At 68.8% G+C, this 57,671-nt stretch carries 41 protein-coding genes (1 of these 41 running past the window's edge); 19 read left to right on the forward strand and 22 right to left on the reverse strand.

Going from position 1 to position 57,671, the window contains the following annotated elements; translation table 11 throughout:
• The 3 genes from QHF83_RS27720 to QHF83_RS27730 all read left to right on the forward strand — a co-directional run.
• Positions 1 to 264: MYXO-CTERM sorting domain-containing protein (locus QHF83_RS27720; protein WP_282420963.1), on the forward strand; the 264-nt coding region annotated here is incomplete at its 5' end.
• Positions 265 to 584: 320 nt separating this feature from the next.
• Positions 585 to 1,082, forward strand: a complete 498-nt coding sequence (locus QHF83_RS27725; RefSeq protein ID WP_282420964.1) for a polymer-forming cytoskeletal protein — start codon at positions 585 to 587, stop codon at positions 1,080 to 1,082.
• A gap of 170 nt (positions 1,083 to 1,252) precedes the next feature.
• Positions 1,253 to 1,918, forward strand: coding sequence for an SRPBCC family protein (locus QHF83_RS27730; protein ID WP_282420965.1), 666 nt, complete (start codon positions 1,253 to 1,255; stop codon positions 1,916 to 1,918).
• Here QHF83_RS27730 and QHF83_RS27735 read toward each other — a convergent pair whose 3' ends face one another.
• Genes QHF83_RS27735 through QHF83_RS27745 form a run of 3 tightly spaced genes read right to left on the reverse strand, consistent with a single transcriptional unit; the run spans position 1,919 to position 5,336 of the window.
• The gene (locus tag QHF83_RS27735; protein WP_282420966.1) at positions 1,919 to 3,796 is read right to left on the reverse strand and encodes a DUF2169 domain-containing protein; all 1,878 of its coding nucleotides are present in this window, start codon (positions 3,794 to 3,796) and stop codon (positions 1,919 to 1,921) included.
• Between the two features lie 59 nt (positions 3,797 to 3,855).
• Positions 3,856 to 4,503 (reverse strand): TetR/AcrR family transcriptional regulator, encoded by a 648-nt coding sequence (locus QHF83_RS27740; RefSeq protein ID WP_282420967.1) that lies wholly within the window; start codon positions 4,501 to 4,503, stop codon positions 3,856 to 3,858.
• On the reverse strand, positions 4,503 to 5,336 hold the full coding sequence (locus QHF83_RS27745) for an SDR family NAD(P)-dependent oxidoreductase (protein WP_282420968.1): 834 nt from the start codon (positions 5,334 to 5,336) through the stop codon (positions 4,503 to 4,505). Before QHF83_RS27745 ends, QHF83_RS27740 begins: the two co-directional genes overlap by 1 nt.
• 77 nt (positions 5,337 to 5,413) lie before the next feature.
• Here QHF83_RS27745 and QHF83_RS27750 point away from each other — a divergent pair, with 77 nt between their 5' ends.
• Positions 5,414 to 6,943 carry a hypothetical protein gene (locus QHF83_RS27750; protein WP_282420969.1) on the forward strand — a complete coding sequence of 510 codons (1,530 nt, stop codon included), beginning with the start codon at positions 5,414 to 5,416 and terminating at the stop codon, positions 6,941 to 6,943.
• 38 nt (positions 6,944 to 6,981) lie between these two features.
• Here the strand turns inward: QHF83_RS27750 and QHF83_RS27755 are convergent, their stop codons facing one another.
• The 5 genes from QHF83_RS27755 to QHF83_RS27775 all read right to left on the reverse strand — a co-directional run bounded on the left by QHF83_RS27755 (position 6,982) and on the right by QHF83_RS27775 (position 16,087).
• Positions 6,982 to 7,629 (reverse strand): hypothetical protein, encoded by a 648-nt coding sequence (locus QHF83_RS27755; protein ID WP_282420970.1) that lies wholly within the window; start codon positions 7,627 to 7,629, stop codon positions 6,982 to 6,984.
• The gene (locus QHF83_RS27760; protein ID WP_282420971.1) at positions 7,626 to 9,029 is read right to left on the reverse strand and encodes a selenium-binding family protein; all 1,404 of its coding nucleotides are present in this window, start codon (positions 9,027 to 9,029) and stop codon (positions 7,626 to 7,628) included. The genes QHF83_RS27755 and QHF83_RS27760 overlap by 4 nt, the downstream gene beginning before the upstream one ends.
• 166 nt (positions 9,030 to 9,195) lie before the next feature.
• Positions 9,196 to 10,281: a hypothetical protein gene (locus tag QHF83_RS27765; RefSeq protein ID WP_282420972.1), complete on the reverse strand. Its 1,086-nt coding sequence runs from the start codon at positions 10,279 to 10,281 to the stop codon at positions 9,196 to 9,198.
• Positions 10,282 to 10,308: 27 nt separating this feature from the next.
• A complete protein-coding gene (locus QHF83_RS27770) occupies positions 10,309 to 14,667 on the reverse strand; it encodes a sigma 54-interacting transcriptional regulator (RefSeq protein WP_282420973.1) in 4,359 nt (1,452 codons plus the stop codon).
• A 19-nt stretch (positions 14,668 to 14,686) separates the two neighbouring features.
• A complete protein-coding gene (locus tag QHF83_RS27775) occupies positions 14,687 to 16,087 on the reverse strand; it encodes a hypothetical protein (protein ID WP_282420974.1) in 1,401 nt (466 codons plus the stop codon).
• Between the two features lie 246 nt (positions 16,088 to 16,333).
• Here QHF83_RS27775 and QHF83_RS27780 point away from each other — a divergent pair, with 246 nt between their 5' ends.
• On the forward strand, positions 16,334 to 19,501 hold the full coding sequence (locus QHF83_RS27780; protein ID WP_282420975.1) for a GAF domain-containing protein: 3,168 nt from the start codon (positions 16,334 to 16,336) through the stop codon (positions 19,499 to 19,501).
• Positions 19,502 to 19,508: 7 nt separating this feature from the next.
• On the opposite strand, the gene QHF83_RS27785 is transcribed toward QHF83_RS27780, so the two are convergent.
• The gene (locus QHF83_RS27785) at positions 19,509 to 19,964 is read right to left on the reverse strand and encodes an STAS/SEC14 domain-containing protein (RefSeq protein WP_282420976.1); all 456 of its coding nucleotides are present in this window, start codon (positions 19,962 to 19,964) and stop codon (positions 19,509 to 19,511) included.
• A gap of 403 nt (positions 19,965 to 20,367) precedes the next feature.
• Here QHF83_RS27785 and mxcK point away from each other — a divergent pair, with 403 nt between their 5' ends.
• From mxcK to QHF83_RS27815, 6 genes are all read left to right on the forward strand, one after another.
• A complete protein-coding gene (mxcK, locus tag QHF83_RS27790) occupies positions 20,368 to 21,576 on the forward strand; it encodes a myxochelin export MFS transporter MxcK (RefSeq protein ID WP_282420977.1) in 1,209 nt (402 codons plus the stop codon).
• Positions 21,577 to 21,594: 18 nt separating this feature from the next.
• On the forward strand, positions 21,595 to 23,061 hold the full coding sequence (locus QHF83_RS27795; protein WP_282420978.1) for a 3-deoxy-7-phosphoheptulonate synthase class II: 1,467 nt from the start codon (positions 21,595 to 21,597) through the stop codon (positions 23,059 to 23,061).
• An 86-nt stretch (positions 23,062 to 23,147) separates the two neighbouring features.
• Positions 23,148 to 24,374: an isochorismate synthase DhbC gene (dhbC, locus tag QHF83_RS27800; protein WP_282420979.1), complete on the forward strand. Its 1,227-nt coding sequence runs from the start codon at positions 23,148 to 23,150 to the stop codon at positions 24,372 to 24,374.
• Entirely contained in the window at positions 24,374 to 26,020 is a 1,647-nt protein-coding gene (locus QHF83_RS27805) for a (2,3-dihydroxybenzoyl)adenylate synthase (protein ID WP_282420980.1), read from the forward strand. The genes dhbC and QHF83_RS27805 overlap by 1 nt, the downstream gene beginning before the upstream one ends.
• A 19-nt stretch (positions 26,021 to 26,039) precedes the next feature.
• Positions 26,040 to 26,969, forward strand: a complete 930-nt coding sequence (locus tag QHF83_RS27810) for an isochorismatase family protein (protein ID WP_282420981.1) — start codon at positions 26,040 to 26,042, stop codon at positions 26,967 to 26,969.
• Entirely contained in the window at positions 26,953 to 27,729 is a 777-nt protein-coding gene (locus tag QHF83_RS27815; protein WP_282420982.1) for a 2,3-dihydro-2,3-dihydroxybenzoate dehydrogenase, read from the forward strand. The genes QHF83_RS27810 and QHF83_RS27815 overlap by 17 nt, the downstream gene beginning before the upstream one ends.
• A 19-nt stretch (positions 27,730 to 27,748) precedes the next feature.
• Here QHF83_RS27815 and QHF83_RS27820 read toward each other — a convergent pair whose 3' ends face one another.
• The 5 genes from QHF83_RS27820 to mxcG all read right to left on the reverse strand — a co-directional run bounded on the left by QHF83_RS27820 (position 27,749) and on the right by mxcG (position 38,290).
• The gene (locus QHF83_RS27820) at positions 27,749 to 28,642 is read right to left on the reverse strand and encodes a PepSY domain-containing protein (RefSeq protein WP_348980473.1); all 894 of its coding nucleotides are present in this window, start codon (positions 28,640 to 28,642) and stop codon (positions 27,749 to 27,751) included.
• 74 nt (positions 28,643 to 28,716) lie between these two features.
• A complete protein-coding gene (locus QHF83_RS27825) occupies positions 28,717 to 29,970 on the reverse strand; it encodes a hypothetical protein (protein WP_282420984.1) in 1,254 nt (417 codons plus the stop codon).
• A gap of 31 nt (positions 29,971 to 30,001) precedes the next feature.
• On the reverse strand, positions 30,002 to 32,557 hold the full coding sequence (gene mxcH / locus QHF83_RS27830; RefSeq protein ID WP_282420985.1) for a TonB-dependent siderophore myxochelin receptor MxcH: 2,556 nt from the start codon (positions 32,555 to 32,557) through the stop codon (positions 30,002 to 30,004).
• A 7-nt stretch (positions 32,558 to 32,564) separates the two neighbouring features.
• Positions 32,565 to 33,884, reverse strand: a complete 1,320-nt coding sequence (locus QHF83_RS27835) for an aminotransferase class III-fold pyridoxal phosphate-dependent enzyme (protein WP_282420986.1) — start codon at positions 33,882 to 33,884, stop codon at positions 32,565 to 32,567.
• Between the two features lie 41 nt (positions 33,885 to 33,925).
• On the reverse strand, positions 33,926 to 38,290 hold the full coding sequence (gene mxcG / locus QHF83_RS27840) for a myxochelin non-ribosomal peptide synthetase MxcG (RefSeq protein ID WP_282420987.1): 4,365 nt from the start codon (positions 38,288 to 38,290) through the stop codon (positions 33,926 to 33,928).
• A gap of 632 nt (positions 38,291 to 38,922) precedes the next feature.
• On the opposite strand from mxcG, the gene QHF83_RS27845 reads away from it, so the two are divergent.
• Positions 38,923 to 39,579: a 2-hydroxychromene-2-carboxylate isomerase gene (locus QHF83_RS27845; RefSeq protein ID WP_282420988.1), complete on the forward strand. Its 657-nt coding sequence runs from the start codon at positions 38,923 to 38,925 to the stop codon at positions 39,577 to 39,579.
• Positions 39,580 to 39,600: 21 nt separating this feature from the next.
• Here QHF83_RS27845 and QHF83_RS27850 read toward each other — a convergent pair whose 3' ends face one another.
• Together QHF83_RS27850 and QHF83_RS27855 are read right to left on the reverse strand one after the other, a co-directional pair.
• Complete coding sequence (locus QHF83_RS27850; RefSeq protein ID WP_282420989.1) at positions 39,601 to 41,262, reverse strand: hypothetical protein; 1,662 nt, start codon at positions 41,260 to 41,262, stop codon at positions 39,601 to 39,603.
• A gap of 4 nt (positions 41,263 to 41,266) precedes the next feature.
• Positions 41,267 to 43,672, reverse strand: a complete 2,406-nt coding sequence (locus QHF83_RS27855) for an alkaline phosphatase PhoX (RefSeq protein WP_282420990.1) — start codon at positions 43,670 to 43,672, stop codon at positions 41,267 to 41,269.
• A 274-nt stretch (positions 43,673 to 43,946) separates the two neighbouring features.
• On the opposite strand from QHF83_RS27855, the gene QHF83_RS27860 reads away from it, so the two are divergent.
• Complete coding sequence (locus QHF83_RS27860; protein ID WP_282420991.1) at positions 43,947 to 45,809, forward strand: serine/threonine-protein kinase; 1,863 nt, start codon at positions 43,947 to 43,949, stop codon at positions 45,807 to 45,809.
• An 18-nt stretch (positions 45,810 to 45,827) separates the two neighbouring features.
• Here the strand turns inward: QHF83_RS27860 and QHF83_RS27865 are convergent, their stop codons facing one another.
• The 4 genes from QHF83_RS27865 to QHF83_RS27880 all read right to left on the reverse strand — a co-directional run bounded on the left by QHF83_RS27865 (position 45,828) and on the right by QHF83_RS27880 (position 49,930).
• A complete protein-coding gene (locus QHF83_RS27865) occupies positions 45,828 to 47,090 on the reverse strand; it encodes a hypothetical protein (RefSeq protein ID WP_282420992.1) in 1,263 nt (420 codons plus the stop codon).
• Between the two features lie 20 nt (positions 47,091 to 47,110).
• On the reverse strand, positions 47,111 to 47,521 hold the full coding sequence (locus QHF83_RS27870; protein WP_282420993.1) for a hypothetical protein: 411 nt from the start codon (positions 47,519 to 47,521) through the stop codon (positions 47,111 to 47,113).
• A gap of 22 nt (positions 47,522 to 47,543) precedes the next feature.
• Positions 47,544 to 48,539, reverse strand: a complete 996-nt coding sequence (locus QHF83_RS27875) for a PEGA domain-containing protein (protein ID WP_282420994.1) — start codon at positions 48,537 to 48,539, stop codon at positions 47,544 to 47,546.
• Between the two features lie 191 nt (positions 48,540 to 48,730).
• Positions 48,731 to 49,930: a glycosyltransferase gene (locus QHF83_RS27880; RefSeq protein ID WP_282420995.1), complete on the reverse strand. Its 1,200-nt coding sequence runs from the start codon at positions 49,928 to 49,930 to the stop codon at positions 48,731 to 48,733.
• A gap of 141 nt (positions 49,931 to 50,071) precedes the next feature.
• On the opposite strand from QHF83_RS27880, the gene QHF83_RS27885 reads away from it, so the two are divergent.
• The 4 genes from QHF83_RS27885 (at position 50,072) to QHF83_RS27900 (ending at position 53,732) form a co-directional block, all read left to right on the forward strand.
• On the forward strand, positions 50,072 to 50,887 hold the full coding sequence (locus tag QHF83_RS27885; protein WP_282420996.1) for a metallophosphoesterase: 816 nt from the start codon (positions 50,072 to 50,074) through the stop codon (positions 50,885 to 50,887).
• 137 nt (positions 50,888 to 51,024) lie between these two features.
• Positions 51,025 to 52,236, forward strand: coding sequence for a glycerophosphodiester phosphodiesterase (locus QHF83_RS27890; RefSeq protein ID WP_282420997.1), 1,212 nt, complete (start codon positions 51,025 to 51,027; stop codon positions 52,234 to 52,236).
• 74 nt (positions 52,237 to 52,310) lie between these two features.
• On the forward strand, positions 52,311 to 52,826 hold the full coding sequence (locus QHF83_RS27895; protein ID WP_282420998.1) for a hypothetical protein: 516 nt from the start codon (positions 52,311 to 52,313) through the stop codon (positions 52,824 to 52,826).
• Between the two features lie 18 nt (positions 52,827 to 52,844).
• Positions 52,845 to 53,732 (forward strand): STAS domain-containing protein, encoded by an 888-nt coding sequence (locus QHF83_RS27900; protein ID WP_282420999.1) that lies wholly within the window; start codon positions 52,845 to 52,847, stop codon positions 53,730 to 53,732.
• Here the strand turns inward: QHF83_RS27900 and QHF83_RS27905 are convergent.
• Positions 53,729 to 55,096: a cytochrome P450 gene (locus QHF83_RS27905; protein ID WP_282421000.1), complete on the reverse strand. Its 1,368-nt coding sequence runs from the start codon at positions 55,094 to 55,096 to the stop codon at positions 53,729 to 53,731. The two genes, QHF83_RS27900 and QHF83_RS27905, sit on opposite strands and share 4 nt — an antisense overlap.
• Before the next feature lie 14 nt (positions 55,097 to 55,110).
• Positions 55,111 to 55,764 (reverse strand): TetR/AcrR family transcriptional regulator, encoded by a 654-nt coding sequence (locus tag QHF83_RS27910; RefSeq protein WP_282421001.1) that lies wholly within the window; start codon positions 55,762 to 55,764, stop codon positions 55,111 to 55,113.
• A gap of 126 nt (positions 55,765 to 55,890) precedes the next feature.
• On the opposite strand from QHF83_RS27910, the gene QHF83_RS27915 reads away from it, so the two are divergent.
• The gene (locus QHF83_RS27915; RefSeq protein WP_282421002.1) at positions 55,891 to 57,135 is read left to right on the forward strand and encodes an HlyD family secretion protein; all 1,245 of its coding nucleotides are present in this window, start codon (positions 55,891 to 55,893) and stop codon (positions 57,133 to 57,135) included.
• Positions 57,136 to 57,145: 10 nt separating this feature from the next.
• Positions 57,146 to 57,671 carry the 5' end (the start) of a DHA2 family efflux MFS transporter permease subunit gene (locus QHF83_RS27920; RefSeq protein ID WP_282421003.1) on the forward strand. The gene runs 1,058 nt beyond the window's last position, so the window shows 526 of its 1,584 coding nt (coding positions 1-526); it begins with the start codon at positions 57,146 to 57,148; its stop codon lies off the right edge, out of view.

Here is a 57,671-nt window from a genome sequence, read left to right on the forward strand (position 1 = left end):
ATCGGCGGCGCGGGCGGCATCGGCGGCGACGGCGGCGGCGCGGGCGGCGACGGCGGCGCAGGCGGCGACGCGGGCGGCTCCGGCGGCGCAGGCGGCGACGCGGAAACCAGCGGCACGGGAGCAGGCACGCCCGGAGAGGACGGCGGCTGCGCCTGCCGGACAACCTCATCCGCAGATGATTCCTTACCTGCCGCGCCATGGGCCGTGCTCATCAGCCTTGCGCTCGCGAGCTTGCGCAGACGACGGAGCTCTCGGGCGGCCTGACGACACAGCCTGAAACCCCTCCTCATCCCTTGGAAGGCCCTGGTCACTCGTGGCGCTCAGGGCCTTCTGCGTATCCCTCCGCCGTCTCGACGCCAGACACCTCGCGTCCCCTCTCGGCCAGGCGGAGCCCGGCCGATTCACCCCCGAGGCGAGCTCGCTTCGCGATCTCGCAGAGCGCCGAACGGTTCGGCGCTCTAGCACGCTCGACCGTAAGGCCCTGCCTCGATGCCCTGACGAGCAGCGCACGCGCCACGTACTCGCGCACGTCCACGCTCGGGACGGTTGCTCTCGGGGGCGGGGCTGGAGTAAGGCTCGTGGGCATGGAGCCGCTCTCCGGACAGGACGATCTGCCGCCGCGCGTGGAGGCCTCGGCCGCACAGGCCGGGCATCGGCCCACGGAGATCAACGCCCTGCTCGGGCGGGGCACCCGCTTCGAGGGCAAGCTCTACTTCGAGGGCCGCGTCCGCCTCGACGGCGACTTCCAGGGCGATATCCGCGGCGACGACGTGCTCGTCATCGGCGACGGCGCCCGCGTCTCCGGCGACATCCTCGTCGGCGCCTGCATCGTCACGGGGGGCGAAGTCAACGCGAGCATCCGCGCCCGCACCGCCATCGAGCTCTACGCCCCGTCCAAGGTCACGGGCGCGCTCCACGCGCCGGCCATCTTCATCGATCGCGGCGTCCAGTTCGACGGTACTTGCAAGATGGCCCCCCTCGACGAGGCCGATACGCGCACGAGCAAGGAAGCGGCGCCGCCCCCCTCGACGCCAGCGCCGCCGACCCCCGCCTCCCCGGCGCCGCCGGCAGGGCGGGAGTGAACGAACTGTCACGCCCCCGCAGGATCCTCGCGCCGGAGATCGTCGCGATCCTCTGAAATCCTGCGGTCTTCGTGGGTCGTTCCGATCTTCCGGCGTGGCCGGCATGCCTCGTGCACTTCGGGAGGACGACGACGATGACGAATCCACGTTGTCGTTTTCCGGAGACACCCATGATGCTTCGCCTGCGCCATCTCGCCTTCGCGTTGCTCACGACCCTGACCACCCTCGGCGCCGCGCCGAACCTCGCGCGCGCGGGCGACGAAGAAGCCGCGCGGCTCGAGGCCCGCGGCAAGGCGCAGCGATACACGCAAAAGACGACGGATCCGGCGAGCTCGATCGACACGGGCGGCGCGGCGATCCTGGTGCACGCGCCGATCGACGAGGTGCGGCGGATCGTCACGGATTACCGGCACTACGAGAAGGTCATCAAGCCCTTCAAGCAGAGCAAGCTGCTCTCGCGCACGAAGGGCGTGAGCGAGGTGTACCTGGAGGTGCCGATCCTGCACGGCGCCGCGACGGTCTGGGTCGTCACGAAGATCGGACAGCCTGTCAAAGACGGGAACGAGGAGCGCATCACCGCGAAGATGGAGCGCGGCAACGTGGACGATTTCCGCGCCACGTGGAGGCTGCGCGCGGTGGACGGGGAGCGGACGATCGTGAAACTCGAGATCCTCGTCGACCCGAAGATGCCCGTGCCCTCGTCGGTGGTGACGCCGGAGCTCTGCACGGCCGCGGACAAGGCCGTCACGGGGGTGCGTGATCAGGCCGAAAAGAACCACGCGGCGGCCTCGGTCGCGCGCGCCGAGAAGCAGAGCGTCTCCGCCGAGGGCATCTGATCACGAGGCGCGCGCCGCGCCGAGCGCCGCGGCGAGCTTCGACATGAGGCGGGGGTCGTCGACCAGCCGCTGCGCCCACACGCGTCCGAGGCGCGCCTGATCCGAAGGCTCGAGCCCGAGCTCGGCGAGGACCTCCGCCGTCGTCCCGCGCTCGGCGGCGACCTGGAGCCGCGCATGCTCGGCGAGCCCGACAGGCAAGCCGAGCCGCTCCTGCGTGGCGTGGTAGGCGGCGTCGTAGGCAAGGAGCAACCGACGTTCTCCCTGCGTGGCTTCCTCGGCCATCGCGTCGGCCCAGTGCTGCTCCACGGTGACCCACGACGCGCTGGAGAGAGCGTTCAGCGCGAGGAGCGCGTCGCGACCGTCGGGACGATGGCGCAGCTCGGCGGCGATCGCGGCGCAGCGCTCGATGGGGATCGCGGCGGGATCGAAGGGAGCGGGGGAGCTCGACGGCGGAGGATCGGCGGAAGCGGCTGCGGGCGCGGGTGCGGGCGCCGCGGGTGCGGACACGCGCGGGGGCGTGGCGACCTTTCCTCCCTGCACCGGTCCCGGACGCGGCGGCGCGGGTCGCGGGGGTCCCGCACTCGGGCCCGCGGGTTTGGCGAGGCGCGGCGCGAGCGGCGCGGGCGGCTTGATCGGCAGCTTGCTCGCCGGCGTCGCAGGCTTGCCAGTCGAAGGCGGCGGCGCAGGCGCGTCCGGGCGCGGCTCGACCCGGCGCCCGATCTCACGCCCCTTCGAAGAAGGCGGCGCCGCGGCCTTCGGCATGTCGAGCGTCGTGTCCTCGGTGAGCGGCTCCGCGATGAGCTTCGGCGATGGCGACGGCAATGACGACACGGGCGGCGGCGGGAGCGGCGGCGCAGCGATCGGATCCGGGGGAGGAGGCCGGAAGGGCAGGGGAGCCGTCGGGCTCGGCAGACCGACCTCGCTCCGATCCGTGGGCATCGGCAACGTGCGCGTGCGCTGACGCTGCGAGGGATCGGTCGGCGCGGGATCCACGAACCTGATCGGCGGGGCCTCCGCCTGCTCCGGGAGCACCATCGTGTCGCCGCTCTTCGGGGCGATGAGCACCGCGTCGTGCCGCATCTCCAGGAGGTTCAAGCCCGCCTCGACGTCCTCCTCCAGCGACTCGCCGAGGCGCAGGAATCGATCGATCCGCTCGGGCCGGATGCGCTTGCCCTCCGGATGCGCGGCGACCACGATCTTCCCCACGTCGGCCTCGGCGCCGCTCTTCAGATCGGCGAGCCCGCGGAACGTGAGGACCATCGTCTTCTGCTCGGCGTCGATGCAGAGCGTGTCGCAGCGGAGCGCGATCTCCGTCACGCGCCCGCCCTTCGGATCGACGCGGAAGGCGTGGGGGCGGCGCTGCGGCAGGCGTGTCTCGATCCGGCCGGGCATCGGCAGGATGCGGTCCATGCCGATCGAAGCGGCGATGCGGAGGAGGTCGATCCGCTGCTCGCGCGGCGCGCACTGGAAGAAGGCGAACTCGAAGCCCTCGGGCGGCGGGCCGGCGGCGAGCGCCTCGCCGGCGAGCACCCCCTGCGCCCAGGCATACGCCTCGTCGCCGAGGAGGAGCCTGCGCGAAGGCGCTTGCGACGACATCGGGCCGCCGGCCGGGAGGATGGCGCCTTCGACGGCGATACGCGCCTCGGGGTCGGTCGCGCCGAGGACGAGGACGTCCACGCGAGGTTTGAGCGGCGAGAGATCCTCGGCGCCGCCCTCGGCGAGCGTCGTCACGGGCACCTGTGTCTCCGCGACGGTGGCCTCGCCGCCGGGCACGATGGCGAACGTCGCCTTGACGATCACCGTGAGCGAATAAGCGCCCGGCGCAGCCTGCCAGATCAAGGCGCCGGCGCGAAAGGGGCAGAGAGAAAGGACCTCCACGCGGCGCGCAGTGTACGAAGAGCGCGCGGAATCGGCGAGCGCTTCTTCGTGGGTCCCCGTCAACGTTCCTTCCGCCGGGCCCTGTGCCGAAGGCCCGGGGGGCGCCGTCGGGGCGGGCGGCGGAGAGCTTGCCAGACGCGCTCGGGCAGCTCCCGGGCCGCCTCGTCGAGGTCGATCTCGGGGGCGCCGGCGAGCCAGCGCCGGGCCGTCTCCGCGACCGGGCCGATGACGAGCATCTCGATCAAGGGCTCGGGCAGGGCCACGATGCGCCCGGCCTTCACGTGGGGCCGGAGCCACGCGGAGATGGCGGCGATGCGGCCCTGCTTGGAGGCGGCGATGGTGGCCGCGTGGGCAGGCAGGAAGCTCGCATACGCCGAGGCGTGCACGAACCGCGCGGACGCGGGCTGCGCGGCGGTGTGTCGCAGATACGCCCGGACGAGGGCCGCGACGCCGGCGCGGGCGCCGCGTACGCCTTCGAGCGAGGCCACGAGGTCGTCGAGCAGCGCGCCCATGCAGCGCGCATACAGGGCGGCGGCGAGGCCGTCGGCATTGCCGAAATGGTGATATAGACTGCCGAGGCTCACCCCGCTCGCGGCGACGACGGCGTGCACGGTGAAGGCCTCGTGCCCGCCTTTCGCGAATACGTCGAGCGCCGCATCCAGCAAGCGCTTCGTCGTATCCTCGCCGCGCTTCTGCTTCGGCGCCATCAGCCCGCCTCGCCGAGCCCGGAGAGTTTTTCCGCCTGCGACCAGAGCTTTGCTGCGAGCGCCTCGTTTCGCGCGACGGGGAGAAGCTCCGTCTCCACGTCGAGGTGGTAATACTTGCCCGTCACGCCTTCGAGCGCCGGATCGAGCGCGAGCTTCACGACGGATCGCGCGCCCTCCTCGGGGGATTTCCAGAGCCGCTTCACCACGCGCAAGAGTCCGCCGAGCAGCCCCTTCCGATCCCCGAGCCCCGTGCGAATGACGCCCGGATGCAACGCGAGGATCGTCGGCCCGCGCTCTTTCCACCGCGCCGCGAACCGCGGGACGAGCAGCAGGTTGCAGAGCTTCGTCGTGGGATAGGTGCCGAGCGGATGAAAGTCTTCGCCGGTGGGCGTTTTTCCGAGGTCGGGACGACCCTTCACGTAAAGGCCCGCGCTCACCTGCACGACGCGGCTCCGGCTCTCGACGAGGCGCGCCTCGAGGAGGTGATTGAGCATGAAGGGCGCGAGGTGGTTCACCACGAAGGCCATCTCGAGCCCATCCTCGTTGAGGATCCGCTCGTCCGGCCAGAGCCCCGCGTTATGGATCAACACGTCGATACGCGGGCAGGACGCGAGGATCGTCTCCGCCGTTTGTCGAATGCCCCGTTTCGTGGAGAGGTCGCCACAGGCGAGCGAGACCTCGCCGGTCCCCGCGCCGCCGAGCTCGTCGCGCGCTCGTTCCCCGCGCTCCCGGTCCCGCGCATGCAGCACCACGCGGCACCCACGCGCGAGGAGCCCCCGCGCCACGGCTTGCCCGATGCCACGGTTTCCCCCTGTGACGACGACGGTCTTCATGCGCCGAGCGTACCCCGGAACTGGAACAACATTCTAGAACATTGTTCCAGTCTGCCTTCGCCCGGAGGGTGGTCGTGGTGCGAGAGGTCGACGCGTATCTCCCGTGCGGGATCCTCGAAGATGGGTTCATTCGTGCGGCATGCGAAAATTGCAGGTTCGAGGCTTGCCGATTCCGGGTGGCGTGGTTGGGCCGCGCGAGCTACGGCCCCCGCATAACTACGATCACCGCGCAGAACGTCCACAAGATCGCGGCCGCATTCGAGAAAAAGAGCCCCAGCCACTCGCTGCTCATCGACCTCGTCGTCGCGGATCGCTTCGCCGAGGCGCGGATCGTCGCGGACGCGGGTATCCACCTCGACCGGGAAGAGAGCAGCTACCACGGCGGGCCCTTGTACGAAGCCCTCCGCTTCGCGGCGCCGAGCCGGGACATCGACCCGCAGAGCCGAAAGGATCTGCGCGCGCTCATCGACAGGCTCTTCGAGCTCCGTGTTCCCTTGGCCCAAGGGAACGCGAACAGCTTCTTCGTGCACTGGGAGCCCGAGGACGAGGCCGCGGCGGTCGATCTCGCCCGGGACCTCGTCGCGCGCGCCTCAGCCTCGTTCCGCTTCGGCAAAGGCATCCCCGGCAACGTCGGCGATGGCGGCACCTTCCTGCACGCGGCGGCGGCGCACTTCCCGCTCGTGATCGAAGACCTGCTGCGCGCGGGCGTCGATCCGACCGTCGAGAGCTGGGACGGGACGGCGGCTCATGTCGTGGTCAAGCGCCTGCATCACGGCGGGGACCGGCTCGTCGCCTGCCTGCGTCCGCTCCTGGCGACCCGCAAGCCCGACGCCGACCTGCTCGGGACGCTGCTCGATCAAATCGTCACGCCCGAGGTGGGCGAGGGCGCGGCCGAGCAAGCCAAGGGAGTCGAGGAGATGCTGCCCGGGATCCTCGCGGCCTGCGCGCTGCTCGTCGAAGCCGGCGAGCGCGTCGACGCTCCCGACGCCCAGGGCCGCCTCCCCGTCGACCGCTTCCTCATCGCCATGCGGCAATCGGGGTTCGCGCTCGCCCCCGGCTGGGAAGAGCACGTCGACGAAGACGGTCTCGAGGACGAGATTTATTTCGAGAAGTTGAGCTTCATGGGATCAGCGTCGGCGCAGACGTACGCCCGCGAGGTCGTGCGTTTCCTCGTCGAGCGCGGCGGCGCGAGCCCGCGCATGCTCTCCCTGGCAGCCACGGCCCACCTGCCCTTTGCATTGGCCTTCATGCTCGAGCACACGAAGGCCGACGCGACCGCGCCGGTGAACGCGGACGGCGACACCTTGCTGCATGCAGCGCTCACGCCGGCTGAGAATCGGCCCTTCTTCAGCAGCCCGATGACGGCGCGCACGCTGAAGCTCCTCGTCGATCGCGGCTGCTCCCCGGAGCAGAAGAACGCAGCGGGCAAGAGCGCCATCGACCTGTACGCCGGCGGGAAGAAGGGCATCCCCGCCGCGCGCCGCCCGCCGATCGAGCGCGCCTTGGGCATCGGCAAGGGCGCGAAGAAAGCGCCTGCGGCGAAGGCCGCGAAGCCGGCGACGAAGAAGAATGCCGAGGGGGAGAAGAAGGCCGCGAACAAAGGCTGAAGATCAGGCCGCCGCCAGGGCGCGCAGGACGACGCCGTTCAGAGCAGGAGCCCGATCACGCCCGCGAGGATCAAGGCCCCCGCCCAGACGCGATCGAGGTCGAACCACGCGCGCCGGAGCATCGCGAGCCCGACCTTGTAGTAGACGATCAGGGCCACGATCGCCGAGACCGCCAGCATCGCCAGGGTATGCAGCGAGATCGCGGCCAGGTATCCGCCGGGGCTCGACAGCGAGATCCCCGCGGCGTCGTGGCACGACGGGCCGTGGCAAGGCGCCGGGTTGTCCTCGCCGAGCACGAAGACGGGCAGGAGCATGAGCCCCGCGCCGTGCGCCGTGGCCATCAGGAACGACCACACCACGAGGTCACGCGCGCTCACGCGCATGCCCACCCAGCGCGGGTGCCGCGGGCGCACGAGCTTGAAGATGCCGAACGCCACGAGCACCCCGCCGGTGATCCACGGCAAGATGCCCGTCGGAATGCTCGCCTTGCCCGCCGCGAGCAGCCCCACCGCGAGCCCCACGCTCGCGGCGTGGCCGATCGCGATGGGGACGAGCGCGCGCAGCACCGCTTTTCCGCTCTTCTCTTGCAGCCCGAGCGCCACCGCGAAGAGCCAGCCCATGCCGGGGCTCAAGCCGTGGTAGGCGCCGAGGGCCGCGAGCGTGATCCAGGGCCAGATGCTGGTCACGGGTAGCAGAACGAATCCGAGGAAGCGTCGCCGCCTTCGAGCCGGACCTGGTGGGCCCGACGCGGCCCGAAGTCCACGAAGAAGTCAGGATCCAGCGAGATCCCGCCGCCTTCCTTGACGTCGACCTTGACCATCCAGCCCTTGAGCCCGTCCGGATAGAACTGCTCGTCCCAGGTCGTGTAGAGGCCGCTCGTGAAATAGATGCGCTTGCCGTCGCGGCTCACCTCGACCATCTGCGGCGCGCCCGTGAGCGGACCGCCCGAGCGCGGGTGCGGCGTGCGCCGCGCGATGCCGCCGATGTGCACCGAGCCCACGTGCTTCGGCTCGTGCGGGTTCGAGACGTCGTACTGCCGGAGCTCGCCCGTGCCCCAGCAGGACACGTAGAGGTACTTGTCGTCGAGCGACAGGTTGATGTCCGTCACGAGCGGCGGAACGGCGCCGAAGCCCTTGAGCAGCGGCGGCAGGAGGTCCGCCGAGGCGGGTTCGGCCGGGATCGTGATCACCTTCTTGATCGCCCAGCGCTCGCCTTCGCGGTACCAGAGCCAGACCGAGGCCGAGAGGTCCGCGACGCTGATGACCACGCCCATGAAACCCCAGGCCTTCGTGGGATCGTGGGCCGGGCGCAATTCGAGGGCCATCTGGTGCTCGTCGCCGATGTCGAGCGCCTGGACGTGCTTGCGGCGCCTGAGATCCCAGACGTGCAGCCGATGGCCGTACTTCTTGCCGAGGAGCAGCTCCGGCACCACGCCGTCCTCGATCATCTTCGGCGTGCCCCACTCGCTCGAAATCAAGGTGTCGTGGCCGAGGTGCCACCAGAAATCGTAGTGCAGGTACTGCGGCCCGCGGTCGATCTCCCAGCGGCCGAGCACGTCGAAGCTCTCGCAGTCGAGGACGAAGATGCCGCCGGGGCCCTCGCCCGCGGGGTTGCCGAGCGCCGAGACGTAGATCCCGTCCGGCCCGCAGTGCAGCGTGTGCGGGCGCGAGTAGCCGGCGCGCGAGGCGATCTCCTCGGCCTCGATCGTGCGGACGAGCTTGGGCCTGCGCGGATCGAGCTTCGTGTCGAAGACGTAGATGCGCGACGAACGCAGGGCCGGCAGCATCAGGTAGCGACGCTCGACGTGGGGGTGCGGCGCGTACGGGCAGAGCGCGGCGCTGCACGCGTTCCAGCCGGAATGATGCAGCTCGTCGCCGAAGTTCGGCACCTCGGCGAGGGCGATGATCTGGCTGTACGTGGGCGACCGCGGGTCGAGGTCGACCGTGGCGAGGCCGTCGCGGAGCGGGTTCGGGCGTCCGAGCACGGCGTTCGCGTCCGGGGCGGCGACGTAGGCGAGCCGCTCGCGCGGCGCGTCCATGGCCATACGCGGCGACGGATAAAACGTGGGATCGGGTCGGAAGGGCATGGCTTCTCCGGGAGACGGCGAGAGGATAAGGCCATGTCGTGCTTTCTTGAAAGACAAATGATGCGCGAAAGGCTGCTTCTCAGGGCGCCTCAGCCGGAAGATGCGGGAAAATGGTTTTACAAACGCGCAGGCGTCTGTATCGCACACCCCCAAAAAACGCTGAAACTCACCGCTCCGCCGCGCGGATCACCATGCCGCCGTTCGCCGCGCGCGTCGCCACCAGGGTCATCCCCTCCCCCGCGACCGGCGCATGAAGCTCACCGAATTCCATGCCCGTCACCACTGTCGCTTCCGCGCCCAGATCCGCCGGCTGCCGGAACAACGTGGCGGGTGATCCGCTCCGCCATTGCACCCATTCGATCCACTTCCCTCGCGCCGTCGGCCGCACGTACGGCCTCGCCGTCTCGATGTCCACGACCGCCACGTCCGCATCCCCCGCCTCGCCCACGTCCCCCGCGATCAGCGTGTACGCGCTGAACTTCGGCTCCGGATGCATCGGCCCCCATTCGAGGTACACCACGCGCCCGTCGGCGCCGAGGAGCGGAAAGGCTTGTTTTCCCGGCCGCGCGCGGCGCGTCGTTCGCCCCGTCCCGCGCTCCATCACCACCACGTCCGAAGCGTCGGTCGCATTCTCGTCGAACCGGCCGTCGGCGTCCTCCGCGAAATCGGCAAACGCGACGTGCGTATTCGAGACATCGGGAAATCGCTGCTGTCCGGGCCCGCTCGCCACCGCCACGACCGAGGCTTTCCCCGGCTCGTAAAGGAAAACATCGGTGTCCCCCGCCTCGTCCGGTGAAAGCCATCCCGTGAACACCACCGCGTCCGCCGCGGCGCGAGGCTCTCCCGCGTGATCAAACGCGCCCGTCACCGTCACCGTCGCGCCTTCCGCGCGCACCCGCACCACGCGCTGCCCCGCCTCCAGGGCTTCCCAGGCCACGACCCCGCCGAACGCCGTGGGCCGCCGCGGCGCCTCCACCGCCTCCGCGAGCCTCTCCTCGCCGCCCCGCGCGAGATCCCGCGCCCGCAGCGATCCATCCGGATGCACGTACACGAGCAGGCAACCCGCCACGGCGTGCGGCGCATATCCCAGCGCGTACCCGTCTTCCCCCGAGCCGTCCGTCGCCGCGACCTCGATCCCCTCCGCCGCCGTCGCCGCGCAGCCGAGCGGCGCCGTTTCATCGGACGAACCCTCCGCCTCCGCGCCGCAACCCGCGAGAAAGACCGCCCCGAAGAGCCCCACCCATGTCCGCATTGCATTCCTACTCATCACGCCCACCACCTAACTGATTTTTTTCCGCGAAGCGGCCGCCTCGCGCATCCCGAGCCGCACCATTCGTTTCTTGAGCCCCTGCCTCGACAAACCCAAGAGCGATGCCGCCTGGCTGATGTTGCCGCCCGTCTCCGCGAGCGCCCGCCGGATCGGCGCGCGCTCGTCCACCTCGGGGATCGCCGCGCCCCGCCCCCGGATCGCCCGCGGCAGGTGCGCCCGCTCGATCCGCGACGTGCCGAGCATGCCGAGCCGCTCCATCACGTTGCGCAGCTCGCGCACGTTGCCGGGCCAGGAATGCGCCGACAGCGCGGCGAGCGCGTCCTCGGCGAATGTGGCACCCGGGAGGAAGGCGCGGCAGAGGAGCGGCACGTCCTCGGCACGCTCGCGCAACGGCGGGACGCGGATCGTGATCGCGTTCAATCGATAAAAGAGGTCCTGCCGGAACGTCCCGTCGGCCACCGCCTTTTCGAGGTCGCGGTTCGTCGCGGCCACGATCCGCACGTCGAAGGCGCGCTCCTCGTCGCTGCCGATCGGCCGGAACCGCCGCGCTTCGAGCGCCCGCAAGAGCGAGGCCTGGCGGAGGAGCGAGAGCTCGCCGATCTCGTCGAGCAAGAGCGTCCCGCCGTTCGCCTGCGCAAGGAGCCCCGTCCGGGCGCGCTCCGCGCCCGTGAAGGCGCCACGCGCGTGCCCGAAGAGCTCCGCCTCGAAGAGCGTGTCCGGGATCCCGCCGCAGTTCATCGCGACGAACGGGCCCCGCGCCCGCGGCCCGAGGTCGTGCAGCGCCCGCGCGAAGAGCTCCTTCCCCACGCCGGTCTCGCCGACGACGAGGACCGGCAAATCACTCGGCAACGCCGCTTCGAGCCGCCCGAGCGCGCGCGTGAGCGCCGGGGAATCGCCCACGATCCCCGGGAAGCTGCGGCGAGGGCCGGAGACCGGAATCAACGTCGTCGCCCCCGGCGGATCCACCACCGATTGCCCTGCCAATCCCGGATCTTTCCGGGCCGCCGGGCGCGGGGCGTGCGTCTCTTCCTCCGGCTCGGTAGCGACCGAGAGCCGAAAGACGAGCGCCGCGAGAATGCCCCATCGACGTGCCTCCGCGGCCGTCACGCGATCGAATGCGCCGGGCTGGAAGCGATGTTCGACCACGACGATCGGGCTGCCCTGCGGTCCCTCCGGTCCCACGACGACGAGCCGCGCGCCTCGACCGCCCGCCGTGGGTATGTCCCGCTGATACAATGGCTCCGCGCTGCCGAGCGCCTCCCGCACGAGGCCCGCGTCGAGCCGCTGCCCGGCCTCCGCGAGGGCGAGCCCGTCCAGATCCGCGCCGTAGACCGCGCCGATCCGCGACGCCCCGCAGGCGAGCGCCACGAACGCTCGCTCCGCGCCCGCGCGCGTCACGATGCGCCGCGCGAGGTCGAGGCCGAGCTCCTCGGGAGTCGCGCGCGCCGCGCCGGCGAGAAACTCCCAGAGCGATTCCTCCCCCGCCTCCTCCGCCGCCATGCTCGGAGCATATCGAACCGGCCGCCGCGCCGCGAGCGCGCGCGAAAGGGCCTCCCGCGCTTCGGCCTCACCCTCCGCGAGCCGCGCCTGCCGCGCGCGCCGGAGCGCCCCGATCGCGATTCGCCCCGCGCGCCGCGGCTCCGCCGGCAATGTCGCGAGCCGCGCTTCCACCTCCGCGAGCCGCGCCCGCACATCGACGAGCGCGTCCCGCGCCCGCGCCTCGGCCGAGAGCTCACCGAGCGCCGCGAGCGCGCCCGCGCCGTCGCCCGCCCGCGCCCGGATCCGCGCGCGCAGGATCGAGAGATCGGCCCGCACCACCGCGGGCAGCGATGCCCCGAGCGCCCACGCCTCCGCGACGAACGGCGCCGCCGCCGCGAAATGGCCCCGACGAACCTCGAGCTCCGCCCGCGTGAAGAGGCACCAGCCGAGCCCCGCCTCCTGGCCGAGGGATCGCGAGAGCAGAGTCGCCTCGGTGAGCGCCGCCTCCGCCTCGGCATGACGCCCCGCGCGCCCGAGCGCCATGCCGAGGTTCATCAGGCACGAGCGCATCCCCGCGCGATCCCCGAGGCGCCGCTTCTCGCCGAGCGCCCGCGAGAACGTCTCGATCGCCTGATCCGGCCGATTCCGATACAGCGCCACGACGCCCGCGTTGTGGTGGATCCGCGCGAGCTCCTCGGGATCGTCCGAGCCCCGCTCGCCGAGGAGCGCCTGCGCGCGGGCGAGGTGTTCGGCCGCATCCGCGGAATCGGCGGAGAACAGGGCCACGAGGCCGAGCGTGCCGTGGGCAAACGCCTCGGCCTGCCGATCGTGCATGCGCCGCGCCGCCGTGAGCGCCTCCTCGGCGAGCGCGCGCGCCTCCGGCGCCTCGCCGGCGCGGGCCTTTTGCTCGGCGCGCCGTCGCAACGAAAGAGGGCGCAAGCTCGCATCTTGCAACGCCGCCTCGTCGAGCCAGCGGAGCACCTCGGGGTGCGCTCCGGGCAAACCCGCGTCGCGGACCAGCCGCTCGAGGCGGCAAAGCGAGCCCCGCGTGCGCTCTGCCGGGTCCTGCAAAAGGAGCAGGAGCGCGTCGATTTCGAGCGAAAGGAGCCCGCTCTCCCGCGCCGCCCGCGCCGCCCGCGCGAGGAGCTCCTGCCGCCGCGCGGGCAGGGGCGCCGCTTTCGCCACGGAGAGCAGCGCCGCGGCGTCGGCATCGGGTTCGCCTAGCCAAACCTCGGCCACGAGGTCCACGAGCTCCGGCGTGGCGAGCGCCGCCGCGAGATCGGGCCCGAGCTCGGGCGAGGAGAGCACGTACCGCACGTCTCCGGACGCCCGACGCCCGATCAAGGACGCGGACAGGAGCTCCGCGAGGAGCGACGCCCCTTCGCCCCCGAGGCGCCGCGTGATCGCATGACAAACCCCCTCGGGCATGGCCCCGCCCGACAGCGCGATCGCCGCGAGCACGCCCCGCGCCCTCACAGGCAAACCGGAGGCCCGCCCGAGCGCCGTATCCCGTTCGAGCGGCACCCGCCCGAGCGACGCGAGGAGCCACCCGGGCAAACCCTCCGAGGCCGCCCGCGCGCGTTCGATCGCCGCCGCATCGGACAAACCGAGGGAATGACAAAGCGCGACGAACGCCTCCCCTGCGAGCGGCTCGATCCGCAGCACGTCCGCGCCCGGAGGCGCGGCGCGCGCCGTCACCACCACGTCGAGCCCCGGCGCCCGCGCTCCGCGGCAACGATACACGTCGAGGGCCGCGGCGAGCTCCGGCGGCCCCGCTTCGAGTCCGTCGATCAAGAGCAGCGCCGTCCCGCCCTCCGCCGCGGGCCCGAGCGGCGGCGTCGGTTCCATTCCGCGGAAAAAACCGATCAGGCGCGGCACGATCGAGCCCGTCTCCGCAGGGAGCGAGACGAGCCGCGCGGCCCGACCCGCGCATAACGTACGCGTCGAGAGCTCCCGTGCGAGGTGGCTTTTTCCCGCGCCGCTCGGCCCCACGACATAACGAACGGGCGACGCGGACGGAGCAGAAAGCGCGGCGATTTCCGCCTCCCGCCCGACAGGCATTGGCGGCGCCCCGAGCCGCTCGCCCGCCCGTATCGCCGAGGCCCCGAGGAACGACAGAACCCGACGTGTATCCTCGGGCCGATCGAGCGGGTGCGCCTCCACGAGCGCCTCGAGGATCTCGGCGAGCGTCGGCCGGAGCCACGGGCACGACGCCGAGAGCCTCTTTTTCGTATTTCCCGGCGGCGGAGGCGCGCCCGTCGCCGCGGCCCAGGCGAGCGCGCCGAGGCCATACAGATCCGAACGAATCGTCGGCGCCGCGCCCACCAGCACCTCCGGCGCCGCATACCCGGGCGAGGCCGCGATCGTTCGTCCCGGCGCACGCGCCCGGAAAAACACCGCCGCGCCGAGGTCGAGCAGGACGGGCCGCACCCCGCGCGCCTCGGGCCGCATGCGCACGTGCGCCGGCTTGAGATCACCGTGCAAGAAACCCGCGTCGTGCAGCGCCGCGAGCGAGGCCGCGACCCCCGCGCAGAGGTCCGAGAGCCGTCGATTGCGATCCGCGTCGTCCGTCGCACCGCGCAACCACGCCACCGCGTCGAGCCCAGGGACAAAGTCCTCCACGAGAAAAGGCGCTCCGGTCCGCTCGTCGTGGCCGAGGTCGTGCGCCCGCACGACGCCGGGCAGCCGGAGCCGCGACAGCAACGCGAACTCGCCCAGCAAGGTCGAAGGCTCGAACGCGCCCGGCCGGAACACCTTCGCCGTGAGCGCGCGGCCCGGCTCCTCCCGATCCACCACGCGCAGCACGATCCCTTGCGCGCCGCGCCCGAGCGGCTCGCCGGCGGCATATCGGGCATGCACGAGAAGCGCGTCTCGATCGCGGCGTCCCATGGCGTCCGAGTCTATCCGCTCATTCGCCCACCGTGGCGCGCGTCTCGGCCGAGGTCACCGCTGCGAGGAACGGCTCGCCCCAGGAAGGCTGGCCGAGCAGGCCGAGGGCGCGGCGCAAGCGCGGCTCGGCGAACCGGCCGAGCTCCTGGAAATGAGCCTTCGCCGTGGCCTCGGTCGCCGGATCCGCGAGCCCCTTCGCCGCGGCGACGTCGCCCTCCTCGAGGTCGGGCGTGATCACCTCGACGCGGATCATCATGACGCGGGTCACGCTGTCCGGCGCGGGGTCGACGGAGAGCGGCAAGGTCGCGTCGGTCCACGTCTGGGGCGCGAGGTAAAACACGCGCAGGCCCGGGGTGCGGAACCATTGCCGCTTCCAGGTGGCCACCATGGCGAGGGATTCGTCGTGGTAGAGCCCCGCGCCGTCGAGCGCGCTCGTCACGGCCTCGCCGAGCGCCTCGGCGAACGCGTCGAGCGGCGCGGCCGCGGCGAGCGTCGGGGCTTCGAGGTCCACGGTTTGGCCGGGCGAAACGCCCGTGGGGACGACGGAAAACGCGCCGCCCGCGGGGCCGACGTTCACCATGAAGAGCGCCCCGAGCGCGTCGGGCAGGGTGTTCTCGACGCGGACCGCGCCGGCGGCCGCGGTCACGCGCGCGGGCGGCGTGAGGTTGCCGAGGCCTCGATAAAAGAGAAAACGCTCGGCCTCGGGCGCGCCGCTCGCCGTCGGCACGGCCGTCACGCGCACCGCATTCGCGTCGACGGCGCGCGCGTGGCTCCACGTGAACGCGTCGAGCGAGGCCTCGGGCAGCGGGACGTCCTCGCCGCGCGGCAAGATCTCCACCTCGCCCCAGTCGAGCAGCCCCTGCCCCACGGCGCCGTATTTCTCCTGGCAGGTCGGCCCATTCCAGGGAAACGCCGGGTCGAGCACCGGATCGGCGCCAGAGGCGAGCCCCGGCGCCGCGTTCGCCTCTGCCACCCACGGGTAAAAGCTCGCCACCGCGGGGTACCATTGCGTGAGCACGCCGCTCGGGAACGCCACCTGCACGCGCGCCTTCATCGGTTTGTCCGAGTAAAAATACGTAACGGGCGTCTCCATTTTCAGGTGCACCGAGGTCGAGCCGGGCAACGTGCCGGCGCGGACGCGGTCGTAGACGAAGCTCGGGAGATCCTCCTCCTCGTGGTGCAATCCGCGCAGAAGCGCGCCGTCCGAGCCGACGACCACGGTATCGGTGCCCCATTCGTGCACGACGAACCCCTTGCCCGCATACGCCGCGGGCTCGTTCGAGGGTTCGGGCACGCTGGGCGGGCTTTCATCCCCGGGCTCGGCGCCTCCGCCGGAGACGATTTCGACCGCGCAGGCGGGGACGAACGCGAGGACGAGGGGGAGCAGGGCGAGACGGGAAATGAAGCACGGAAGGGTCATGGCAAGCCTCCGCGCCCCACCCGAGCAGGGCACGTGCCACCCTGAAATCCTCGGCTTTCCGGGCCATCGCGCGCCGGCCGGTGGGAACCGGTTCCCAGCGCCGATGGTAACCGACCCGCCCTGGTTGCCGGGAGACGTGCGGGCGGCCCCCTCGGGTAACGCCCTACCTCGTCCTTCCCCCCCATTGCCCCGAACCGTCAGGTCAGTTACTCTGGCTTCCTATTCAGGTTTCCACGGACCAGGGCCATGCGTGTAAAGCCGGTCCCCCCGAGCGTGGGGGACGCTCTGCAAGATTGCGAGGTGGAGCTCGCCCGTCGCCCGTCCAGGCCGCCTGATCATGCCGCCGAGAACCACGCTCTCGTCGAGCTCGCCAAGGCGCTGACCGGCGAACCCGAGGCCATTCTCCCGAAGCTCGCCGAGCTCGCCCTTTCGCTCTGCCAGGCCGACTCGGCCGGCGTCAGCGTCATCGAGAGAGTAGGCGACCAGGAAATCTTCCGCTGGCGAGCCATTGCAGGGGCGCACGCGCACTACCTCGGCGGGGTGATGCACAGGTTCGAGAGCCCCTGCGGCATCGTCGTCGCCCGCGACGCCGCGTTGCTCGTCCGCGACCCCGCCCGCCACATCGTGGGCGGCACCGAGTTCGATCCGGCGATCGTCGAGGCATTGACCGTCCCTTTCCACGACTGCGACAAACCCATCGGCACGGTCTGGGCCCTCACCTGCGACGAGCATCGGAAGTTCGACCGGGAAGACGCCCGGATCCTCACGAGCCTGTCGCGCTTCGCCGCCAGCGCCACGAAGGCCCTCGCCCTGGCCGAGGAGCGAAGGAAGGCGAGCGAGGCGCTCCGCGCGAGCGAAGGCCGGCATCGGTTCCTCGCGGAGCTCGCCGCCGCCACGCAGCCGCTCACCGAGCCCGACGAGATCATGGCCACGACGGCACACCTGCTCGCCGAGCACCTCGACGTCGACCGCTGCGTTTATGCCGAGATCGAGGACGAACGTGTCTTCGTCGTCACGGGTGACCACACGCGCGGCGTCCCGAGCATGGTCGGGCGGTGGCCGGCGGCCCGCTTCGGGCTCGAATTCGAGCGGTTCATGCGGGCGAACCAGGCGTACGTGACGGAGGACGTGGACCAGGACCCGCGGACCGGGAGCGACCTTTCGGCCTATCGGGCGTCCCGGATCCAGGCCGGCATCTGCGTCCCGCTGCACAAGGCCGGCAAGTTCATCGCAGCCATGGCCGTCAACCAGGCGACGCCGCGGCGCTGGACGTCCGAGGAGGTCGCGCTCGTGCAGACCGTCGTGGGCCGGTGCTGGGAGGCCCTCGAGCGCGCCCGGACGGCCCGCAGCCTGCACGAGCGAGACGAACGGCTCGGATTCGCGGTCGAGCTCGCCGGGATCGGCTTCTGGCATTGCGACCTGCCGTTCGACGAGCTCATCTGGGACGAGCGGGTGAAAGAGCACTTCTGGCTCCCGCCCGACGCCCGCGTGACGATCGACACGTTCTACGAGCGTCTTCACCCGGACGACCGGGAGCGGACGCGGCAGTCGATCGAGGCGTCGATCCGCGATAGGGTGCCGTACGACCTCGATTACCGGACGGTCGATCCGAAGACCGGGGCCATCAAATGGATCCGCGCGCTCGGCGGGACGGTGTACGGGCCGGACGGGATGGCCCAGCGCTTCGACGGGGTGACGGTCGACGCCACGGTCCGCAAGCTCCACGAAGAGCGGCTCGCGCGGCTGCTCGAACGCGAGCGCGAGCAGGCCCGGCTGCTCGAACAGGTGGCCGACGCGGCGCTCACGATTCACGCGTCCGCGTCGCTGGACAGCGTGCTCCGGGTGATCACGGAGGAGGCGCGGCGCATCATCGGCGCGCACCAGTCGGTCACGAGCCTGACGCTCGGCAACGACTGGTCCCAGGCGATCAGCGCCCCGTCCCTGTCGACGAAGTACGAGGCATTTCGCAATTACCAGGGGGCGCCCACGGGCAAGGGCATCTACGCGCTCGTTTGCCAGACGAACCGTCCGATGCGCCTCACGCAGGCCGAGCTCGTGTCCCATCCGGCATGGCAAAACTTCGGCGACGAGGGGGACAAACACCCACCGATGCGAGGCTGGCTGGCGGCGCCGTTCATCGGGCGGAGCGGGAAAAACCTCGGGCTCATCCAGCTCTCCGACAAGTACGAGGGCGAATTCACGGAGCAGGACGAGGCGATCCTGGTCCAGCTCGCGCACATCGCGTCCGTGGCGATCGAGAACGCGCGGCTCTACGACGAATTGCGCGATCAGGATCGGCGCAAAGACGAGTTTCTGGCGACGCTCGCGCACGAGCTCCGGAACCCGCTCGCCCCGATCCGGACGGGCCTGACGCTCCTGCAAATGGCCCGCGACGAGGCGCAGGCGCGGCGCATTCGCGAGATGATGGAGCGGCAGGTCGGACACATGGTGCGGATGGTGGACGATCTGCTCGACGTCTCGCGCATCACGCGGGGGAAGGTGGAGCTGCGCAAGGAGCGGGTGGAGCTCGGGGCGGTGCTGGAGAGCGCGCTCGAGACGAGCCGCCCGCTCATCGAGGCGGCCGGGCACGTGTTATCGGTGTCGCTGCCGACCGAGCCGCTGTTTCTCTCGGCCGACCCGACGCGGCTCTCGCAGATCCTGGCGAACCTGCTCAACAACGCGGCGAAATACACGCCGGCGGGGGGCCGGATCCACGTCGCGGCGGCGCGGGAAGGCGCGCACGTGGTCGTGCGCGTGGAGGACACGGGCGTGGGCATTCCGGCAGAAATGCTGCCGAAGGTGTTCGACATGTTCACGCAGGTCGGCCGCTCGATCGAGCGAGCGCAGGGGGGCCTGGGCATCGGTTTGACCCTGGTGCGGCGGCTCGTGGAGCTCCATGGGGGGACCGTGGAAGCCGCAAGCGATGGTCCGTCCCGAGGTTCGATCTTCACGGTGCGCCTGCCCCTCGGAGCTGCCGAGGAAGCAAAAGCGGTGGGCCCGAGCGGGGACGCGCCGGCCAAAGGCGCGGTCAGCAGCCTGAAGGTGCTGGTGGTCGACGACAACGTCGACGGCGCGGAGAGCCTGGCGGAGCTGCTCCAATTGACGGGACACACGACCGAAGTGGCGCACACGGGCCCATCGGCGCTGGTCGCGGCGCGCGCATTCGAACCGGACGTGGTGTTCCTGGACATCGGTTTGCCGGGAATGACGGGCTACGAGGTGGCGCAGCGGCTGCGGGCCGAGGACGAGCTCGGTCGGGTGGTGCTGGTGGCGCTGACGGGCTGGGGGACGGAGGAAGACCGGCGGCAAGCGCGCGAGGCGGGATTCGATTACCACCTGACGAAGCCGGTGGACCTCCAGGAGGTGCAGCGAATCGTGGACGCGGTGGCGGCGAGGATGAAGCGGGTCGCCTGACGCGGCGTCACGGGTCGTCGCGCATCCCGAGCTCGCGCCGGCGCGCGTCGATCCAGGCGCGCGCCTCCGCCTCGGCGCTGAAAAAGACGAGCGGAGGGACCTTCGGTTGAAGCAGCGACGTGGCCTTGTCGACGAGCCTCACGAGCACGCGTTGCTTGAAGCTCCCATTGAAGAGCACCATGCCCTTGTTTTCGCGTCGCACCGGCGTGGTCGCGGCGCGCGTGCGCGCTCCGGGTAAGACGGCGCCGAGCCGCCCGATGTCGATGAGCCAGAACACGTGCGCGAGCCCGCGCTCGTCGCAGAGCCGCGCGAATGCGTCGAAAAATGCGGCCACGTCGTCCTCGGCGAGATCCCCCCCGAGGCGGATGAACACGATGCCCGCATCCTCGCACCGATACGTGTGGCCACCGGTGCGGTACCAACCCTCGGAGCCGAGAGCATTCGTCGGGAGGTCTGGACGCATGGGGCGTGCAGATAACACGATTCGCCCATACCAGGGAAGAGGACGCACCCCGGCCGCGAAGTGATCGCAGGATTCGTCGTGTCGGAGCGCTGCCCCAGGTCGCGTCACCTCGACGGAGATCCTCGGAGGCGATCCGGAAGGGCGCGGCGGTGTCGTTCGATGCGCGCTCGTTTCTCCAGAGCGTGATCCAGCATCCGTTTCACGCGCAACGATTCCAGTAACAACGCAAAATTGCATGCTTCCGGACAAAATTCCGGCGCTCCTCCACACGATCACCTTGACAATTGATAATGGGTTTCATTATCACTTTCATCAAGATCGCGGTTCCCTGTAGGTGAGGGTAGGCAACGCAACAGTTCGCCCACCCGGGCGCCCCTGGAGTCTTTTCGTGGCCGATTCCCCCATGACACGGCAAGAACGCCACCTCGTTTGGCTTCTCGGTGCCATTCAATTCACGCACACCCTCGATTTCATGATCCTGATGCCGCTCGGGCCGGAGCTCATCGGCCAGTTCGGCATTTCGGCGGCGGAGTTCGGGGCCATGGTGTCGGCCTACACGCTCGCCTCCGCCGCCATGGGCCTGCTCGGCGTGCTCTGGCTGGATCGATGGGACCGCAAGCGCGCGCTTTTGCTGCTTTATACGGGCTTCATCGCGGCCACGTTTTCATGCGGCGTCGCGAACGGCCCGACGTGGTTGCTCCTGTCGAGGACCGTGGCAGGCGCCTGCGCGGGCCTGATGAGCGCCGTCGTGATGGCCATTCTCGCCGATCGCGTGCCGGCCGAGCGCCGCGGCCGCGCCATTGGCACGGTGATGTCGTCCTACGGACTTTCGGCCGTGGGCGGCGTGCCGCTGGGCCTCGCGCTCGCCAATCAATGGGGCTGGCGTACCCCCTTCTGGGTCATCAGCGCGCTCGCCGGCGTCCTGTGGCTCCTTTCGTGGCGCATCCTGTCCGCCGTCGATCATCACCTCGAAGGCGCGCGCGAAAAGGGCCCGAACGCCCCCGCCCCGCTCCTCTCGACGCCAGGGCTTCCGCTCGGCTGGGCGCTCACGTTCAGCGTGGTCTTCGCAGGCTTCTTGCTGATTCCCTACCTGAGCACGTTCATGGTGGGCAATCTCGGGCTCCGCCTCTCGGACCTGCCCTGGATCTATCTCTGTGGCGGCGCTGCGACGCTCTTCACGTCGCGCTGGATCGGCGCTCTCGTGGATCGTCACGGTCCGCCACGGTTGCTCGGCATTCTGCTCGTCGCCACCCTGGCGCCGTTTCTCCTTTTCACGCACCTGCCCATCATTCCGAAGGCGGGCGTGGCCGCGCTCTTCGTCCTTTTCATGACCCTGACCTCCGGCCGCGCCATTCCCACGATCGCATTGATCACGTCCCGGGTGCCGCCTGCGCTGCGCGGGCGTTACCTCGCGGTCAACATGGCGGCGAGCGACGGCGCTTCCGGCCTCGCCGCGTGGACGAGCGGTCTTTTCATCACGACGACCCCCGAGGGCGCGCTGGTCGGCTTCGGCCCTATGGGATTCCTCGCGTCGAGCGTGTCGCTCCTCGCGCTTTGTATTCTGTGGGTGCTCGGGCGCAGCGCCGCCCCGCAGCGCGCAGCGCAGACCTGAAACCGTGAGCAAACTTCGATGATTCACGAGATCGCCATGGGCACGCCGGTGAGGAATTCCTCGAACCACGAGGCCGCCGTGCAGCATCCGCCCGGAGACATCCCGCCCTCGCGCCCGCGCGCGCCTTCGCGTTCGCGCGCGAGCGAGTGGAGCCCCACGTCCTGGAGAGCGAGGCCCGATTCGCAGGCCGTGCGATACGACGATCCCGCCGCGGTCGAGCGTATTGCGGCGCGCATCGAAGGGCTGCCGCCGCTCGTGAGCTCGTGGGAGGTGGAGCGATTGCGCTCCCTCGTCGCGGAGGCGCAGCTCGGCCGGCGCTTCCTGCTCCAGGGCGGCGATTGCGCCGAGACCATGCGCGAATGCCGCGCGGACACGATCGTCAACAAGCTCGACATCTTGCTCAAGATGTCGCTCGTGCTCATCGTCGGCGGCGGCAAGCCGGTGGTGCGCGTGGGGCGTTTCGCCGGACAATACGCCAAGCCGCGCTCGCGCCCCACGGAGGTACGCGGCGGGGTCGAGCTGCCGAGTTATTTCGGCGATCTCGTGAATGGCTCGGAGTTCACGCCCGAGGCGCGGCGCCCGGATCCGGAGCGGATGCTCGCCTGTTATCACCACGCCGCGATGACGCTCAATTTCGTCCGGTCCCTCTCGGCCGGCGGATTGTCCGGTCTCGAACGCCCGGAGCGCTGGGATCTCTCGTTCTCCGAGCGCACGGATCTGCCCGCCCCCGTGCGCGAGTGCTTCCAGGCGACGACGCGGCAGCTCGAAGACGCGCTCCGATGCATGGACGCGCTCGGCGGCGCGGGGAGCGAGCTCTCGCGTGTCGAGTTCTTCACGTCCCACGAGGCGCTCAACCTGCATTACGAGTCCGCGCAGACCCGCGCGGCGCCGCACCGGGACGAGTATTACGATCTCACCGCGCACATGCCGTGGCTCGGCGAGCGGACGCGATCGCTCGACGGCGCGCACGTCGAGTTTCTCCGGGGCATCAGCAATCCGATCGGCATCAAGCTCGGCCCGACGGTCACGCCGGTCGAGGTCCTGCGCTTGCTCGATACGCTGAACCCCACCGAGATCCCCGGGCGCATCGTGCTCATCACGCGCATGGGCGCCGAGCGCGTCGAGGCCACGCTCCCGCCCTTGCTCGAGGTCGTGAAACGCGCGGGCCGGCGGGTGCTCTGGATATGCGATCCCATGCACGGCAACACGATCACCACGAGCTCCGGCGTGAAGACGCGCGAATTCGCGTCGATCGTGCGCGAGATCGACCGGACGTTCGACGCGCACGACGCCTGCGGCACCTACCTCGGCGGCGTCCATTTCGAGCTCACGGGCGACCACGTCACCGAATGCGTCGGCGGGAGCGTGCGCGAGGAGGACCTTTCACACGCATACGAGACGGTCTGCGATCCCCGATTGAACCAGTCGCAGGCGCTCGAGCTCTCGTATTGCATCGCGCGGCGCATGCGAGCGATGCGCCCATGATCGGGGCGCATCGCCGCGCCCTTTCCGCGAGAGCCCAGGAAAAAGTCGTTCATGGCCCCGTCCGGGCCAGCAAGGAGAGTCGCTCGATGACCTCGATCTCGACGCCGGAAGCCTTCGCCGCCACCGTGCGCGGCGGCACGGAGCTCCTCCAGGCGTACAACCAGGAATCGTCTTTCTTCTTCTCGTGCCCGAGCCGTACCATTCTCGCGCAGGGTGTGCGCGAGGTCGTCGGCGGAGCGGCGCACGGCGAGGGCATTGCCGAGCGCGTCGCGGCGGTGCTCGCGTCGCTCGAAAAGTCGGGACACGAGCGCCCCATGGCGGTCGGCGCCGTGCCCTTCGATACCCGATCCCCGGCCCACCTCCTCGTGCCGCGAACCACCCGCATCGCCGGCCCGCTGGACGCGGCGTCGATATCGCTCCCCGCCCCGCCGCGGGTCTCTGCTGAATGGATGCGTTTGTCGCCCGACCGCGAGGGGTTTCTGGGCGGCGTCGAGCGCGCCCTCGCCTTGATACGCACGGACGCGCTGTCGAAGGTGGTGCTCTCCAGAATGCTGGAGCTGCGTTCGTCTGTGCCGGTCGATCTCGCTCTCCTCCTCGAGCGTTTGTCGAAGCGAAACACCGCCGGGTATACGTTCGCGCTCAAGCTCCCCGAGGCGCGTGGGGCCCTCGCGCCCGAGCCACGTACATTGATCGGCGCGAGTCCCGAGCTCCTCGTGTCGCGCTCTGGAAACACGGTATTCGCCAATCCGCTCGCGGGCTCCGCGCCGCGGAGCCCCGACCCGGAGGAAGACGAGCGGCGGGCGAGCGCGCTTCTCGCCTCCGAAAAAGACCGGCGCGAGCACGCGGTCGTCGTCGACGCCGTCGTCGAAGCGCTGCGCCCCTTCTGCAAGCGCCTCGTCGTCCCTCCGCGCGCGTCGCTCTTGCACACGCCGGCCATGTGGCACCTGTCGACGCCGATCACGGGAGAGATCGCGGATCTCTCGACCTCGTCGCTCGCGCTCGCAATGGCCTTGCACCCGACGCCGGCCGTGTGCGGATACCCGACCGCGAGCGCGCGTGCGGCCATCGAGGCGATCGAGCCCTTCGATCGTGGCTTCTTCACGGGCCTCGTGGGGTATTGTGACGCGGCCGGCGACGGTGAATGGGCCGTGACCATCCGCTGTGCCGAGATCAGCGGCGACGCGCTTCGCGTGTATGCCGGGGCCGGCGTCGTCGCCGGTTCGTCGCCCGAGCGCGAGCGCGCCGAGATCTCGGCCAAGATGCGCACCGTGCTCTCTGCCCTCGGCCTCGATCCCTTGCCGGAGGGCCTCTGATGCGCGCCGAGGAATCCGGGGGAATGGGAGCGCTCGAGGGGTTCACGCCCTGGCCTCCCGATTTCGCCGAACGGTACCGGCAAGCCGGTTACTGGATCGGCGAGACATTCGGCGATTTCTTGCGCGACCGAGCGGAACGATTCGGTGATCGAACCGCGCTCGTCGACGATCGGCGCCGCCTGACTTATCGCGAGCTCGATGCACGCGCGTCGCGGCTCGCGGCCGGCCTCGCGCGACTGGGCATCAAGCCGAGGGATCGTGTCGTCGTGCAGCTCCCGAACATCGTGGAGTTCTTCGAGGTCTGCTTTGCGCTGTTCCGCCTCGGCGCGCTCCCCGTACTCGCCCTGCCCCCGCATCGACGGGCTGAAATCTCGTATTTCTGCCAGTTCACGGAGGCCGTCGCATACATCATCGCCGACAAGGACGGCGGATTCGATTATCGCAAGCTCGCCGAGGAGATCCAGGCCGAAGCGAGCACCGTGAAGCACGTGCTCGTCGCCGGCGAACCTGGGCCGTTCACGGCCCTGGAGAGCGTGTACGACGAGCCCGCGTCGCTCCCGACGCTCGCGCCCGAAGACGTCGCCTTCTTTCAGCTCTCGGGCGGCAGCACGGGGATCCCCAAGTTGATCCCCCGCACGCACGACGATTACCTTTACAGTGTCCGCGCCAGCGCCGACATCTGCGCGCTCGATGGAGACAGCGTCTTTCTCGTCGCGTTGCCCGTCGCGCACAACTTCACGCTGAGCTCTCCCGGCAGCCTGGGCGTGCTCCATGCCGGCGGCCGCGTCGTGCTCAGCCGGCGCCCAAGCCCGGACGAGGCCTTCCGCTGGATCGAAAAAGAGCGCGTCACCGTGACTGCCGTCGTGCCGCCCCTCTGCGCGGTCTGGCTCGACTCCGCGCGGAATGCCCGGCAGGATCTCTCGAGCCTTCGTTTGCTGCAGGTGGGCGGCTCCAAGCTGAGCGCGGAGGTCGCGCGCCGCGTGCGAAGCACGCTCGGATGCACCTTGCAGCAGGTGTTCGGCATGGCCGAGGGGCTCGTCAATTACACCCGCCTCGACGACCCCGAGGACGTCATCGTCGAAACGCAGGGCCGGCCCATTTCTTCGGAAGACGAGGTCCGGGTCGTCGACGAGGACGACCGCGACGTCGAGGTCGGTCAGGTGGGCCACCTGCTCACGCGGGGTCCCTACACCATTCGCGGATACTACAAGGCCGAAACCCACAATGCGAAAGCATTCACGCGCGACGGGTTTTACCGGACCGGCGACGTCGTGCGGCGTACGCCGGCGGGGTATCTCGTCGTGGAGGGACGCGCGAAGGATCAGATCAACCGCGGCGGCGAGAAGATCGCGGCCGAGGAGGTCGAGAATCATCTCCTCGCGCATCCGGCCGTGCGGGACGTGGCGCTCGTCGCCATGCCGGATGTTTTCCTCGGGGAGCGCTCGTGTGCATTCGTCGTCCCCCGCGAGACGCCGCCGGCCCCGCGGGAGCTCACCGCATTCCTGCGGGAGCGCGGGCTCGCCGCCTACAAGATCCCGGACCGAATCGAGCTCACGGGCGACCTCCCCAAGACGAGCGTGGGGAAAGTGGACAAACAGGCGCTCCGTCGCTGGATCGCCGACAAGATCGCCCAGAAGGGCCAGTGACGATCGGAGGACATCGACCATGGGAATCCCCAGCATCCAACCTTATTTCATGCCTCGGAAAGAGGAGCTGCCCAAGAACCGGATGTCGTGGACGCCGGATCCGGACCGCGCCGTCCTCCTGATTCACGACATGCAGCAGTACTTCCTCGACTATTACGATACCCAGGCCTCACCGGTCGTCGAGCTCCTGGAGAACATCCGGCAGGTGCGAGAGCGGTGCCGCGCGCTCGGGATCCCGGTCGTGTATACGATGCAGCCCTCCGAGCAGACGGCCGAGGAGCGTGGCCTGCTCCTCGACTTCTGGGGCCCCGGGCTGACGGCGCAGCCGCACAAACACGGGATCGTGCACGAGCTCTCGCCGGCGGCGTCGGACACCGTCCTCACGAAATGGCGCTACAGCGCGTTTCAACGGACCGAGCTGCTCGACCTCATGCGCCGGTGGCGGCGCGATCAGCTCATCATCTGCGGCGTCTATGCGCACATCGGATGCATGCTCACGGCCGGCGAGGCATTCATGAACGACGTGCAGCCGTTCTTCGTGGCCGACGCGACCTCCGATTTCACGCGGAACTGGCACGAGATGGCCATGACGTACGTGGCGCAGCGGTGCGGCGTGGTCGTCTCGACCCGCGACGTGCTCGACGCGCTCGCAGAGCAATCGTCCGGCGCCGCGGCGTTCGACCTCGAGCGCCTGCGCGGCGAGGTCGCCGAGCTCCTCGAGCGTCCCACCTCCGACATCCAGAGCGGCGATTCTCTCCTCGATCTGGGCCTCGATTCCATTCGCCTCATGACGCTCGTCGAACGGCTGCGCGCCGCGGGGCTCGACATCTCGTTCGTGGAGCTCGCGGAGCGCGCGACGCTCGACGATTGGTGGGAGATCCTCTCCACGCGATTGCCGCACGGACGATGGTCCGGAGCCGAGGAGCAAGCCCATGGAGTTCGAGGGTAAGATCGCGGTCGTGACGGGCGCCGCCCAGGGAATCGGGGAGGCCGTCGCGCGAGCGCTCGCGGCGCGCGGGGCGAGCGTGGCCGCGCTGGATGCGAATCGGGACCGCCTCGACGTGGTGGCCGCCGAAATACGGGCGAGCGGCGGCCGCGCGGCGTCATTCCCCGCGGACGTCGCGAACCGGGAGGCGGTCGACGCCGCGGTGGACCGGATCGAGCGCGAGCTCGGCCCCATCGATTTCCTGGTCAATGTCGCGGGTGTGCTGCGCGTCGGTCTCGTCGAATCGCTGCGCGACGAGGACTGGGAGCAGACCTTCGCGGTCAATGCCCGGGGCGTGTTTTACCTTTGCCGGGCCGTGGCCCGACGCATGGTGCCGCGCCAATCCGGCGCCATCGTGACCGTCGGATCCAATGCCGGGCGGACGCCACGCATGCACATGTCGTTGTATGCGGCCTCGAAGGCGGCCGCCGCGATGTTCACCAAGTGCATGGGCCTCGAGCTCGCGAAGCACGGCATCCGGTGCAACGTCGTCTCTCCGGGATCGACGGATACGCCGATGCAGCGATCGTTGTGGAAGGACGAGAACGGGGCGCAGGCCGTCATCGACGGCGCGCCCGCCGCTTACAAGGTGGGGATTCCCCTGCAAAGAATCGCCGATCCGGCGGACGTCGCGGACGCGGTGTTGTTCCTGCTCTCGGATCGGGCACGGCACATCACCATGCACGATATCTGCGTCGACGGCGGCGCCACGCTCGGCGTGTGACGCCGCCGCCGGGCGGCGCTCAGGGGCCGTCGCCCTGCACGCGTCCGAATTGAATCTCCGAGGCCGTCCCGCGCATGACGAAGGCGGCGGCGGCCACGGCGATCGTGATGGCGAGAGCGCCGAGGACCCGCGTGGGCTTCATCTGCCACCACATCGCGAGGCCGCTGAGCGCCCACACGACCAGCGTGATGCCGGTGATGTCCGCGAAGAGCGCGAAGAACCAGGCCATGTCGCCGTGAACGGGGAAATGGTGTGTCGTGTGCAGCTTCTCCAGGAGCTCCACGAAGCGGAGCTGGCCCGGCCCCGCGGGTCGCCCGTCGATTTGACCCGAGCCGAGGTCGTAGACGACGTTCCAGGCGCGGCCACTTTGATCACGCACACGGAAGCGCAGCTCGGGGTGGACCTTCGGATGCGCCCGCAAGGGCCCCTCCGCGTCAATCCCCAGCTTGGGCAGGAGCTCCTTCACCTGCTCCTGCACCGCCGCCATCTTGTATTCGGGCAATTCGATGGTCGCACCGGCGAAGGGAGGGGGATCGGATTTCGGCTCCGGGGCATGGGTGGAGACCGTCGCGCCGCCGCCGTCGAGGCTGAGAATGAGCACGTGACGCCCTCCCGCACGGCTCGGCGTCGCGAGAAGCGGCCAGCCCGAAAAGGAGCTCGATGCGCCCGGATCGAGCGCGTATCCCCCCGGAGATCCGGCGTTGATCTGCGCGACGACCTTTTGCGCGATCTCGTTCGGATCCCAGGGTTTCATTCCGGTGAGCGTGGCGAGCTCCGCCGCGGAGAGGTCCCGCTCCTCGATGTCCCGCCCGATCTGGGGATGATTGAAGAGGGTGCCGCTCAGCCCGAAGAGGAGCACCCACGGAAACACCAGCAGGCCGAGATACATGTGCAGGCGCCGGACGAATTTCATGACGGCGCCATACCCTCGACGGCGAGGGGGCTCGGCCCGGGGCGGCGGGGCCTCTTTCGCGGAAACCGGATTCGTCATCGGATCTTCAGTGCCGAGAAGACGAGGCCCGGCGCGCTCAGCCCCACTTCACCCGGGCCCTTCGCCTCGAGCTCGAGGAGCTTCGTCGAGTCCTGGCCCTGGAAGAGCGACACGAAGCTCCGGTCGCCGAACTGCAGCGGAATGACGCTACCATTGCTGGGCGCGGCGTCGAGCACCTCGGCCGTCGGGGTGTCCCCGAGCGTCACGGTCGCCCACTTCCAGGCCGTCGCGCTCGCGAGGACGCGCGGGTGCGTGTCCGGCATGATCGGGAAGGCGCTCTCGTCGAGCACCCGCAGGAAGGCCTCGTTGCCCGGCCCGCGGAGCAAGGAGCCTGCGGTTTGTCCGCCAAAGAGCGTGTTCAGCTCGACGTGGAACGCGGCGTCGAACTTCTTCGTCGCCGGGTCGAACCGCAGCATGCAAGGCGGCGATGCATTGGCTTCGTTCAGCCGGTGAACGGCCGCGCCGTAGGCCTCCGTGGCGAGATAGATCTTGCCATCGGGCCCCTCGATGCCATCTCGCACGTAGCCGCAGCGATCGTCCGTGACGACGGTCGCCTGGTCCGTCTTGCCATTCACGACGACGACCGCCGCCTTGCTCGGGACCTCCGGACCTTTTCGATACCCTGCGAAGGTGATCACGTCGTCGCCCAGGCGCAGCGGCGCGGCCGTGAACGTCAAGGTCGTATCCGCGATGACGAGCTCGGGGAGTGGAATGTCCCCGGTGACCGTCATGTCCTTCGGATTCCAGACGACGACCTGGGCCGTGGCGCCGTCGAAGAAATATGCCTTCGTCTCGGAGACGAACTGAAATTGACCGTGATACTCACCGATCGCGGCGATTCCCTTGCCCTGGAAGCTCACCGTCGCGCCCAAGCGCAAGGTGCCGTCCGCCTGCAGGTCGTAACGCGTCACGGTCGGCCCGGCTTCGCCCGCGATGAACACGGCGCCCCCGTCCTCGGGCCCGACGCCGAGGGCGCGGCCCGCGATTTCGACGCCGTTATCGAGCGTGAGCGCGGCGCCGCCCCCGAGCTTGTCGGTCACGAGGATATAACTCGTGTTGTCCCCGCCATTGGCGCCGAAGACCTGGGTCGTGAGGGCATACAGAGGACCGGTCGCGGAACCGCCCCCGGCCCCCTGGCCGCCCTGGCCGCCGGTGCCGCCGGTGCCGCCGGTGCCGTCGCCATCACCGCCGCTGCAGGCAGCGAGAGCGGGGAAAGCAAGGGTGATCAGGAGCGCTGTGACTTTTTTCATGGATGTATCTCCTCGGGAAGGAATGGATGGGTCAGAGCTCGAGGACGAGCTTGGCGTTCGCTGCTCGCCCCGGTTGCTGGACCCCGAACGAATCGAAGACTTTTTCATCCGTCAGGTTCTGCACCTCGAGGGTCCCGCTGACGGAGCCGTCGCCGTGCTTCATGGAGTACGTGAGCGCGAGCGCGTGGACGAGCTGCGAGGGAATGACGAGCTTGGAATCGATGGCCCCGATGCTCTCCCAGCCGCGGAAGTAGGCCTCGACGTACCGCGCCTGCCACGTGAGCGAAAGGACGTCGCGCGGCCGGAGCAAATCGGAACCTTGCACGCGAGCGCTCGCGCCGGCGAACAGGTACGGGCGGTTCGGGATACGATCTCCCTCGAATTTGCCGAATGCGCCTTCGCTCGCGGTATTGCGAAAATCCTGCCAGGTGGCGTACCCGTCGAGCGCGACCCAATCCCCGGGGGACGTCCATCCGAGGGACGCCTCGACGCCGACCGACCGAGCCGAGAGGACGTTCTCGTGCTGAAAATAATTGCCATTGCTGAGCAGGACGATGAGGTTCTCCGCGAAGCGCCCGAAGCCGTTCACGTTGAACCGAAAGAGGCCGGCGGCAGTCTCGGCGCGCTCCAGGGTCAGGCCGAGGTTCACGTTGTGGCTCGCCTCCGGCTCGAGGTGCAGGTTCTCGATGATGAGCGCGCCATTGCCGAACACCTCCTCGGGGTTGGGCAGGCGGGTGGCATACTCGTACGATGCCTTGGCATAAAACGCCTCGGTGAAGCGGAATCGCAGACTGTCGCCGATCCCCCCGCGGTGGGTCGTCCGGTCGAGGTCGCGGAGGTTCCCGTTGGGCAATTGCTCCTTCGTCCGGGCCATCTGCACATATGCCTTGGCGAACGCGATGTTCGCGAGTTTTCCTGCAAACGGGCGCGCCTCGTATTCGGCGCCGACCACGGTGCTCAGGAGCGCCCGCTGCGCGGTGAGCGGGTCGTATTCGTCCGCGGGAATGGCATGGTCTTTCCCCGTCCGGATGGCATAGGTGGGCGAGAGCCCGAAACGGAGCGAATGCCAGGGCGCGGGATTCCAGGCCAGGTTCAAACGGGCGAATACATTGTGTTGCTCGATGGCCTGATCGATCGCGCGGGCCTCGATCTCGCCGCGTTGCGGGAGCACGAAGACGCAACGGCCGAACCAGTCGTAACGACACGTGGAGAGGTCCTGGAACTCCCTGTGCGTGTACGTGTACCCGGCCACCGCGTCGAACCGCGTCCTGCGGGAGAAGGGCTGCGCATACCTGAGGTGCGCGCCCGCCGATTGCTTGCCGTAGGTGACCTCGCCATAAGGAACGGACATGAGGGCGTTGTGTTGAACGTCCCTCCGATGTTCGGTGTAGAACGCGCGCAGCAGGAGCTTCTCCGCCCGCGGGCGCCCGACGAACCCCACCTCGACGCTCCCGCCGCCGGCGCGGTAGCCGTCGTGGAACCGATGAACGCGGGCCGGCGAGAGGCGGCCTTGCTCGTCGAAGACCTCGACGTCGATCGGATAATCGTTTCGCGTGTAATCGTAGAACCCATTCACGCGCGCGAAGAATCCGGTGGGCTCATGCAGATGCCGGGCGCTCAGCGTCAATCGGTACGTCTTGAAGGACCCGACCTGATAAGACGCCGATGCGTGGGTGCCGCGGATGTCCGCATCGGTCACGAGGTTCACCGCGCCGCCCAGGGCATCGGCACCGAAACGCACGGGGACAACGCCGCGATAGACCTCGATGCGCTCCACGAGGTTGACCGGGACATTGGTGATCCCGTGCGCATACCCGGCGAGGTCGAGCGGCACACCGTCGAGGAAAAAGCGAATCTGATCGCCCGTGAGACCATTGAGCGAGAGGCGCGCGTTCGATCCGAGCCCGCCTTCCCGGCGCACCCCCACGCCCTCGGAGCGTGCCAGCACCTCGCCGAGGTCCGCGGTTCGACGCTGCGCGTCCTCGGTCTCGATGACCTGGACGGCCTGCGCGGACCGGCGAAGTCGATCGGCTTCGGAGGCGCCGCGGACCATCACGTCGATCGACGGTTTGGCAGGACCGACCGTGGTCTGCGCAGCGGGCGCCGCCGGCTCGGGCCCCGGCTCGCGCGCGGCTGGGGCCGGAGCGGGCCGCGCCTCCGGGGCCGGGGGGGGCTCCGGCGGCAACCTGAATTCGTAAGCGTAGAGAATGATCACCGGGACGGCCTTGTCCCCCCGGCGCGCCGGTGTGAAACGGAATTGCAGCGCTGCCTCCTGTGCGGCCTCGTCAAACCCGTTTCCGGCCGGCTCCACGACCTCGGCCCTGGTGACGCGCCCCGCGGCGTCGATACGGAGCTTCAGCACCACGCGGCCTTCCCGCCGGGCCGCGCGTGCCTCCGCCGGATACGCCGCCTCGACCGCCTCGATGAGCTCGGGCGGGTGCACCGTGCGCTCGGTCGTCGCGCTCGCCTGCGCAGGCGAAGGGCCGCTCGGCTCCGCCTCCTGCGCAAGGGCGGTCGGACAAACCGAGAGGACGAGGGCCAGGCTCCCGGCCCATCCGGTGCATGAAAAACGGCGCTTACGAAACATCGGTGATTCAGGATTTCGCGCCGGCCGGGCTGCTCTCGAATGCGCCGTGCTTCGCCATCTCGACGAGCGCGTCGTGCGCCGCCTCGATCGTGAAATCGATCTGTGCCTGGGTATGCACGCCCGAGATGAAGCTCACGTCACGGCGCAGGAGCACGCCGCGCTTCGCCATGGCGCCGACGAACTGCGCCGCGAATTTCGTGTGCGTGGCGAGATCGTCCGCGAAAAGGAAGAACGGAATCGCGTCGTAGCCCACCACGCGCAGCGGCGCCCCGACCTTCGTGGCCTTCTCGTTGACGCCTTCGCGAAGCCGCTTGCCGAGCGAGGCGATACGCTGAATGTAATCGGTATCCCGGTATTCACCGAGGACCGCCTTGCAGACCTCCAGGGAGAGCATCTCGCCGCCGAACGTCGTCGATACCTGCAGCTCCGCGAGGCGGCTCATCACCTCCCGCGGGCCCGCGATGGCCGAGAGCGGCATGCCCGCCGCGATGCCCTTCGAGAGGCACACGAAATCGGCCGCGATTCCGTAATACTCCTGGGCGCCGCCGAGCGCGAGCCGGAAGCCTGTCACGACCTCGTCCAGCACGAAGAGCACGCCGTGGGCGTGGCAGGTCTCGCGCAAGGTACGCAAGAACTCCGCCGAGACGACGCGCTTGTAGGGCAACGAGAGCAGCACCAGCGCGATTTCGGAGCCCTTCTCGGCGATCAGGTCGAGCAGCGGCTTCTCCTCGGCCTCGGCCATGAGCGGCATGCGATAGGTATAGTCACGCAGCACCGCCGGCACGCCGGGCGTGTCGAACATGAAATGGTCGTGCCAGCCGTTGTAGCCGATGGTGACGACCTTTTCTCGCCCCGTCACGTGGCGAGCGAGCCGGATCGCCGCCGAGGTCGCGTCCGCTCCGGTCTTGAAGAAGCGGGCCATCTCCGCGCCGGGGATGAGCTCGACGAGCGTGCGCGTGGCCGTGACCTCGATCTCCGTCGGCAACGAATGCAGCAAGCCGTATTCGAGGTGCTCGCGGATGGCGCGGACGACGGCGAGGTGGTTGTGCCCGAGCGTGTTCGCCCCGAGGCCGCAGATGTAATCGATGTACTCGTTGCCGTCGACGTCGCGCACGAGCGCGCCCTCGCCGCCCTCGAGGTACACCGGGAACGAGCCGAGGGAATACATCTCCGGCCGCTTCATGAGCGACTGGGTGACGCCGGGGATCAGCCGGCGCGCCTCCGCGAGCAGCGCATTCGATCGAGCGAGCTTCCATTCCCCTGTGATGGGCCTCGGGAGACCACGCTCCCGGCTGTCGATGTCTACACCAAGGGTCCGTGAGGTCATGGGCGATTTCCTTTGGTTCAGGTGAAGCGTCGCTTTGGGGCTCAGCCCGCTCGCCCACTCGAAGGGCGCGGCAGCTTGCCGGTCTCGACGCAATGATCCAGATAACGAAACACGAGCGAACGATCGACGGCGGGGCAATCAATTCCGCTGTCGGACAGGCCACGAATCACGTTGTCGCAGCGCACGCGTCCCAGGCCGAAATTCTGGGGTTGCTCTCCGGCGTCGGCCTGGAGATCGAAGAAGGCGAGCGTGGCGCTCTCGGCGGCGCTGGCGCCACTCCCCATGCGCGCGCGGAAGGCCGGGACCGGACAGGTTTCGACGGCATACCCATACTCCTGTACCCAGCGGAACACGTCCCTCAGCCGGACGTCGGGCGCGGGAGCGAGGTTGTACACGGTGCCGCGTCGCGGACGGGTGAGCGAGAGCGCCACGATCGCGCGCGCCACGTAATCGACGGGCGTCCACGTCTCCGCTACATCGAGGTCGGGCAAGGCCTCCGCGGGAATGCCTGCGAGGAGGAGACGAAAGACGATGTCCTGTTCATTGACGATCCCGGTATCGGGAGCGCCGACGACACGACCGAGGCGATACACGGCGACCGGCACGCCACGCTCGCTCGCCTGCTCCGCGAGCCGCTCGGCGATCCATTTGCTCTGCTTGTACCCGTCCAGGAGCTCCGGGTGCGGCGGGACGAACGCCTCGGGGACCTCGGGGCTCCTGGCGATCGAGGGCGCCACGGCCAGCGTCGACACGTGATGCACAGGCTTCGGGCGCGCCGCGGCCGCGAGCCTCAGCACCTCGCGCGTCCCGAGGACGTTCACCGCGCGCATGCTGCGGTAATCACGCACGAGGCTGACGATCGCGGCGTCGTGATAGATCACGTCGCATTCCGTGGCCAGACGATCCCACGTCTCGGCTCCGAGCCCGAGGCGTGGCAAGGAGAGGTCGGCCGGAATGGCCACCACCCTGTCCTCGAAATGCGTGAGGGGCAGCCGCTGCTTTTCCAGAGCCGCGCGGAGCCGAGCGGCCGCTTGCTGCTCGTCCGCGGCGCGCACCAGACAAACCACGCGCGCCACTGTCCCCGAAAGGAGCGCATGCAAGAGATACACTCCGACAAACCCCGTCGCGCCGGTGAGCAGGACCTGTCGGGGCGACGGACGCAACGTCGCGGGCGCGAGCGCGGGAGGGACGATGTCCTCCGGGAGTACGGCGTCGGCGAGCATTGCATCCGTGAGCCCCGCGGCGACCTTCTTGACGCCCGCGGACTGCTCCAGGGCGCGCGAGAGCTCCGCGATCGTCGGATGACGAAACACCATCGCGACGGGGATCTCGCGGCCGAGCGTGAGGCCGAGGCGCGTGGCGACCTGGATGGTTTGCAGCGACTGCCCGCCGCGCTCGAAGAAATCGTCTTCCAGGGAGAGGTCAGAAACCCCGAGGATTTGCTCCCACACGGAAATGACGACCTTTTCGAGGTCCGTCGTCGCGACCGCGGACGCGGCCGAGCGGGTGAGGGCCGCGTCGCGCAGCGCGGAACGGTCGATCTTGCCCGTGCTGGTCCGCGGCAATCGATCCGTGAACAGAAAGGCCGAAGGGACGGAGGCGGGCGGCAATGCCGATTGCGCGTGACGGCGGAGCTCCGCCGGCGGCGGAGGGGGCGCATCGGCCACGACATGCGCGGCGAGGCGCTTGATACCGCCGGGCATGGCGGACCCGACCACCGCGACCTCACGCACGCCGGGGAAACGAAGCAATACGGTCTCGATTTCGCCCGGATCGACGCGATGCCCGCTGATCTTGAGCTCCTCGTCGACGCGGCCGACGAAGACGAGATCGCCCGCCTCGTTTTGCCGGACGAGGTCTCCGGTGCGATACCCGCGCGGCTGTCCAGGCAACGTTTCGAGGATCCGGAAACGCGCGGCGGAGAGCTCCGGCTGCCCGAGATACCCCGTGGCCAGCCCGCCGCCCATCAGATACAGCTCCCCCACGGCGCCTCGCGCGACGAGCCGCCCGTCCGCCCCGAGGACGGCCGCGCGGACGCCGGGCAGCGGCGTGCCGATCGGGACTTCCTCCGCGCTCTCGGCCGCGGATTCGTCGCCGCACAGCGTGGCGCACGTGGCCACGACGGTCGCCTCCGTGGGGCCATACGTATTGAGCAATCGGACAGCGTGCCCGACGGCGCGACGAAAACGCGCGACGCGCTCCGGAAGCGCAGCCTCTCCGCCGATGATGACGATGCGAACGCTGGGCGGAAGGGACGCGCCGGTCGAGAGACTGTAGGCCACCTCGTGCCATAACGCGGTGGGCAGGTCCAGCACGGTGATCGCGTGTTCGGCGCAAGCGTCGAGCAACCGGAGGACCGATTGCAACATTTCTTCCGTGCGGAGCACCAGCGTGCCGCCCACGCACAGGCTGAGGAAAATTTCCTCCACGCTCGCGTCGAAATGCATCGGCGCGAACTGGAGCACCCGATCGTCGCGGTGGAATCCGTACCGTGAGGCAGCGCCGGCAACGAAATGCGCGAGCGACGCGCGGCTGATCACGACGCCATTGGGACGGCCCGTCGAGCCGGACGTGTAAATCACGTACGCCGGATGCTCGTCCCCCTCGTGGATCGGCGCTTCGAGTGCGTCCGAGAGGACCTCTTCGTCCAGCACCACGACGCGGGCCCGCGTCGCTTGCTTTGCTTGCTCGGCGTACGGCGATGTCGTGACGAGCAACGTGGGCCCGGCGTCCGCGAGGATCGCCGCCGTCCTGCCGCTCGGCCCCTGGGGATCGAGCGGCAGGTATCCTGCGCCGGAGAACAGCGTGGCGAGAATGGCCGTGACGGCCTCCAGGCTGCGGGGCAGGAACAATGCGACGAGCGTGCCCGGTTTGGCGCCGAGCGCCGCGAGGCGGGCCGCGAGCCGCCGGGCTGCGAGCACGAGCTCGTCATACGTCATCCGCCGCGACTCGTGCTCCAACGCAATGGCGTTGGGCTGCTCGCGCGCGTGCTCCAGGATCCGCTCGATGACGTCGCGCGCCGGGGAAGCGAGTGGGCCGCCCTCGAGGATGGTGCCGGGCGAATCCGTCGCCTCAGGGGGCGCCGGCGCAGCGAGGCCGGGGCTCCTGATGTCGGAGATCGGCTGCATGGGCGCGGACAGGGCCGCGTCGAGAAACGCGAGGAATCGCTGCTCGTGCCCCGCGAGATCGCTTGTGGTATGACAATCCGGATTCGCGTCGAAATCGATGCGGGGCCCGCGCCCGTCCGAGCGCGCGTACACGTTGATCGAGATGTCCTCGACCGGCCCGGCAGAGATGTTGTGCGCGATCGCGCGGTGACCGCCGAACCGCAGATCGTAATCGAACGGCATGATGTTCACGACCGGGCCGAACAGCCGCCGCTCCCCGCCGATGAGCTTGAGATCCCGGCGGAGATGCTCGTAGCGATAGCGCAGATGGGGACGGCTCGCGCGCATCTCTCCTGCGACGTGCTGGACGAGCGCGGAGAGGCTCGCTCCATTCGGGATCGGGACGCGCAAGGGCACGATGTTCATCACCATGCTCGGGATACGCACGGACACGGAGCCCAGGCGGCCCATGACCGGGAGACCGAGGACGAGCTCCGGCGCGCCGGTGAGGCCATGCCCATACGCCGCCGTCGCGGCGACGAATACGTCGGGCCAGCTCGCGCCCACACGATGTGCCACCGCCTGCATTCGCTCCATCGTGGACGGCGAGAGCGAGGTCGTCCTTCGTAATGCAGGGCGAGAAACCATGGTGGGTCGACCGCCGAAGCTCACGGTCGCGGGGCGATCGGCGAAACGTCGGACCCAGAAATCACGATCCCGCTCGCAATCGGGGGACGCGCGGTAGGCTCGGTCTTCCTCGATGACCCGGAGGAGCGAACCGGACGGAGGGCCGACGCGGGAGCGGCTATCGAGACGGGCGGTATAGAGCTCCGCCACGCGCCGTGCGATGAGCGAGAATCCAAAACCGTCGAGCGCGATGTGGTGCGCCCGCTGATACCAGTAGGTTCGCTCCGGGCCGGCCGTGAAAAGCGCCTCCGTGAAGAGCGGTCCGCGCGTGAGGTCCACGGTCTTTTCGAGGTCCGCCTGCATCCACGCTTGCACGAATGCCCAGGGATCGGCCTCCGCGCCGACGTCGATTCGATGCATGGGCCAGTCGATGGATGGTTCGAGGATCTGCGTCGGGCCGTCCTCGGTCGAGACAAACCGCATGTGCAGCGTCTCGGCCTCGGCGACCGCCTGGCGTACGGAGGCCTCGAAGATCGCCGGATCGACGGCGCCACGAATCTCGATGCATTCGCCGGCGTTGTAAAGCGGGCTCGCCGGGTCGAGCGCCTGGCCCAGCCAGATACCGTGCTGCGCTGCCGAGAGAGGCCAGCGCTCTTTCCGAAAATCAGGCATTGCCCGGTCCTCCCGGAGGAAGACGGGTTGGATCGTGCCGTTTGCACATGTTTGCACGGACACTTTTAACCATGAGCTCCTCAGGATTTATTGAAAATGATGTTCAAAGTCAAGACCATCTCTTAGACAAATTGCGTAACCCATATAACACATTTCTGCTGATGAAGGAATTTTGCGACATAAATGTAGGGCGACTGAGGAAGCGGGGGCGCCGGGCTCGCGCCGGGTGCCCACTCCGCCCCACCTGCCACGTCCGCCCGTCCGCCCAAGGAAATGCAGAGGGACACCAACCGAAAAAACAGGGGAATCATGAAAAAGGTCATCACGACTTGGCGCTCTTATCGCTGTCGGCCGTGGGGGTCGGAATGGCGCCGACGCGGGTCGCGGAGGCGAGGACGCATTCGTTCGAGCGCACGTGCTGGGACTGGAAATGGAAGCGAAACGGGGATCTGTGCTCGCAGTGCCGAACGCGGAACGATCGCGCGCACCATGGCTGTCTTCCGAACGCGCGCGCCTGCCGCGGCGACATCTCGAATCGGAATGGCTGGCTCGTCTGCGACAGCTGACACTCCACGACCGTACGAGCATCGAATCGTCGACAACCAGAGCGGTACGTACTATCGTTTTTCTGTATGCGTACCGTCCGGTTCTACTTCGACGTCATCAGCCCGTACGTTTGGCTCGCGTGGGCCCAGCTTCCCGAGGTCGAGGCGCGCACGGGCGCGCGCTTCGACCTCCAGCCCGTGCTGTTCGCGGGGCTCCTCCAGGCGAACGAGAACAAGGGGCCCGCGGAGATTCCGTCGAAGCGCGTCCACATGCTCCACGACATCGCACGCTGGGCCATGACATTGAAGCGGCCCTACGCGGGCCCGCCGGCGCATCCGTTCAATCCGCTCAAGGCGCAGCGCATGTGCGCCGCCATCGATGACCCCGAGGCGCGGCGCCGTCTCGCCGGGGCATTGATCGTCGCGACGTGGGAACAGGGGCGCGACCTGATGAACGACGCCGAGCTCTGCGCCATCGCCGACGACGCAGGCCTCGACGGGTCCGCGCTGCTCGCCGCCACCGAGGAGAAAGTGGTGAAGGAGCGCCTCCGCAAGAACACCGAGCAGGCCATCGCCACGGGCGTCTTCGGCGTCCCCACGTTCCTCGTCGATGATCAGCTCTTCTGGGGCAATGACCGGCTCGGTTTCCTCGAAACGTATCTCGCCGGCGGGCTCCGTATCGACAAGGCCGAGATCGAGGAGCGGCTCGCGCGGCCGCGCGCTGCGGATCGTAAAAACGTGTAGCCACCGATCGGCGCGCCTTTCTCACCGAGGTCCGCTCACCCCCCAATCGAGGCGCAGGCGGCCGTCCCTGTAAATCCGATTCGCCTCTCCGAGACCCGTCGAGCCATTCGTGATGGTGGCATGCACGTTCACCGCGGGCGTGGGCAGCGCGTCGCGGCCGAGATCGAAGCGCTGCCCGCGCACGAGCACGCGATAGGCCTTGTCGAGGGCGAGCGCCCGCGCGCGCGACGGGAGCAGCAGGAAAGCGAGATCCCGATCGCCGCCGATGGCCGCGCGTCGCACCTCGGCCTCGGCGAGCGTGCCGCCCGGGAAAAAACGCGCCGTCATTTCGTCGTTCGCTCGGAGCTCGTCGCCAGCGCCGACGCGCCGAAGATACACGAGCACCTCGGGCTCCGCGTGCCCGAGCTGCGGGACGTCCGGGATTCCGCGGATGTCTTGCACGCGCCAGCCCGCTTGGCCGGGCACCTTGCGGGCGAACGAGAACGTTTGATCGACCGTCACGCCCAGGTTCGAATGGCAGCCCATGCAGAACCGATGCTCCTCGTCCGTCGAGAGGCGCAGCCGCCCGGCCTCGTCCTCGATGAATCCCTGGAGCTGCCAGCCGAAGGCATTCCGAAGGCCGCTCATCGCGGATCCGGCATACACCGGCAGGAGCCCCTCGTCCTTTTCGTCCTGCTCTTTCTCCTGTGCGCGCAGAAGCGCCCATCGGTCGGGGGCGAGGACCTTCCGCGCGTATCGTAGCTCTTTCACTCGCCGCGCTGCGTACCCGGGCACGTCGGGATCGAGATAGCGCACCGAATGCAAGAACTCGACGCCGCGGGGATAGAGGCCTCGCTCGAGCGGGACATTCGATGCGCCGCCGGCGTAGGTCTTCGGCAAGCGCCGCACGCGCGTGACGCCGGGCGAGAGGGCCCCGTCGCCGTCGAGATCGAAGCCGAGCAGGCGCTCGTCGGCGGGCTCGATTTCGCGATCGATTCGATCCGGCGGCGCATCGGGATCCGAGGTGATCGCGGCTTCGAGCAGCGACAGGTTGAGCGCGTAGATCGGGCGGGACGTGTTTCCCTGCGCGTCCCGCCGAAATGGCTCGGGCAAACGGATGAAGACGTCGTCGGTGCTGCCGTTCGTCGGCCAGAACGCGCCCGGGAAGGGCTTGTACCGCACGGCGCGATAGCCGCTCCCGTCCCTGGCGAATCCCTGTTCGTCGAAGCCACGTTCGAGGTCGAGGTCCGGCACGTAGCCCTCGAATCCTCGCGCCCCGGCGAGCGCGCGCCGGAGCGGACCATAGTTGTCCTCGCGGACATAGCGAAGAATCTCCTCGTCCGAGAGGGCCGCCATGTCGGCCGTTCGACCGACGAAGAGGTTTTCGTAGTGGTTCTTCTGGGCCGCCTCGGAGAACGAATACTCGGCCTGGAGATGCCAGTCCGAGCGCGTATTCGGGCCGTGTGCGCTCGTATGGCAGACCCAGCAAGGATTCGAGGTGCCGTTCGTCTTGGTATAACAAAGCGCGGGCACCGAGGCTTCCGGGTTCAGCACGCGACCTGCGGCCTCGCGGGCGTGCGCGAGCGGATCGTATCCGGTCTCGGCGCCGCGCTCCTCGCGGCGGCCGCACGAAGCCGCCGCGAGGGACACCAAAAGCGCGACGGCGAGCCACGATCCCGGGCGAGCTTCGTGCGTCCTCTTCATGGATTCAGCCTCCGTTCGGCCAGACGCTCCATACGCTCTCGCCGGGATGCTGTACGCTCACGAAGAGCGTGCGCATGTCCGGCCCGAGCGCAGGGCCGGTGGCCTCCGCATCGCTCGGCACGGCGACGACGCGGAACGCCTTGCCAAACGTCGCCGAGATGACGCCGGGCTGCCCCGCCGCGTGCGCCGGATCGAGGTCGAGGAAATAAATGGCGTCGGCGGTCTTGTTCGTGCCGAAGTTGCCATCCGTGCCAAACCAGACGCCGCCGTCCCGATCGATGACGAGGTTGTCCGGGTTTGCCGCGTCGTACGGCCCGGCGGCCTTCGTGCCTGCCCAGACACGGAAAAACGTGAACGACGTCGACGCAGCCGGATCGGCCGGGTTTGCCTCCTGGAATGCGAAGACGTTTCCGAGCGCGTCGGGGCGCTTGGGCGAGATCGTGTCGTGCTCCGCGGGGGCAATGAGCTTGCCTTGCTGATCGAGCTGCGTCTTGCGACCGTGGTTCGTGAAGGCGACGTAGAGCCGTGGCGTCCCGCTCGGATCCTTCGGGTTGTACTCGACGTCCTCGGGCCGGTTCAGCTCCATGATGCCGACCTTCGCGCAGGCCGTGAAGAGCGCGCGGCGCACGTCATCGTCGCTCAGGAAACCGCCGAGGCCATTGTAATCGATGTCCATCAAGGCGGCGCCCACGGTCTTGTCGGGCTCGCCCAGCGCGGCCGCGTTCGGCGCGATTGCCGTGCTCGCCGTACTGAGGTGGATCCATTGCCCCGTGCCCGGCTGCGACTCCGTCGGCGCCTGCCCCGTGGCGAGCATCGTGACGCCGGTCGTGTTGTCGAGGCCGGCGAAATGCGCGACGTAAAGCGAGCCCTCGTCGAGCAGCGCGCGTGTCTCCGCCCTCGTCATGCCGGCCGTGTACGGGTTCTTGGAGATAAACTTGAAGATGCGGCCGCTCCGCCGATCGTCCCCAGCATAGACGACGATGCGTTGATTCGGCACGAGCTTCCACTGCGCGTCGACCGCGAACGTCGCGTTCTCCCAGCGCGCGCGACCCATCGCGCCGAGCTTCTTGTGCCCCACGCCTTTCGTGGTCTTACCCTCGTATTCGCCTTCCGGCTGACCCGGATCGATCTCCACGAGGTAGCCGTACAGATCCCGCGCGTGGTGCGTCAGCGGATCCGGGGACATCCCATATTCGCTCGTGGGGCTCGCCTTCGTCTCGAACGTGATCGGACCGCCCGGATCGGCTCCGGCCCCGAGGACGAGCTTCTGCTCGCTGGTCCAGAACGCCTCGAGGTCACCATAAAAATCCTGGACGTTCTCCTCCGCGGTGATCACCGTGCCCCAGGGGGTTTGTCCGCCGGAGCAATCGCCCATGATGCCGCTGACGACGCCGGGAGGCAATGCATTGCCCTGATCGTCGTGATCGTCGGCGACCGCCGCGAGGCCCGTGATGCGCAGGAGGGTATGGCTCGTCGCGTCGTACCGCACCGCCTTCGCCCCGCGATCGACTTCCCATTCGCCCGAGGCCGGATCCTGCACCACGTGGAACCACGAGCCGCCGTTCTGCCGCTTCGCCTCCTGCACGTACGTCGAGCGGCTCGCGTCCGACCATTCGTTCGAGGTGACGTCGTTTTCGAGGACGCCCATGGACCGGAGATAGGTCGCGAGCGTGAGGTGTTGCCCCACCGGCGCCGTCGTCGCCGTCGGGGCGCTGTTCGAGATGTATTCGTGGTTGACCCACATCCAGCCGGAAGCCCCGCTACCGTTCCATTGCGGCGCAGCGCCGGGGACGCCGTCCCAGCCGTCCCCGAAGAAAGCGACGTAATCGTTGTTCGCGCCAAACCGCGGCGCGGCGTGGCCCTGATCGAACGTGAGTGGATCGAGCCAGGCCGCGACCACGTTGCCCGAGAGGCCGGCAATGGCACGCACGCTGTCGGTCGCCGCATTGGTCAGCGGAAACTGCACGCCGGGCGACAAGGTGCCCTTCGCGACTTGCTCCACGCGCTTCCGCACGTACTGGCCGAGATCCGCAGCGCCCGTGCCGAGGTCATCCATGAATGCGAGCGCGACCATTCCGGAGAGTGGCCGCGAAGGATCCGGCCACGTGATGCCCGGCTCTCCCGCGGGCCCCTGCGGGCCGGTCTCCCCGGGCGTCCCGGGATTGCCCTCGGGCCCTTGGGTCCCCGGCTCCCCGGGTGCGCCGGGATCACCTTGCGGCCCCTCTTCCCCTTGCGGACCCGTTTCGCCCTGCGGCCCTTGCGCGCCGTCCTGTCCGTCGAGGCCGTCTCGACCATTCGCGCCGTCTTTCCCGTCGCTCCCGCAAGCCCCGAGCGCTGCGGCGAGCAGCACACCGGCGCTCGCGAGCGTGAAGACATGGCGCGACCCGGCTCCAGCAATCCTTCGTTTCATTCGCAAGCACCTCGCTCGATCGTTCCGCTTCGAACGATCGCGCGCGAGGTTGACGCGTCTCCGTTGCGGCGCGGCGTGGAGCCTGTCACGATTTCGTGACGCATACGCAAGTTTCAAACTGTCGACAACCGCGTAACGATTGTGTGACAATTTCGTCGACAGCGCGCACCTCGATTTTCACGGCGTGAAGCTCGTCACCTCTGCAAGCGCGAAGAAAAACGCGAAACACGGGATCGTGCTTGCTTCGTCACCGGAACGAGCGGATCATGGTGCCGTGTCTGCTGCCCCGCCCCTGCCCCATCACGACGGCGATTCGAGCATAGGCAAGTACAGGTTCATCGCGAGCCTCGGCCACGGCGGAATGGCGGACGTTTACCTCGCGGTCGTCCCCGGCCCGGCCGGCTTCAACAAGCTGCAGGTCGTGAAGCGACTCCGGCGCGATTACGTCGAGGATCCCGATCACATCGAGATGTTCCTCGACGAGGCCCGGCTCGCGGCGCGGCTGAACCACCCGAACGTCGTGCAGACCTTCGAGGTGAGCGAGTCCGACGGGGAATACTTCATGGCCATGGAGTACCTCGAGGGCCAACCATTCAACCGCATCATCAGCCGCGCGAAGAAGGACCCGCCGCCGCCCGGGCTGCTCTATCGTATCGTCGCGGACGCGCTCGCGGGGCTCCATTACGCGCACGAGCTCACCGACTACGACGGCACGCCCCTCCACATCGTCCACCGCGACGCGAGCCCGCACAACGTCCTCGTGACGTACGACGGGCACACGAAGATCCTCGATTTCGGCATTGCGAAGTCCGAGGTACGCTCGGGCGAGACACGCACCGGCATCGTCAAGGGCAAAGTTGGGTACATGGCGCCCGAGCAGGCGCGGTGCAAGCCGCTCGACAGGCGTGCCGACGTCTTCGTCCTCGGAATCGTGCTCTGGGAAATCGCCGCGGGCCGCAAGCTCTGGGACAAGGCCTCGGACATCGAGGTGCTCCACAGGCTCGCGACGGGAGAATATCCCCGCGTCCACGACGTGGAGCCGAACGCGCCCGAGGAGATCGATCGGATCTGCGCCAAGGCGATGGCCCGGGATCCGGCCGATAGGTACACGACGGCGTCCGAGATGCGCGCTGAAATCCTCGCGTATCTGGATCGAGCTGGCCTGCGCGTCTCGAGCGAGGACGTGGGTCGCTACGTGACGAGCGCGTTCGGGGACAAACGAGCCGACATCCGGAGGGTGATCGATCAGCAGATCAGCAGGCTGAAGGCGCAACAATCGGGGGAAAGGCTGGCCATCCCCGACGTCGCTGGCCCGCCCGATGCGGCCCCCGATTCGCTGAGCATCCCGAACCTCGGAGGCTCCGGGCGGCACAGCATGAACGGCTCGGGATCGAATCCGAAAGGCCTGACGGGATCGAACGCGCGTATTCCAGGCCCGAGCAGCCTGCCCCCCGGGGCGCCGCCAGAAACGACGATGCAGGTGGCGGCTGCCCCCGTATCGAACCGAGGGAGCATGATCATTGGCGCCGCGATCGTCATGGCTGCGGCGATCGGCGCCTTCGCGTTATTGAAGTCGAGGACGCCCGCCTCGAATGTGGCGGTGCCGTCGACCGAGAGCACGCAAGCGGAGGCGGCTCGGCAGCCGGCGCCGTCGACCGCGCCCGTCGGAGCGGCATCAATCGCCGCGACAACCGCGCCCGAAGGGACGGCGATGGTGGAGATCAAGGTGCGCGCGATCCCGGCACAAGCGGAGATCTTCCTCGACGGCGCGCATCTGCCGACGAACCCGTTCACGGGCAAATTCCCCGCGGATGGAGCGAGCCACCGCGTCCACGCGGAGGCGCGGGATCATCGATCGGCCGCGCAAATCGTCACCTTCGACAAGGACGCGAAGATCGAGCTCGTGCTGGAGCCGAAGGGCGGCGCAGCTCAGGCGAGCAATACGACGACGGGCGAAGAGTCGCCCGAAGAGCCGGCGGCGACGTCCACGCCGCCGCCGACGCCCGCCCCTGCCGCGACGAGCAGCACACGCGCCAAGCGAAAGCTCGGGGATGGCGATCCGTTCCATACGGCCGCGCCGGCGACCACGACGACGGGGAAGAAGCGCTCGCTCGGCGACGGACAGAGTCCCTGGTGATCGAGCCGAGCGCGACGATCACGGCGTTTCGCAATAACCGTAGCTGCAGGCGGGGGCGCTCGCGGGGCACTCCGAGGACTGCGTGCACGCCTGGCAGCTCGTCTTTCCGTTGACGATCTCCTCGAAGTAGCAATCGCAGCGCGAGTCGGTCGTGTACGTCTTGAGTGGGCCCATCTCCGCGGAGCGGCCGACGCGCATCGCGCATTTGGGGACGAGGTGCTTCTTCGTGATCGCCTCGACGAGCGCATTCGAGAGCTTGGGCGCGGCGAAGCGGGTGACGAGCGCGCCCGCCTGCTCCGTGGGAATGCCCGCGCTGACGCGCGTGTAGAAGTGAAGGGGGCCCCAGATCGGGTAATGCCCGTCGCGCACGTTCCGTTTGTCGAAGAGGAACGGCGTCGAGTCCGGGTAATATCCGCAGCTCTGCCCGAACGCCTTGAATGCGAGGACGCGCAGATCGGAGCGGGCGTCGTCCGCGACGTCCGTCGAGAGGATGCCGATCGCTTGCTCGGCGAGGGAGGCGTCGAGCAGGATCTTGAGCCCGTCGCGAACCGCGCTCGATCCGCCGCGATCCTTGCCCCACCACTTGTCAGCGGGCACGTTGATGGCGCGCGCGATCATCTGCTGCGTGCCGGAGCTCGCATTTCGCACGAAATAATAGGTGGGATCCGTCCACGGCGCGGCGGCCCCCATGTGGCTGCCCGTGCCGAAGATCATGTACGCCGCCTCCGCGCTGATCGATTTCTGCGTCGAGAGGGCCGGGACCACGAAGGTCATCGGCTGGATCGGGCCCTGATAATCGGCGATCTGCACGCCGCCGGGTGCCATGGCGAAATCGCAGGTGCTGGCATACACGTCGGAGACGCCGACGTCGACGGTGTTGCCGGCCGGATCGAGGAAGCACTCCTCGGTCGTGCCGTCGGCGTTGTAGAACCTGGCGTAATTTGCGGGTTTGCCGCCGGCGGCCGGGATGTCCTTGATGAGCCGCGCGGCGGGGTCCTCGGAATAGACCGCCGAGACGCCGGTGCAGGAGCCCTGCGACTGATACACGATGGTATAGGGCGAGCCCTCGGCCGCGAGGATCCCCTGAATGACGCCGAGGAAGCCGCTCACCGCGCTCGATCCGGCGACGTAAACGACCTTGGGTCGCTCGACGGAGTCGAAGCAGTTTTTCGTGGGGGCGGCGGACGCGCCCTCCGCCACGAGCGTCGCCGCGACGCCGAGGGCGAGCGCGGGCCCGAGATGACGCGTCGTCTTCGTGCTGGGGAATCGGATCTCGTTCATGACCATGCCTCGGGAAAAACTCAAAGAACGGGGGTTGGCTCGACGAGCGGGGGCAACGCGGCGCCGTTGCAGAGCCCGAGACGGGCGCAGTTGTCGAAATAGACGCACGTGGCGTCCGTGCATTTATTGAAATACTGCTCGTCGTTCGTGGGCTCGCCGGAGAAACACGCCTCCCCGCCGCCCGAGCCGCCCGAGCCGCTGCTCGAGCCCGAACCGCCAGGGAGGACGCATACGCCCTCCCGGCACACCGAGCCATTGCCGAACTTGCTGCAATCGGCGTCTGTCGTGCACTGATCCGTCGCGCCCTCGACGATGAGGTTGCAAGCGCCCGCGAGCCCCGCCATGGCCAGAAACGCGAAGGCCGCGAGGAGCCAGGCAAAGGCGGGAGGCTGACGGCGACGATGCGGCGATTGGGCCTTGTTCTCTTTCATGTTCGTCCCGTACGAGCTCCGATCAGAAGGTGCCCTTGATCCACACGCTGCCGGGGCCCACGCTGACATTCACGGGGGCGAGCCCGGCCTTTTTGGGACCACTCGGCCCGGCCGTGAGCGTGAGGATCAACGAAGTCACGCCCGCGACCGCCGTGGCGCCGAGCAAGACGTCCGCTGCAATGGCGAGGTTTCTCATGTTGCCATACGACTCGTCGAGCGTGGGGCGGGGCGTGCCGAACGTATCGAGCTGGCTCCGATAATCGGAGCTGGCGCGGAGCGCGAGGCCTCCGACGATGCCTGTGCCGACGGCGAGCGCGCCCGTGATGACCCAGGGGACGATAGGCACTTTGCGCCCCGCGCCCGTGTCCCCACCCGGCTCATCCGAGCCCGGCGCGGACGTCCCGTCGCCCGAGGAAGGCGCGGCCGCGGTGCTCCCGCCGCCGACATCGAGCGCGACATCGACGATGTCGGTGCCGGCCACTTCGATCACCCGGGTCACCGGCTCGGCGCCCTGGACGCGCGCCGTCACCTTGCGTTTGCCCGCGCCGACGATGACGGGCGCGTCGAGCGGGGTCTTGCCGACGACCACATCATCCACGAGGATCTCGGCGCCGGGCCGATTCGTGGTGATCTTCAGCGTCGCGACGCGGCCCTCGAGCTTGCGGACATCGTTCTCGACCTCGGCGCGGCGCGGCGCGTTGATGTCGCCGCCGCCCTCCTCGAGGTATTGCTTGAAGCTGCGGAGCGCGCAGGGGTAATCCGGGAGCTGATAGCAGATCTGCCCGATGTCGAAGAGGAGCTTGTAGCTCGGCGCGAGCTCGTACGCGCGGCGGATCTCGACGAGCGCCGCCGTGAAGTCGTTGTCCTCGTAGAGCTCCCGACCACGCTGGTAGCGACGCTGCGCTTCCTGCATTTCCTCCTTGGTGGGCTGCTTTGTCGGGCCCGCGGCGAGCGCGGACGGGGCCGCGAGCGCGAGGCTCAGGGCGCAGGGGATGGCAATGAGAATCGAGGATCGCATCGAGGTCCAGGTTGCGCGGGCACGCTTCTGCGGTGGTTCGTTCAGGGTAGATGAACGACCGCGAAGACTTCAACCCGAGGCCCCTGTCCCGGGATGGCTTTCACATGATTGGCACCCGATCGTCGCAAGGCCGTTTCATTCGAGGCTCGCCGGGTTTCGCGCCCACGGCAGCCTCCCCACACCGACGCGGATCACGCGGCCCATCGTCGATCGACCATCGGGGCGACCTCCGCTTGCTCGTTCACCTTCGCGGCGCCGTGGATCGGTTCGAGCCGCGTGCCCTCCCCGATACGCATCCGGTTGCCCCGCCAATCGACCGTGCGCCGGAGTCCCCCGACGACCCACGTCCACGTGGCCAGTACATCCTTGAAGGGCACGAGGAAGGCACACCGCCACGACATACCCTCGCCACGCATTCGTGACCAGAGCGCCACATCCAGGGCCATCTTCAGCGCCAAGCCGAGCAGCGCGGCCCACGCGAGCGCGCCGCCGGCCACGAGGGAGAGCACCAAGAGGAGCGGGACGGGATTGAAGAGCGGCTCGATCAAATACGAGCCAAGGTGCACGCGCCTCCGCATCTGTGTCCAGCGGATGTGCCGACTCACGAACCGGTCGAGGCGCCAGCGCTCGTTCACGGTACGCACCGGCTCCGTGGACAAGGCGACACGAAAGCCCGCCTCCTGAAACGCTTTCCCGAGCAGATAGTCCTCGGCGAGCACGTCGCGCACCGAGGCAAACCCGCCCACCGCGGCGAGATCTCCGAGCCGCAGCAGCATCGATTTCCCGATGACGCACGCGTGCCCGAGGAACACGTTCGCCGAGAGCGTCGAGCGCACGATGAACGAGTTGAGGTGCAAGTTCTCGAGCGCGGCCCCGAGGCTCCCCTCCCCCGTGCCCACGATGACGCTCGTCACGAGGCCGACACGTGGGTCCGCGAGCTCGGCCGCCATCGCCCCGAGGTAGCCCGGCCCCACGCGCACGTTCGAATCCGAGATGAGGACGTGCTCGTGGCGCGCGCGGGCCGCCAGCGCTTCGAGGATGCTGACCTTGGGGTTCATGCCCGTCCGGCGCGGGCAATGGATGATCCTGAACGGCGCATGGGGAACACGCGCCATCACCTCGCGCGCCACGGCGAGCGCCGGATCCTCCGCGTCTTCCGCGCCGAGCAGGACTTCGTACGTCGGGTATTTTTGAGACGCGAAGGAGAGCAGGTTCTCCCTCAGCCCATCGTCCACGCCCTTCAGCGGTTTCAGGATCGTGATGGGCGGCGTCGGACGTTCCCTGGATGGAGCTCGACCCAGAATCCGCAACGCGGCCCATTGCGAGGCCACGGTCATCCCGATCGACGAGAGGGCTCCCCCTGCGAGGAGCGCCACCAGCGTGCTCTTCATCATTTCACCTCGGGAAGGCACGCTAGCGGTCGTTCGTCACATTCCGGTGTCTGCTCGTGTGACAATCGGCGACGGAGCTTTCGCCGAGGTTTTTCGTGGCCGTCGCAGGAATGTCAACTTGGTCGTGCATGCTCGCGCGCCATGACGCGGATTGCTCATGTGACGGATCTGCATTTGCTGGAAGATCGCCACGACAGTCGCAGCGGTATGGAGCGGTGGAGGCTGCGTTATTTGACGTTCGGTCGCTCGCCGTGCGCGCGTCGGCGGCGCGAGCGCGCGCTGGAAGCGCTCGTACGCGCGCGCATGACGGACGCGGATCACGTGATCGTGACGGGGGATCTCACGGAGGACGGCGTCTCGGCGCAGTTCGAGGTGCTTTCGGAAGTGCTTGCCGAGAGCAAGCTCTCGCCGGAGCGGGTGACGCTCGTCCCCGGCAATCACGATCTCTACGACGACGGACGGGCCTTCGCGCGTGCCCTCGAAGGCCCGCTCCGCGCCTATGCAGCGACGAGCCGACGAGGCGCCATGACCGAGCTCCGGGATGCGCTGATCGTACCCGTATCGACCGCCGTGCCCTTGCCCGTGACACGATCGAGTGGCCTCCTCGAGCAGGACGCCATCGAGCGGCTCGGCAGGCTCGCGGAGGATCCTCATTTCACCTGGAAGGTGGTCCTCTCGGCGCAACATCATCCGCCGGGGCGGCACGCGATCGCGGCGTGGCACTGGATCGACGGATTGCAGGCGCACGAGGCGATGGACGCGCTGCTCGCGAGCTGCGAGCGGCTCTACGTGGCGCATGGGCATGCGCATCGATCGGAGAATCGATCGATCCATGCCGGCGCATCGCCGCGCGTTTTTGGTGCGGAGGCGGTGGTGGATGGGGAGACCACGGTGCGTCTGTATCGGGCGACGCACGGGCGGCTCTTGCCCGAGATGGATGTAGCGCTGGCGGCTTGACGCCGCTCGGGCGCTCTCCGCGTCGCGCCCGCGAAGCCGCCGTGACTTCGGCGTGAAGTGCCTTGCCATCGTCCTCGCATCGCGAGACCATCGGCGCGGCGGCGCTCCGCCGCCTGCAATCCACGGCGAGGATTCTCATGAAAACGAATTGTGTCGGAGCGAGGACGGCCGTCCTCGGCGTGCTCCTCTCGGCCTCCCTGATCGGCTGCGGCAATGGGACGAGCAGCGGGCGTCCGGATACGACTCCGCCCGAGGTCTGGAAGACGTTGAACGGCGAGGCGCCGCTCGTCACCGGCCATCGCGGGGCTTCCGGGTACCTGCCCGAGCACACGCTCGCGAGCTACACGCTGGCGATCGAGCAAGGCGCCGATTTCATCGAGCCGGATCTCGTGGCCACGAAGGACGGCCACCTCGTCGCGCGCCACGAGCCCGAGATCTCGACGACGACCGACGTGGCGTCGAAGCCCGAGTTCGCGGACCGGAAGACGACGAAGACCGTCGACGGCGTCCCCGTCGAGGGGTTTTTCGCGAGCGATTTCACCCTGGCGGAGATCAAGCAGCTACGCGCGATCCAGCCGCGGAGCTACAGGCCGCAGGAGCACAATGGCAAGTACGAGATCCCGACGTTCGAGGAAATCATCGCGCTCGCCAAGGAGAAGTCGGAGGAGACCGGGCGCGTGATCGGCATCTACCCGGAGACGAAGCACCCGACGTATCACACGGACCTCGGCCTGCCGCTCGAGGACAAACTCCTCGCGGCGCTCGAGCAGGCCGGGCTCACGGGCGAAGGCGCGAAGGTGATCATCCAGTCGTTCGAGGTCGGAAACCTCCAGTACCTGCGGCAAAAGACGTCGCTGCCGCTCGTGCAGCTCGTCGACGCGGACGGCGTCGCGCTCGACGGGAAAATCAAGCTCGCGCCGCCCCACGACAAACCGTACGATTTCGCGAAGGAGAACGACCCGCGTACGTTCGCCGACCTGCTCACGGACGAGGGGCTCACGTTCGTCGCGACATACGCGGACGGCGTGTCGCCGTGGAAGCGGTACATCGTGTCCGTGGAGAGCGTCGACGCGGACGGCGACGGAGCGGCGGACGACGTCAATGGTGACGGGAGCGTGGACGACGCGGATCGAAAGTCGCTCGCGCCCACGGATCTCGTCGCGCGGGCGCACGCGAAAGGCCTGTTCGTCCACACGTGGACTTTCCGGAGCGAGGGAATGTTCCTCGCCGAGGACTACGCCGCGAGCCCGTCCGCCGAGTACGAGGTGTTCTACCGGCTCGGCATCGACGGGGTGTTCAGCGATTTTCCCGACGATGCCGTGAAGGCGCGCGCCCGTTTGGGCCTTTGAGAACGCCTACCACCGGGATAGGATGGCGCCGGGGGGAACGAAGGGGGCGCCACGCGGCATCCCGGGGGAGTCACATGAACAAGTACGAGGGGGAATACCGGGGCGCTGCTCTGCAGTCGCTCCTTCTTGCGCTCGGCCATTCGGAGGCGCTCGTCGAGAAGATCCTGAAAAGCTGCGGCGTCGATCGCATCGATCCCGAGCGCTGGTACGATCTTCATTGGGGCTGCAACGTCGTCTACGGCGAGGTCGCCGCGCGGATCGGGCCGAGCGCCATCCTCGCGGTCGGCAAGAAGATGATCGAGGCGGCCGTGTTCCCGCCGGGCCTCGACGACGTCCGCAGCATGCTGTCGGGGCTCGACGCGGCTTACCGCCTGAATGCGCGCGGGCCGAGCATCGGCGGGATCACGTGCACGTTCGATGAAGATCGCAGCGCCACGCTCGACTGGACGGCGCCGGGGCCCTGCGCGCTCAACATCGGCATCATCCAGGGCTGCTGCAGCCGCGTCGGCGCGCGTCCCCTCGTCGAGCACGGCCCGACCGGGTGCATGGAGCACGGCGCGCCCTCCTGCATTTACCGCGTGAGCTGGTGATCGATCGGAGGGACCACGATGAGCGCCACCCTGCTCGCACGGCTCGATCACTCGGCCGACGCGCTCACGCAGGATCTGTCGTCGCGCCTCCTCTCGCGCGCCGGCACGATCTTCCGGGCCATCGGGCCGGACGCGACGCGCGACGCCGTGTCGCGCCTCCTCTCGGCCCTCCGCAAGGACCTCGCGGCCGAGGGCGACGGGGAGGGCCGCGACGTCCTCGCGAGCTTGATCGAGGACCTCACTCCGAAAGGGCTCGGACATTACGATCTGCGCCTGCTCACGACGTCGCTGCGCAGCGCCCTGCTCGCGGCGACGGCCGATACACCCGACGTGGATGCGGGAGGCAGGGGCCTCGTCGAATCATGGCTGTTCCAGATCGCGCTCTCCGGCCCGATGTATCTCCTGGTCCAGCGCGAGCGAATGTTCCAGGAGCGCACCGTCGAGATCGAGGTGCGGCAAATGAAGGCGCAGCTCGACGAGCTCCAGGCGGCCTACGCGGACAAGACGCGGCTGCTCGAGCAGATCCGTCAAGCCTCGACGCCCATCGCGACGGTCCACGAGGGGATCCTCGTCGTGCCGCTCGTCGGGATCCTCGACGAGAATCGCGCGCAGACGCTCACCGAGAAGCTCCTCGATAGCATCGTCGCTGCGCAGGCCCGGGTGGTGATCGTCGATGTCTCGGGCGTCGGGGTATTCGACGCGGCGACGGCAGGGCACGTGCTCGATACGGCAAAGGCCACGAGGCTGCTCGGCGCCGAGCTCGTCCTCGTCGGGCTCTCGCCCGCGGTCGCCCGGACCGTCCTCGAGCTCGGCGTGGATCTTTCGGGTTTGTCGACGCAGAGCAGCCTCGCAGCCGGGCTCGCGCGCGCGCTCGGGAAGCTCGGCTTGCGAATCGCGCGCCGCTAGAAGAGCACCGGCAGCTCCCGGAACCCGCGGAGCCCCGCGGCGCCGCCCCAGCGCAGCGTCTCGGCCGGCACGGCGAGACGAAGATCGGGGAAGCGTCGGAACAACGTCTCGAAGGCGATCTGCCCCTCGATGCGCGCGAGCGGCGCTCCGAGGCAGAGGTGAATCCCTTTGCCGAAGGCGATGTGGCGGTGGGCGTCCGGGCGCGAAATGTCGTACGTCTCGGGATTCTCGAATTGCGCGGGATCTCGATTGGCCGAGCCGAGGCCGAGCATCACCTGCCCTCCCTTCGGGATCGACACCCCGGCGATCTCCATGTCCTCCTTGGCGGTGCGCACGGCGCCCAGGTAATCGACCGGCCCCCAGTAGCGGAGCGTCTCCTCGACGACGCCTTTGGCGAGGCCCGCCGGATCCGCCTTGAAGCGCGCATGCTGTTCGGGGTGGGTCAAGAGCGCGACGACCCCGTTGCCGATGAGGTTCACCGTCGTCACGTGCCCGGCCAAATAGAGCAGGAACACCATCGACAGCAGCTCTTTGTCGTTGAGCTTGTCGCCGTCCTCCTGGGCCTGGATCATCTGGCTTATCATGTCGTCCGCCGGCGCGCGCCGCTTCCGCTCGAACAGTTCGACGAGGTAGTGGCTGAACTGCACGAGCATCTTGCGGGTCTCTTGCATGACCGCGGGGTCGCGGTTCTCGATGCGGAGCTCCCCGAGGAGCTGGACTCGGTCGCGATCCTCCTCCGGGATACCGAGCATGTCGCTGATCACCGTCACCGGCAGCGGGAACGCGAATGCCTTGACCAGATCCATCCGCCGATCCGGCGCCGATTCGCCGCGCGCGGCGGCATCTCGCTCGGCCTTGTCGAGCAGATCGTCGGTGAGGCGCTGGATGCGCGGCCTGAGCGCCTCCATCACGCGGGCATTGAAGCTCGGCTGGACCAGCTTGCGCAGCCGCGTGTGGTCGGGCGGATCGAGCATGAGGAGCGAGTAAACGATCGGCCGGAGCTCCTCCGGCACCGGCGGCATGTGCGCCCGCTGCTCCGGCGTCATCCGCGCGTAGGGGTCGGAGGCGAGGCGATCGTCGAGCAGCGCGCCCGCCGCCTCTTGGTAATGGCTCACGAAGAGCACGTCGCCGACCGGGCGATGGCCCGAAGCGACGCTCTTGCGCTCTTCTTCGTCTCTGGGGAAGGGGTAATGCTGGGCGCGCACGACGGGCCCTTTTGCCCGCGCCTCGGCGTAGATCTCGGGGGATCGGGCGAGGAATTCGGGATCGGATCGGTCGAGCACCACGGACTCCAGCACGGGCAGTTCCTTCGTGCCCTCTTTGCCCGCGTGCTCTGCGCGCGTTTCGTTCGATGACGTGGTCATGTCGTCCTCTCTGGCTACTTCTGCTGCTGTGGATCCTTCGGCAGGCGCGCCGCACCTGCGCAGGCGCCCGCGAGCACGGTGTCGATGGCCGCGACGGCGTAGTCCTCGCTGACGTCCTCGCCGCGCTGGATGAGGCGCGAATAGATCCCCCCGAAGATCAGGTCGAGGATGAGCTCCATGTGCACGTCCGCAGGCAATTCGCCGCGCGCGATGCCGCGCTCGAGCAAGGCCGTATTGCGCTGCCGACGCCGGTCGCGCAGGATCCTCGAGAGGGCCTCGACCTCCGGATCCGCGCGCTCCATTTGCATCATCCGCACGATGCCCCGGCCCGTGGGCGTCTGGCACGTCCGCACGGTCCTCATCACCACGGTCAGGAGATCCCCGCGCAGCGTGCCCGTATCGAGCTGCTCCTCCTCGTCATGGGCGGCGCGCAGGGACGCCGCGACGAGCTCCGCCTTCGTCGGCCAGCGCCGGTAGATCGTCGTCTTGTTCACCCCCGAGCGCGCCGCGACATCCTCGATGCGCAGCGCGCCGTAGCCCACGCGCCCGAGCTCCTCGTGCGTCGCGGAGAGCACGGCCGCGACCACGCGCTCCGCGCGTCCACGGACGCGTGTGCCTTCGGTGCGGCGGGTTCGTTGAACGGGCGGGGGGGTGCTGTCGTGACGCATAGGCTCCAGTCTACCGAACGGTTCCTCCGGAATTTTCGCGCTGCTTCGCCTCAAAGGCAACTTGTTGTTGCCAATGTACCCCGCGGCGGGTACTATGGCAACAACAAGTTGCCTTGAGGGTCACGCATGAGCACTGCGACATCCCCTTCCGACGTCGTTCCCCAGGCCCCTGCCGTGCAGGGGACCGCTGCCGCGGGCGCCTCCGCGAAGCCGAAAAACAAGGGGCGCGCGCTCCTGTTCGTCCTGCTGCTCGTCGCCGTCGTGGGCGGCGGGGGGTACTGGTGGACGCACCGCACCCTGGAGAGCACGGACAACGCGCAGGTGGACGGCGAGGTGATCGCGGTCCCGGCGCGCACGGGCGGGACGATCGCAGAGGTGCTCTTCACCGAGAACCAAGAGGTCAAGGCGGGCGATACGCTGGCCGTGCTCGACGACGAGAGCGCCAAGGCGAAGCTCGCGCAAGCCGAGGCAAACGTGGAGGCCGCCGAGGCGGCGGCGGAGGCGGCCGAGGCGGACGCGCGCGTGGCCGAGATCAACGCGCTCGGCAACAAGTCGGTCGCGGAGGCGTCGCTGCAGACGGCGCAGGGCGGCGTGGTGTCCGCGGCCGATCAGCGCAAGGAGGCCGAGGCTTCGGTCAAGTCCGCGGAGACGGCCTTCAAGCAAGCCGAGGCCGATCGCAACCGCAACCGCAAGCTGCTCGAGCAGGGCGCACTTCCGCAGGCCTCGTTCGATCAATCGGAGACGAGCTTCGCCGTGGCGCAGGCGAACCTGGAGGCAGCGAAGGCACGGCTCGCGACGCTGCGGGCAAACATTGCCGTGGCGCAGAGCCGCACGACGGAAGCCTCGGCGAAGCTCAAGCAATCGAGCAACGTGGACGCGCTCGTGGCGCAAGCGCAGGCGCGGGCCAAGACGGCGCGGGCCCAGGTCGCCATCGCCAAGGCGGCGCGTGATCTGGCGAAGCTCGAGCTCTCGTACACGCGCATCGTGGCGCCCGCGGACGGCGTGGCGTCGAAGAAGACGATCGCCGTCGGGCAGCAGGTCGCGGCGGGACAGGCCATCGCGCAGCTCGTGACGCCGCTCCTGTGGATCACGGCGAACTTCAAGGAGACCCAGGTCGCGAAGATGCACCCGGGCCAGCCCGCGCGGATGGTGGTCGACGCGCTGCCCGGCGTCACGCTGCACGGCGAGCTCGAGAGTTTGTCCGGCGCGACCGGCTCGCGCTTCACGCTGCTGCCGCCGGACAACGCGAGCGGCAACTACACGAAGGTGGTGCAGCGCGTGCCGGTGCGCGTGAAGCTGCGTGACGTGCCGCAGGGCCTCGTGCTCCGGCCGGGCATGAGCGTCGAGCTGTCCATCGATACCCGCGGATAGGAGGTTCGTCGTGGCCCAGCTCGCCGTCGCAACGCCCGCGCTCGCCGCCGCCGCGCCTCAGAACAACAAGTGGGCCGTGGCCATCGCGGTGGCCATCGGCGCGCTGCTCGAGGTCATCGATACGAGCATCGTCAACGTCGGGCTCGCCGACATGCAGACCTCGCTCGGCGCGTCGCTCAGCCAGGCGAGCTGGATCGTGTCGAGCTACGCCGTCGCGAACGTCATCATCCTGCCCCTCGCCGCGTGGCTCGGGCACAGGTTTGGCAAGAAAAAGTACTTTCTGTTCTCGCTCGTGGGCTTCACCGTCGCCTCGGTCATGTGCGGGCTCGCGACGAGCCTGCCGATGCTGGTCGTCGCGCGTGTTTTGCAAGGAATCACGGGCGGCGGCCTGATGGCCAAGGCGCAATCGATCCTCTTCGAGACCTTCCCCAAGGAGGAGCAGGCCACGGCGCAATCGTTCTTCGGCGCCATCGTCATCGCGGGCCCCGCGATCGGCCCCACGCTGGGCGGGTACATCGTGACGAACATCGGCTGGC

Origin of the sequence: Polyangium sp. 15x6, assembly GCF_029960785.1 — a bacterium.
Lineage (GTDB): Bacteria > Myxococcota_A > Polyangia > Polyangiales > Polyangiaceae > Polyangium.

What these genes read in the sequence shown, in the direction of transcription:
- QHF83_RS27905 (WP_282421000.1), bottom strand. Translation starts at nt 55,096, where the DNA reads ATGACCACGTCATCGAACGAAACGCGCGCAGAGCACGCGGGCAAAGAG.
- QHF83_RS27730 (WP_282420965.1), top strand. Translation starts at nt 1,253, where the DNA reads ATGATGCTTCGCCTGCGCCATCTCGCCTTCGCGTTGCTCACGACCCTG.
- QHF83_RS27770 (WP_282420973.1), bottom strand. Translation starts at nt 14,667, where the DNA reads ATGGGACGCCGCGATCGAGACGCGCTTCTCGTGCATGCCCGATATGCC.
- dhbC (WP_282420979.1), top strand. Translation starts at nt 23,148, where the DNA reads ATGACCTCGATCTCGACGCCGGAAGCCTTCGCCGCCACCGTGCGCGGC.
- QHF83_RS27835 (WP_282420986.1), bottom strand. Translation starts at nt 33,884, where the DNA reads ATGACCTCACGGACCCTTGGTGTAGACATCGACAGCCGGGAGCGTGGT.
- QHF83_RS27785 (WP_282420976.1), bottom strand. Translation starts at nt 19,964, where the DNA reads ATGCGTCCAGACCTCCCGACGAATGCTCTCGGCTCCGAGGGTTGGTAC.
- QHF83_RS27745 (WP_282420968.1), bottom strand. Translation starts at nt 5,336, where the DNA reads ATGAAGACCGTCGTCGTCACAGGGGGAAACCGTGGCATCGGGCAAGCC.
- QHF83_RS27900 (WP_282420999.1), top strand. Translation starts at nt 52,845, where the DNA reads ATGAGCGCCACCCTGCTCGCACGGCTCGATCACTCGGCCGACGCGCTC.
- QHF83_RS27825 (WP_282420984.1), bottom strand. Translation starts at nt 29,970, where the DNA reads ATGAAAAAAGTCACAGCGCTCCTGATCACCCTTGCTTTCCCCGCTCTC.
- QHF83_RS27775 (WP_282420974.1), bottom strand. Translation starts at nt 16,087, where the DNA reads ATGACCCTTCCGTGCTTCATTTCCCGTCTCGCCCTGCTCCCCCTCGTC.
- mxcG (WP_282420987.1), bottom strand. Translation starts at nt 38,290, where the DNA reads ATGCCTGATTTTCGGAAAGAGCGCTGGCCTCTCTCGGCAGCGCAGCAC.
- QHF83_RS27765 (WP_282420972.1), bottom strand. Translation starts at nt 10,281, where the DNA reads ATGCGGACATGGGTGGGGCTCTTCGGGGCGGTCTTTCTCGCGGGTTGC.
- QHF83_RS27880 (WP_282420995.1), bottom strand. Translation starts at nt 49,930, where the DNA reads ATGAAGAGCACGCTGGTGGCGCTCCTCGCAGGGGGAGCCCTCTCGTCG.
- QHF83_RS27890 (WP_282420997.1), top strand. Translation starts at nt 51,025, where the DNA reads ATGAAAACGAATTGTGTCGGAGCGAGGACGGCCGTCCTCGGCGTGCTC.
- QHF83_RS27760 (WP_282420971.1), bottom strand. Translation starts at nt 9,029, where the DNA reads ATGCCCTTCCGACCCGATCCCACGTTTTATCCGTCGCCGCGTATGGCC.
- QHF83_RS27805 (WP_282420980.1), top strand. Translation starts at nt 24,374, where the DNA reads ATGCGCGCCGAGGAATCCGGGGGAATGGGAGCGCTCGAGGGGTTCACG.
- QHF83_RS27820 (WP_348980473.1), bottom strand. Translation starts at nt 28,642, where the DNA reads ATGAAATTCGTCCGGCGCCTGCACATGTATCTCGGCCTGCTGGTGTTT.
- QHF83_RS27740 (WP_282420967.1), bottom strand. Translation starts at nt 4,503, where the DNA reads ATGGCGCCGAAGCAGAAGCGCGGCGAGGATACGACGAAGCGCTTGCTG.
- QHF83_RS27725 (WP_282420964.1), top strand. Translation starts at nt 585, where the DNA reads ATGGAGCCGCTCTCCGGACAGGACGATCTGCCGCCGCGCGTGGAGGCC.
- QHF83_RS27865 (WP_282420992.1), bottom strand. Translation starts at nt 47,090, where the DNA reads ATGAACGAGATCCGATTCCCCAGCACGAAGACGACGCGTCATCTCGGG.
- QHF83_RS27910 (WP_282421001.1), bottom strand. Translation starts at nt 55,764, where the DNA reads ATGCGTCACGACAGCACCCCCCCGCCCGTTCAACGAACCCGCCGCACC.
- QHF83_RS27815 (WP_282420982.1), top strand. Translation starts at nt 26,953, where the DNA reads ATGGAGTTCGAGGGTAAGATCGCGGTCGTGACGGGCGCCGCCCAGGGA.
- QHF83_RS27845 (WP_282420988.1), top strand. Translation starts at nt 38,923, where the DNA reads ATGCGTACCGTCCGGTTCTACTTCGACGTCATCAGCCCGTACGTTTGG.
- mxcK (WP_282420977.1), top strand. Translation starts at nt 20,368, where the DNA reads ATGACACGGCAAGAACGCCACCTCGTTTGGCTTCTCGGTGCCATTCAA.
- QHF83_RS27915 (WP_282421002.1), top strand. Translation starts at nt 55,891, where the DNA reads ATGAGCACTGCGACATCCCCTTCCGACGTCGTTCCCCAGGCCCCTGCC.
- QHF83_RS27870 (WP_282420993.1), bottom strand. Translation starts at nt 47,521, where the DNA reads ATGAAAGAGAACAAGGCCCAATCGCCGCATCGTCGCCGTCAGCCTCCC.
- QHF83_RS27895 (WP_282420998.1), top strand. Translation starts at nt 52,311, where the DNA reads ATGAACAAGTACGAGGGGGAATACCGGGGCGCTGCTCTGCAGTCGCTC.
- QHF83_RS27810 (WP_282420981.1), top strand. Translation starts at nt 26,040, where the DNA reads ATGGGAATCCCCAGCATCCAACCTTATTTCATGCCTCGGAAAGAGGAG.
- QHF83_RS27780 (WP_282420975.1), top strand. Translation starts at nt 16,334, where the DNA reads ATGCGTGTAAAGCCGGTCCCCCCGAGCGTGGGGGACGCTCTGCAAGAT.
- QHF83_RS27850 (WP_282420989.1), bottom strand. Translation starts at nt 41,262, where the DNA reads ATGAAGAGGACGCACGAAGCTCGCCCGGGATCGTGGCTCGCCGTCGCG.
- QHF83_RS27885 (WP_282420996.1), top strand. Translation starts at nt 50,072, where the DNA reads ATGACGCGGATTGCTCATGTGACGGATCTGCATTTGCTGGAAGATCGC.
- mxcH (WP_282420985.1), bottom strand. Translation starts at nt 32,557, where the DNA reads ATGTTTCGTAAGCGCCGTTTTTCATGCACCGGATGGGCCGGGAGCCTG.
- QHF83_RS27795 (WP_282420978.1), top strand. Translation starts at nt 21,595, where the DNA reads ATGATTCACGAGATCGCCATGGGCACGCCGGTGAGGAATTCCTCGAAC.
- QHF83_RS27855 (WP_282420990.1), bottom strand. Translation starts at nt 43,672, where the DNA reads ATGAAACGAAGGATTGCTGGAGCCGGGTCGCGCCATGTCTTCACGCTC.
- QHF83_RS27875 (WP_282420994.1), bottom strand. Translation starts at nt 48,539, where the DNA reads ATGCGATCCTCGATTCTCATTGCCATCCCCTGCGCCCTGAGCCTCGCG.